47 protein-coding genes and 1 pseudogene (2 of these 48 only partly in view) are annotated in these 57,671 nt (G+C 65.9%); 24 read left to right on the forward strand and 24 right to left on the reverse strand.

The annotated features are described in order from the left end of the window. Positions 1 to 912, reverse strand: the 5' portion of a protein-coding gene (locus tag HWX76_RS10065) for a TRAP transporter substrate-binding protein (RefSeq protein ID WP_050012771.1). 120 nt of this gene lie to the left of the window's left edge; only the first 912 of its 1,032 coding nucleotides appear in the window; its start codon is at positions 910 to 912; its stop codon lies off the left edge, out of view. A 279-nt stretch (positions 913 to 1,191) separates the two neighbouring features. Continuing rightward, a complete protein-coding gene (locus HWX76_RS10070; RefSeq protein WP_050012772.1) occupies positions 1,192 to 2,100 on the reverse strand; it encodes a LysR substrate-binding domain-containing protein in 909 nt (302 codons plus the stop codon). Positions 2,101 to 2,213: 113 nt separating this feature from the next. Here HWX76_RS10070 and HWX76_RS10075 point away from each other — a divergent pair, with 113 nt between their 5' ends. Next, positions 2,214 to 3,152: a 2-hydroxyacid dehydrogenase gene (locus HWX76_RS10075; RefSeq protein WP_124554933.1), complete on the forward strand. Its 939-nt coding sequence runs from the start codon at positions 2,214 to 2,216 to the stop codon at positions 3,150 to 3,152. A gap of 64 nt (positions 3,153 to 3,216) precedes the next feature. Then, positions 3,217 to 4,581 carry an MFS transporter gene (locus HWX76_RS10080; protein ID WP_050012774.1) on the forward strand — a complete coding sequence of 455 codons (1,365 nt, stop codon included), beginning with the start codon at positions 3,217 to 3,219 and terminating at the stop codon, positions 4,579 to 4,581. Between the two features lie 27 nt (positions 4,582 to 4,608). Here the strand turns inward: HWX76_RS10080 and HWX76_RS10085 are convergent, their stop codons facing one another. Next, positions 4,609 to 5,577, reverse strand: coding sequence for a LysR family transcriptional regulator (locus HWX76_RS10085; protein ID WP_050012775.1), 969 nt, complete (start codon positions 5,575 to 5,577; stop codon positions 4,609 to 4,611). A 360-nt stretch (positions 5,578 to 5,937) separates the two neighbouring features. Here HWX76_RS10085 and HWX76_RS10090 point away from each other — a divergent pair, with 360 nt between their 5' ends. The 4 genes from HWX76_RS10090 to HWX76_RS10105 all read left to right on the forward strand — a co-directional run bounded on the left by HWX76_RS10090 (position 5,938) and on the right by HWX76_RS10105 (position 10,214). After that, positions 5,938 to 7,110: an HPP family protein gene (locus HWX76_RS10090; RefSeq protein WP_176015765.1), complete on the forward strand. Its 1,173-nt coding sequence runs from the start codon at positions 5,938 to 5,940 to the stop codon at positions 7,108 to 7,110. 120 nt (positions 7,111 to 7,230) lie between these two features. Then, positions 7,231 to 7,644 (forward strand): helix-turn-helix domain-containing protein, encoded by a 414-nt coding sequence (locus tag HWX76_RS10095; RefSeq protein WP_050012872.1) that lies wholly within the window; start codon positions 7,231 to 7,233, stop codon positions 7,642 to 7,644. A gap of 14 nt (positions 7,645 to 7,658) precedes the next feature. After that, complete coding sequence (locus HWX76_RS10100) at positions 7,659 to 9,446, forward strand: chloride channel protein (RefSeq protein ID WP_124554935.1); 1,788 nt, start codon at positions 7,659 to 7,661, stop codon at positions 9,444 to 9,446. 435 nt (positions 9,447 to 9,881) lie between these two features. After that, positions 9,882 to 10,214, forward strand: coding sequence for a hypothetical protein (locus tag HWX76_RS10105; RefSeq protein WP_176015842.1), 333 nt, complete (start codon positions 9,882 to 9,884; stop codon positions 10,212 to 10,214). A gap of 98 nt (positions 10,215 to 10,312) precedes the next feature. Here the strand turns inward: HWX76_RS10105 and HWX76_RS10110 are convergent, their stop codons facing one another. Together HWX76_RS10110 and HWX76_RS10115 are read right to left on the reverse strand one after the other, a co-directional pair. Further along, positions 10,313 to 10,633 (reverse strand): pyrimidine/purine nucleoside phosphorylase, encoded by a 321-nt coding sequence (locus HWX76_RS10110; RefSeq protein WP_006478890.1) that lies wholly within the window; start codon positions 10,631 to 10,633, stop codon positions 10,313 to 10,315. A gap of 172 nt (positions 10,634 to 10,805) precedes the next feature. Next, positions 10,806 to 11,708 carry a LysR substrate-binding domain-containing protein gene (locus HWX76_RS10115; RefSeq protein WP_176015766.1) on the reverse strand — a complete coding sequence of 301 codons (903 nt, stop codon included), beginning with the start codon at positions 11,706 to 11,708 and terminating at the stop codon, positions 10,806 to 10,808. A gap of 181 nt (positions 11,709 to 11,889) precedes the next feature. Here HWX76_RS10115 and HWX76_RS10120 point away from each other — a divergent pair, with 181 nt between their 5' ends. The 3 genes from HWX76_RS10120 to HWX76_RS10130 all read left to right on the forward strand — a co-directional run bounded on the left by HWX76_RS10120 (position 11,890) and on the right by HWX76_RS10130 (position 15,228). Continuing rightward, positions 11,890 to 13,074, forward strand: a complete 1,185-nt coding sequence (locus tag HWX76_RS10120) for a M20 aminoacylase family protein (RefSeq protein ID WP_176015767.1) — start codon at positions 11,890 to 11,892, stop codon at positions 13,072 to 13,074. Between the two features lie 43 nt (positions 13,075 to 13,117). Then, on the forward strand, positions 13,118 to 14,443 hold the full coding sequence (locus HWX76_RS10125; RefSeq protein ID WP_050012780.1) for an MFS transporter: 1,326 nt from the start codon (positions 13,118 to 13,120) through the stop codon (positions 14,441 to 14,443). 242 nt (positions 14,444 to 14,685) lie between these two features. Beyond that, positions 14,686 to 15,228 carry a cysteine hydrolase family protein gene (locus tag HWX76_RS10130; RefSeq protein WP_124639550.1) on the forward strand — a complete coding sequence of 181 codons (543 nt, stop codon included), beginning with the start codon at positions 14,686 to 14,688 and terminating at the stop codon, positions 15,226 to 15,228. 50 nt (positions 15,229 to 15,278) lie between these two features. On the opposite strand, the gene HWX76_RS10135 is transcribed toward HWX76_RS10130, so the two are convergent. From HWX76_RS10135 to HWX76_RS10145, 3 genes and pseudogenes are all read right to left on the reverse strand, one after another. After that, complete coding sequence (locus HWX76_RS10135) at positions 15,279 to 15,779, reverse strand: AAA family ATPase (RefSeq protein ID WP_124631085.1); 501 nt, start codon at positions 15,777 to 15,779, stop codon at positions 15,279 to 15,281. Positions 15,780 to 15,782: 3 nt separating this feature from the next. After that, positions 15,783 to 16,280, reverse strand: a complete 498-nt coding sequence (locus HWX76_RS10140; RefSeq protein ID WP_176015768.1) for an NUDIX domain-containing protein — start codon at positions 16,278 to 16,280, stop codon at positions 15,783 to 15,785. A 296-nt stretch (positions 16,281 to 16,576) separates the two neighbouring features. Beyond that, positions 16,577 to 16,825: pseudogene (locus tag HWX76_RS10145) on the reverse strand (porin); the annotation flags it as partial. Positions 16,826 to 17,228: 403 nt separating this feature from the next. Here HWX76_RS10145 and tssF point away from each other — a divergent pair. Further along, positions 17,229 to 19,025: a type VI secretion system baseplate subunit TssF gene (gene tssF / locus HWX76_RS10150; protein ID WP_124639546.1), complete on the forward strand. Its 1,797-nt coding sequence runs from the start codon at positions 17,229 to 17,231 to the stop codon at positions 19,023 to 19,025. 2 nt (positions 19,026 to 19,027) lie between these two features. Here tssF and HWX76_RS10155 read toward each other — a convergent pair whose 3' ends face one another. The 9 genes from HWX76_RS10155 to HWX76_RS10195 all read right to left on the reverse strand — a co-directional run bounded on the left by HWX76_RS10155 (position 19,028) and on the right by HWX76_RS10195 (position 31,056). After that, positions 19,028 to 19,279 carry a PAAR domain-containing protein gene (locus HWX76_RS10155; RefSeq protein ID WP_124631082.1) on the reverse strand — a complete coding sequence of 84 codons (252 nt, stop codon included), beginning with the start codon at positions 19,277 to 19,279 and terminating at the stop codon, positions 19,028 to 19,030. 33 nt (positions 19,280 to 19,312) lie between these two features. Beyond that, positions 19,313 to 19,888, reverse strand: coding sequence for a lysozyme inhibitor LprI family protein (locus HWX76_RS10160; protein WP_176015769.1), 576 nt, complete (start codon positions 19,886 to 19,888; stop codon positions 19,313 to 19,315). Positions 19,889 to 19,891: 3 nt separating this feature from the next. Beyond that, on the reverse strand, positions 19,892 to 22,831 hold the full coding sequence (locus HWX76_RS10165; RefSeq protein ID WP_176015770.1) for a pesticin C-terminus-like muramidase: 2,940 nt from the start codon (positions 22,829 to 22,831) through the stop codon (positions 19,892 to 19,894). A 62-nt stretch (positions 22,832 to 22,893) separates the two neighbouring features. After that, positions 22,894 to 25,398, reverse strand: coding sequence for a type VI secretion system Vgr family protein (locus HWX76_RS10170; protein ID WP_050012787.1), 2,505 nt, complete (start codon positions 25,396 to 25,398; stop codon positions 22,894 to 22,896). Positions 25,399 to 25,886: 488 nt separating this feature from the next. Next, positions 25,887 to 26,993, reverse strand: a complete 1,107-nt coding sequence (locus HWX76_RS10175) for a porin (protein ID WP_176015771.1) — start codon at positions 26,991 to 26,993, stop codon at positions 25,887 to 25,889. A 62-nt stretch (positions 26,994 to 27,055) separates the two neighbouring features. After that, entirely contained in the window at positions 27,056 to 27,583 is a 528-nt protein-coding gene (locus HWX76_RS10180) for a DoxX family protein (RefSeq protein WP_306427012.1), read from the reverse strand. A gap of 67 nt (positions 27,584 to 27,650) precedes the next feature. Beyond that, positions 27,651 to 28,928, reverse strand: a complete 1,278-nt coding sequence (locus tag HWX76_RS10185) for a cytochrome c (protein WP_176015772.1) — start codon at positions 28,926 to 28,928, stop codon at positions 27,651 to 27,653. 2 nt (positions 28,929 to 28,930) lie between these two features. Beyond that, positions 28,931 to 30,550 carry a GMC family oxidoreductase gene (locus HWX76_RS10190; RefSeq protein WP_089489433.1) on the reverse strand — a complete coding sequence of 540 codons (1,620 nt, stop codon included), beginning with the start codon at positions 30,548 to 30,550 and terminating at the stop codon, positions 28,931 to 28,933. Then, a complete protein-coding gene (locus HWX76_RS10195; RefSeq protein ID WP_050012792.1) occupies positions 30,550 to 31,056 on the reverse strand; it encodes a sugar dehydrogenase complex small subunit in 507 nt (168 codons plus the stop codon). The genes HWX76_RS10190 and HWX76_RS10195 overlap by 1 nt, the downstream gene beginning before the upstream one ends. 310 nt (positions 31,057 to 31,366) lie before the next feature. Between HWX76_RS10195 and HWX76_RS10200 the strand changes: the two genes are divergently transcribed. The 3 genes from HWX76_RS10200 to HWX76_RS10210 all read left to right on the forward strand — a co-directional run bounded on the left by HWX76_RS10200 (position 31,367) and on the right by HWX76_RS10210 (position 40,485). Continuing rightward, positions 31,367 to 37,417 (forward strand): MG2 domain-containing protein, encoded by a 6,051-nt coding sequence (locus HWX76_RS10200; RefSeq protein ID WP_050012793.1) that lies wholly within the window; start codon positions 31,367 to 31,369, stop codon positions 37,415 to 37,417. Between the two features lie 11 nt (positions 37,418 to 37,428). Beyond that, on the forward strand, positions 37,429 to 39,672 hold the full coding sequence (gene pbpC / locus HWX76_RS10205; protein WP_176015773.1) for a penicillin-binding protein 1C: 2,244 nt from the start codon (positions 37,429 to 37,431) through the stop codon (positions 39,670 to 39,672). A gap of 123 nt (positions 39,673 to 39,795) precedes the next feature. Continuing rightward, a complete protein-coding gene (locus HWX76_RS10210; RefSeq protein ID WP_124631076.1) occupies positions 39,796 to 40,485 on the forward strand; it encodes a hypothetical protein in 690 nt (229 codons plus the stop codon). A gap of 28 nt (positions 40,486 to 40,513) precedes the next feature. On the opposite strand, the gene HWX76_RS10215 is transcribed toward HWX76_RS10210, so the two are convergent. Together HWX76_RS10215 and HWX76_RS10220 are read right to left on the reverse strand one after the other, a co-directional pair. Next, a complete protein-coding gene (locus tag HWX76_RS10215; protein WP_089489434.1) occupies positions 40,514 to 41,035 on the reverse strand; it encodes a GNAT family protein in 522 nt (173 codons plus the stop codon). A 20-nt stretch (positions 41,036 to 41,055) separates the two neighbouring features. Beyond that, positions 41,056 to 42,303 carry a multidrug effflux MFS transporter gene (locus tag HWX76_RS10220; RefSeq protein ID WP_050012797.1) on the reverse strand — a complete coding sequence of 416 codons (1,248 nt, stop codon included), beginning with the start codon at positions 42,301 to 42,303 and terminating at the stop codon, positions 41,056 to 41,058. A 291-nt stretch (positions 42,304 to 42,594) separates the two neighbouring features. On the opposite strand from HWX76_RS10220, the gene HWX76_RS10225 reads away from it, so the two are divergent. After that, positions 42,595 to 43,119: a hypothetical protein gene (locus HWX76_RS10225; protein WP_176015774.1), complete on the forward strand. Its 525-nt coding sequence runs from the start codon at positions 42,595 to 42,597 to the stop codon at positions 43,117 to 43,119. 75 nt (positions 43,120 to 43,194) lie between these two features. On the opposite strand, the gene HWX76_RS10230 is transcribed toward HWX76_RS10225, so the two are convergent. Continuing rightward, a complete protein-coding gene (locus HWX76_RS10230) occupies positions 43,195 to 44,091 on the reverse strand; it encodes a glutamate/aspartate ABC transporter substrate-binding protein (RefSeq protein WP_089489435.1) in 897 nt (298 codons plus the stop codon). A 213-nt stretch (positions 44,092 to 44,304) separates the two neighbouring features. On the opposite strand from HWX76_RS10230, the gene HWX76_RS10235 reads away from it, so the two are divergent. The 3 genes from HWX76_RS10235 (at position 44,305) to mgtA (ending at position 49,651) form a co-directional block, all read left to right on the forward strand. After that, positions 44,305 to 44,511, forward strand: coding sequence for a hypothetical protein (locus tag HWX76_RS10235; protein WP_124631073.1), 207 nt, complete (start codon positions 44,305 to 44,307; stop codon positions 44,509 to 44,511). Then, positions 44,508 to 46,169, forward strand: coding sequence for a S8 family peptidase (locus tag HWX76_RS10240; protein ID WP_124653196.1), 1,662 nt, complete (start codon positions 44,508 to 44,510; stop codon positions 46,167 to 46,169). Before HWX76_RS10235 ends, HWX76_RS10240 begins: the two co-directional genes overlap by 4 nt. A gap of 716 nt (positions 46,170 to 46,885) precedes the next feature. Further along, on the forward strand, positions 46,886 to 49,651 hold the full coding sequence (mgtA, locus tag HWX76_RS10245) for a magnesium-translocating P-type ATPase (RefSeq protein WP_089489756.1): 2,766 nt from the start codon (positions 46,886 to 46,888) through the stop codon (positions 49,649 to 49,651). A 114-nt stretch (positions 49,652 to 49,765) separates the two neighbouring features. Here mgtA and HWX76_RS10250 read toward each other — a convergent pair whose 3' ends face one another. Beyond that, entirely contained in the window at positions 49,766 to 50,050 is a 285-nt protein-coding gene (locus HWX76_RS10250; RefSeq protein WP_124631070.1) for a transcriptional regulator, read from the reverse strand. Between the two features lie 71 nt (positions 50,051 to 50,121). After that, a complete protein-coding gene (locus tag HWX76_RS10255) occupies positions 50,122 to 50,997 on the reverse strand; it encodes a LysR family transcriptional regulator (RefSeq protein WP_124631069.1) in 876 nt (291 codons plus the stop codon). A gap of 51 nt (positions 50,998 to 51,048) precedes the next feature. Between HWX76_RS10255 and HWX76_RS10260 the strand changes: the two genes are divergently transcribed. From HWX76_RS10260 to HWX76_RS10285, 6 genes are all read left to right on the forward strand, one after another. After that, positions 51,049 to 51,327: a hypothetical protein gene (locus tag HWX76_RS10260; protein WP_050012802.1), complete on the forward strand. Its 279-nt coding sequence runs from the start codon at positions 51,049 to 51,051 to the stop codon at positions 51,325 to 51,327. A gap of 188 nt (positions 51,328 to 51,515) precedes the next feature. After that, the gene (locus HWX76_RS10265) at positions 51,516 to 52,598 is read left to right on the forward strand and encodes a serine hydrolase (protein ID WP_050012803.1); all 1,083 of its coding nucleotides are present in this window, start codon (positions 51,516 to 51,518) and stop codon (positions 52,596 to 52,598) included. 44 nt (positions 52,599 to 52,642) lie between these two features. Beyond that, the gene (locus tag HWX76_RS10270; protein ID WP_089489439.1) at positions 52,643 to 52,876 is read left to right on the forward strand and encodes a hypothetical protein; all 234 of its coding nucleotides are present in this window, start codon (positions 52,643 to 52,645) and stop codon (positions 52,874 to 52,876) included. A 73-nt stretch (positions 52,877 to 52,949) separates the two neighbouring features. After that, the gene (locus HWX76_RS10275) at positions 52,950 to 53,405 is read left to right on the forward strand and encodes a MarR family transcriptional regulator (RefSeq protein WP_089489440.1); all 456 of its coding nucleotides are present in this window, start codon (positions 52,950 to 52,952) and stop codon (positions 53,403 to 53,405) included. 64 nt (positions 53,406 to 53,469) lie between these two features. Beyond that, positions 53,470 to 54,033, forward strand: a complete 564-nt coding sequence (locus HWX76_RS10280; RefSeq protein WP_124592858.1) for an isochorismatase family protein — start codon at positions 53,470 to 53,472, stop codon at positions 54,031 to 54,033. After that, entirely contained in the window at positions 54,030 to 55,487 is a 1,458-nt protein-coding gene (locus HWX76_RS10285; RefSeq protein WP_050012807.1) for a DHA2 family efflux MFS transporter permease subunit, read from the forward strand. Before HWX76_RS10280 ends, HWX76_RS10285 begins: the two co-directional genes overlap by 4 nt. A 36-nt stretch (positions 55,488 to 55,523) precedes the next feature. Here the strand turns inward: HWX76_RS10285 and HWX76_RS10290 are convergent, their stop codons facing one another. Continuing rightward, positions 55,524 to 56,123 (reverse strand): LysE family transporter, encoded by a 600-nt coding sequence (locus HWX76_RS10290; protein ID WP_050012808.1) that lies wholly within the window; start codon positions 56,121 to 56,123, stop codon positions 55,524 to 55,526. A gap of 96 nt (positions 56,124 to 56,219) precedes the next feature. On the opposite strand from HWX76_RS10290, the gene HWX76_RS10295 reads away from it, so the two are divergent. After that, positions 56,220 to 57,095 carry a LysR substrate-binding domain-containing protein gene (locus HWX76_RS10295; protein WP_050012809.1) on the forward strand — a complete coding sequence of 292 codons (876 nt, stop codon included), beginning with the start codon at positions 56,220 to 56,222 and terminating at the stop codon, positions 57,093 to 57,095. A gap of 97 nt (positions 57,096 to 57,192) precedes the next feature. Here the strand turns inward: HWX76_RS10295 and HWX76_RS10300 are convergent, their stop codons facing one another. Then, positions 57,193 to 57,671 carry the end of a SulP family inorganic anion transporter gene (locus tag HWX76_RS10300; protein ID WP_089489442.1) on the reverse strand. 1,240 nt of this gene lie beyond the right edge of the window, so 479 of the gene's 1,719 nt are visible here — the last part of the coding sequence; its start codon lies off the right edge, out of view — the gene reads right to left on this strand; it ends in the stop codon at positions 57,193 to 57,195.

A 57,671-nucleotide genomic window follows, 5' to 3' on the forward strand; every position in this document is an offset into this window, starting at 1 on the left:
CAGCGGGTGAAACGCCATGCCGCGCTGCTTCAGCGCCTGCTCCGCCTGCGCGGCCTTCTGCGCGGCAATCGCGCGCTGCTGCACGGTCGCATCGGCCACCGCGCGGTCGAACGCCGGCCGCAGGTTGGCCGGAATCCGGTCGAGCGCACGTCGCCCCATCACGACGGTCATCGCCGCGAATACGTGGTGCGATTGCCAGCACGACTTCACGATCTCGTCGAAACGGCTCGCGAGCACCGTGGCGGGATCGTGTTCGAGGCCGTCGACGACGCCCGTCTGCACAGCCATGTACAGCTCGCCGAACGGGATCGGCGTCGGCACCGCGCCCATCGCCTTGAAGGTATCCATGAACGCGGGCGTCGGCAGCACGCGCAGCTTCGTCCCCTTCAGCCCGGGCAGCGCCGTCACCGGCTGCTTCGTGAATACGCAGCGTCCGCCGAAATGCGAGCCCCAGGTCAGCACCGAGCAACCCGCGCGCTTTTGCAGCAGCGCGTTCAGGCTCGTGCCGACCGGGCCGTCGAGCGCCTTCGCGACGTGCGCGTAGCTGTCGAACAGGTAGCCGAGATCGAGCATCCCGAGCTCCGGTGCGATCGTGGCCCAGATCGACGAACCCGCGATCATCATGTCGATCGCGCCGATCTTGACCTGCTGCACGACGTCGCTTTCCTTGCCGAGCTGGCTGTTCGGAAAGTAGTCGACCCGAATCGCATCGCCGACGCTCGCCTTCAGGTTCGCGGCGAGACGCTGGTACCACACGTAGTGCGCGGCGTTCTGGTCGGCCGGCATCGACGACGAGCAGCGCAGCGTGACCGCCGGCTGCTGCGCGCGCACGGTCTCCGGCAAGCTGCCCGCGGCCGCGAGCGTGGCGGCGGACACCGTCTGCAGAAAGCGCCGCCGGGTATAGGTACTCATGAGCCGTCTCCTTTGCGAGTGCGTCTCGCGACGCAACTGTATCGATTTAGTGTATCGATACAGTAATACGACGACCGATGAGAGAAAAATGAGGGTTTCCCCTGTCCGGGGTGAAATGATGGGTGGTATGCGGGTGGGTTCCGGCGCAATTTTGGATGAAAGATCGCCGTTTCTCGTGCGTTTCAGACGTCGCCGAAATAATTCGAACCTACGGACCGAATCATCAGACGACAGACTTTTGAGGGCGGAAGGACGCCCCGCTCATGCGAGCAAGCGCCGCTAAACGCCCGCGTCGTCCGGGCAGCCGGTCAGAAACCGCTCGACCATCGCGTTGAACAACGGTAGCGCCGGATTGTCGTTGTCCGTGCGCCATGCGAGATACAACTCGGCCGCCACGTTCGCGCCCGCCAGCGGCCGGAACACCACGCCGTCCACATGAAGCTCGCGCGCCGACGCCGGCACCAGCGCCGCGCCGAGCCCCGCGCGCACGAGGCCGAGGATCGTATGCGTCTGGCCGACGTAGTGCAGGTAGTTCGGCAACCGCCCGGCGCCTGCGAACATCCCCGAGATCATGTCGTGGAAATACTTGCCCTCGTTCGGCGAATACGCGATGAACGGCTGTCGGTCGAGCTCGTCGGGGCCGAGCTGCGCGTAGGCCGCGAGCGGCGCGCCTTCCGCGACCGCGACGAGCATCGGTTCGCGCTGCACGAGCCGGTATTCGAGCGGCTGGCGCGCGGCGCGCTGGCGGACGAAACCCGCGTCGAGCATCCGCGACGCGAGCGCGTCGATCTGCACGGTCGACACCATCTCGCGCAATTCGACGTCGACGTCCGGCAACGCATGCGCGGCATGCGCGAGCAGCACCGGGATCATCCGGTACGCACTGACGGCCGTGAAACCGAGCGTGATGCGCCCGGCCCCGCCGTGCGCGACGCGCTGCGCGGCCTGCTCGGCGCGCGCGGAGAATTCGAGGATGTGCCGCGCGTCGCGCAGGAAGCGCTCGCCGGCCGCGGTCAGGCTGACCTGCCGGCTGCTGCGCTCGAGCAGCGCGATGCCGAGCGCATGCTCGAGCAACTGGATTTGCCGACTGAGCGGCGGCTGGGTCATGAAGAGCCGCCTGGCCGCCCGGCCGAAATGCAGTTCCTCGGCAACCGCGACGAAGCAGCGAAGCTGGTGCAGTTCAATCATTCAAATCTTGAATCAATCGATAGTCTTTTGATGTTAGACCGATATCGATGCGATTTCTATACTCGGTTCCACCTGATGCGCGGCCTACGTCGCGCACGACGACCGAGACTTTCATGACCATCGACATCCTGCTGACGCAGCCGCTCCCCGACACCATCGACGCCGAACTGTCCGCCCGTTACACCGTGCATCGACTGTATGCGGCCGAGCAACCGGACGCGCTGCTCGATCGCGTGGCGTCGCGCATTCGCGGCGTCGTGACCGGCGGCGCGAACGGCCTGTCCGCCGCACTGATGGACCGGCTCGCCGCGCTCGAGATCGTCGCGATCAGCGGCATCGGCACCGACGCGGTCGATCTCGACCGCGCGCGGGCGCGCGGCATCCACGTGACGACCACCCCGGACGTGCTGACCGACGACGTCGCCGACATGGCGCTCGGGCTGATCCTGATGACGCTGCGCGACCTCGGCGCCGGCGAGCGGATCGTGCGCACCGGCCGCTGGGGCAAGACGGCCCAGCCGCTCGCGACGCAGGTCACGGGCAAGCGGCTCGGCATCGTCGGGCTCGGTCGCGTCGGGCGCGCGATCGCACAGCGCGCGCAGGCGTTCCGGATGCCCGTCAGTTACTTCGGCCCGCGCGAGCATCGCGACAGCGGCTATCGCTTCGTGCCCGACCTCGCGGCGCTCGCGCGCGACAGCGACGTGCTCGTGATCGCGGCGTCAGCCGATCACGGCAACGTGATCGTGACGGCCGACGTGCTCGCCGCGCTCGGCCCCAAAGGATTCCTGATCAATGTCGCACGCGGCAAGCTGGTCGACGAGGCCGCGCTCGTGCGCGCGTTGGCCGACGGCACGATCGCCGGCGCCGGGCTGGACGTATTCGCGAACGAACCGCACGTGCCGGCCCCGCTGCTCGAACTCGATCGCGTGGTCGTGCAGCCGCACCGCGCGAGCGCCACGCACGAAACGCGCGAGGCAATGGGCCGCATCGTGCTCGCGAACCTCGCCGCGTGCTTCGCGGGCCAGCGCCCGCCGACCAGCGTCACGCGCTGAGCGCGGCACGCCCCTTCCCGTTACAACACCGATGCCTTCGCACGACGAAGGCCAGGAGACACGCATGTCCAATCGATCCAGCGGCGCTGCGCTCGCCGCATCGTCCGCCGCGTCGCGCACGATCGGCCGCGTCCGTTATGCGGTCCTCGCGCTGATTTTCGCGGTCACCGTCATCAATTATGCGGACCGCGCGACGATGTCGATCGCCGGCACCGGCGTCGCGCACGACCTCGGACTCACGCCCGTCCAGCTCGGCATCGTCTTTTCGGCGTTCGCGTGGGCCTATGCGATCGGCCAGATTCCGGGCGGCTGGCTGCTCGATCGCTTCGGCGCGCGGCGCGTGTACGGCCTGAGCCTGTTGCTGTGGTCGATATTCACGATGCTGCAGGGCACGGTCGGCGGGTTCGCCGTGCAGGGCGCGGCCGCGACGCTCGCGCTGTTCGTGATGCGCTTCATGCTCGGCCTGGTCGAATCGCCGGCGTTCCCGGCCAATTCGCGGATCGTCGCCTGCTGGTTCCCGACGGCCGAGCGCGGCACCGCGTCCGCGCTGTTCAATTCCGCGCAATACATGGCCGTCGTGCTGTTCACGCCGGCGATGGCGTGGCTCACGCATGCGCTCGGCTGGGAACACGTATTCCTGTGGATGGGGCTGCTCGGCATCGCGCTCGCCGCACTGTGGTTCGCGTGGTATCGCGAACCGCACGGCCACCCGCGCATGACCGACGCGGAGCGCGACTACCTGCGCGCCCACGGCGCGCTCGTCGATCTCGAGGCGAACCGCGTGCGCGAGCGGCCGCGCGCGTCGTGGCGCGACGTGTCGCAACTGTTCCGCCACCGGAACCTGTGGGCGATCTACATCGGCCAGTACTGCATCACGGCCCTCACCTACTTCTTCATCACGTGGTTCCCGATCTATCTGATCAAGGGACGCGGGATGACGATCATGGAAGCCGGCTGGGTCGCCGCGCTGCCGGCGATCTGCGGGTTCACGGGCGGCGTGCTCGGCGGCCTGCTGTCGGACTGGCTGATCCGGCGCGGCATGCATCCGTCACGGGCGCGCAAGACGCCGTTCGTCGCGGGGATGGCGATGGCGACGCTGCTCGTGCTCGCGAACGGCGCATCGTCGAACGCGGTCGTGATCGCGCTGATGACGATCGCGTTCTTCGGCAAGGGACTCGCGGCGGTCGGCTGGGCCGTGCTCGCCGACACGGCGCCGGAAGGCATGGTCGGGCTGAGCGGCGGTGTCTTCAATGGTCTCGGCAACATCGCCGGGATCGTCACGCCGCTCGTGATCGGCTACTTCGTCGCGAGCACGGGTTCGTTCGCCGGCGCGTTGTGGTTCGTCGCCGCGCACGGGCTGATCGGCATTGCCGCGTACACGTGGCTCGCGGGCCGCTTCGAGCGGATCCGCATCGCGCCGGCCGCATGAACGTCGCGGCCGTGCGACGGCGCACCGTTACGCGCGCTGACGGCCGGCTGGCGCGTGCTCGGTCGTCAGCCGGTCGAGTTCGCGCAGATCGTTCTCCAGCGCGGGCGTGAGCGTCGTGCGCAGGTGATCGAGGAAGGTGCGGATCTTCGCATCGAGATAACGGCGCGTCGCATAGACGGCATAGACGCTCACCGTCTGCAGCCGGTATTCGGGCAGCACGCGGATCAGGCGCCCTTCGCGGATATCGTCGAGCACCGTATACAGCGCCACGCACGCGATCCCGCGTCCGGCACGCACCGCGACGCACAGCGCATCCGGCACGTTGACCTGGAATGGCGCCGGCTGCAGCGCGTAGACGGTCTCCTCGCCGTCGCTGCGTTCGAGCCGCCATTCGCCGGCCGGCGACGCGGGCGTGTCGAGGCGCAGACATACGTGGTTCGGCAGCTCGTCGGGCGTCTGCGGCGTGCCGTGCCGCGCCAGGTATTCGCGCGACGCGACCAGCACGCTGCAGCTCGTGCCGCAGGTCTGCGCGACATAGCCGGAATCGGGCAACTGCGACGCGGTCACGATCGACACGTCATAGCCCTCCTCGACCAGATTCGGCATCCGCTGCGCGAGCGTCAGCTCGACCGACACGTCGGGGTTGTCCGCCTGGTAGCGCACGATCGACGACACGACATGACTCTGCCCGAGCCCCGTCATCGCATGGATGCGCATCTTGCCGCTCGGCCGCAGCAGCGCGTTGCGCGCCTCCGCGTTCGCGTAGTCGAGTTCCGCGAGGATCGATTTCGCGCGCTCGAAATAGCGTTCGCCGCTTTCGGTCAGGCCGAGGTGGCGGGTCGTGCGATGCAGCAGGCGCGTCTGTACGTGGGCTTCGAGGTTCGAGACCGCGCGCGACACCTGCGCGGTGGTCGCGTCGATTTCCTTCGCGACCGCAGTAAAACTGCCGGCTTCGACAACGCGCACGAACAGGCGCATGTTTTCGAGCATGTCCATTGAATTGGCTTGGGGAGAGTCGGTGGGGAGGCGTCGGCGGCGCTCGCGTCAGAGGGGCAACGGAACGCGGCCGCGAACCGCGTCGAATCGATCACCGTGCCGGGGAGAAGGCGGGAGAGCGGGCATCGAGGACAGGGTTCTGGCATGACGGGGGAATTGACTGCGCCGAATTGTACGCCGCTGCAGACAAATTTGCGCGGTGATGCGCGCGCAAGCTCTCATGCGATGAAAGGATTTTGCAAGACTTGTACGTCGTGCGCGTGCAACGGCGTGATGCGGCGCGGCAATTTGTATCACAACACGATATAATTCGACGCTTGTCACCGCGCCCCGGCGCCGTCCTTTTACCGCTCACCATCCATGTCGTCAGGCTCCTCCCCGTCGCGCCGCACGTTGCGGCAATGGCTGCACAGTTTCATTCCCCATCCGATGACCCTCGGCTGGCGCGAGCGCCTGCGCGCGTGCGCCGGCGCGCTCGTGGGCATTGCGACGGTCGGCGTCACGATGCGGCTGCTGCCCGGCGTGCCGGGCCTCGTGCCGCTGCTCGTCGCGCCGATGGGTGCGTCGGCCGTGCTGCTGTTCGCGGTGCCGGCGAGCCCGCTCGCGCAGCCTTGGTCGATCGTCGGCGGCAATCTCGTCGCGGCGACCGTCGGCGTCGCGTGCGCGCAATGGATCGCCGATCCGATCACGGCCGCCGCGGTCGCCATTGCCTGCGCGATCGGCGGCATGTTCGCGCTGCGCTGCGTGCACCCGCCGTCGGGCGCCGTCGCGCTCACCGCGGTGGTCGGCGGCCCGGCGATTCATTCGCTCGGCTTCGGCTTCGTGCTGCAGCCGATCGCGCTGCAATCGGCGATCCTGCTGTCGGCCGCGCTCCTCTACCACGCGCTGACCGGGCACCGCTACCCGCACGGCGGCGTGCGCCCCGAAGCGAAACCGCAGGCGGGCGCCGCACCGGCGCGCGGCGGCTTCACGCGCGACGACCTCGATGCGGTACTGAAGCGCCGCAGCGAATGGCTCGACGTCGATCCGGACGATCTCGAAACGCTGCTGCGCGAAACGGAAATGCAGGCTTATACGCGCACGTTCGGCCAGTTGAAGTGCGCCGACCTGATGACGAAGCATGCGATCGAGGTCGCGCCGTCGACGTCGGTCATGGCCGCGCTCACGCTGCTCGACCGCCACCGCGTGAAGGCGCTGCCCGTGGTCGACGGCGAAGGCTGCCTCATCGGCATCGTCACGCGCGCCGACCTCACGCGCCAGTTGCGCCATCCGGCCCCGCTGTGGCAGCGCCTGTCCGCGCGGCTGCCGCAATCGTTCGGCGGCCAGCCCGCGAGCGTCGCGTCGGTAATGACGCGCGACGTCGCGTCGGTGCCGGAAACGATGCCGATCACCGCGCTCGTGCCGCTGTTCACGCATTCGGGCCACCACCATATTCCGGTCGTCGATGCATCGCGCCGGCTCGTCGGCATCATTACGCAGACGGATCTCGTCACGGGCCTTTATCAGCAGACCCAAATGCTCGAAGCCGCGTAGCGCGCACCACATGTAGCCGCCGGCGGAACGCGGAATGCAGCCAATCAGGCCGATTTCGTCCATTTATATCATATTGTGATATATTAATCGTCACCGTAACCGACTGCCCGAATGACCTCGATGACCGATACCCGACGCGCACTGACGAAAAGCGATTTCCAGCAACTGTCCGAGTTCCGCTACCAGATGCGCCGCTTCGAGCGCTTCTCCGAACGCGCCGCGCAAAGCGAAGGCGTGACGCCGCTGCAATACCTGCTGCTGCTGCACATCAAGGGTTATCCGCATCGCGAATGGGCGACCATCGGCGAACTCGCGGAACGCCTGCAGGCGCAGCACCACGGCGTCGTCGCGCTGGTGACGCGCTGCGAAGCACTCGGGCTCGTGAAGCGCAAGCCGAGCGAAGCCGACCGCCGCCAGGTCGAAGTCCACCTCGAGCCGGCCGGCGAAACGCTGCTTGCCCGTCTCGCGGCCATGCATCGTGCCGAGCTGAAGTCGCTCAAGGGCACGTTCCTGGTTCCCCAGATCGATTACTGACCCTTGCCACTCCGATGAACGCACCACACAAACGCGATTTCTCGACCAACGAACGCCTGCCCAGGATCGCGTTGCTCGCCGCCGGGATCGGCCTGCTCAGCACGCTCGCCGCATTCGTGCTGTTGAGCCTGATCCGCCTGTTCACGAACCTGTTCTTCTTCCAGCAACTGTCGTTCGCCGACCATTCGCCCGCGAACAACACGCTCGGCGCCTGGGTGATCGCGGTCCCGGTGATCGGCGGGCTGATCGTCGGCTTGATGGCGCGTTTCGGTTCGGAGAAGATCCGCGGCCACGGCATTCCCGAAGCGATCGAGGCGATCCTGTTCGGCAAGAGCCGGATGTCGCCGAAGGTCGCGATCCTCAAGCCGCTGTCGTCCGGCGTCGTGATCGGCAGCGGCGGCCCGTTCGGCGCCGAAGGCCCGATCATCATGACGGGCGGCGCGCTCGGCTCGCTGATCGCGCAATGCGTGCACGTGACCGCCGCCGAGCGCAAGACGCTGCTCGTCGCCGGTGCGGCCGCCGGCATGACGGCCGTGTTCGGCACGCCGGTGGCCGCCGTGCTGCTCGCGGTCGAACTGCTGCTGTTCGAATGGCGTCCGCGCAGTTTCCTGCCGGTCGCGCTCGCATGCGCGGTGGCCGGCTTCGCACGCGCGGTGTTCTTCGGCGTCGATCCGCTGTTTCCGCTGACGACGGCCGCGCCGACGCCCGTCGCGCTGCTGTCGTGCATCGTCGCGGGCCTGCTGTCGGGCATGCTCGCGTGCGGCCTGTCGGCGGCGCTCTATCGCGTCGAAGACGCATTCGCGAAGCTGCCCGTGCACTGGATGTGGTGGCCGGCGCTCGGCGCGATCGTGATCGGCGTCGGCGGCTGGCTCGAGCCGCGCGCGCTCGGCGTCGGCTACGACGTGATCGGCGACCTGCTGCACCAGCACATCGCGCTGAAGATCGCGCTCGCGCTGCTGATCGTGAAGGCCGTGATGTGGGTGATCGCGCTCGGCTCGGGCACGTCGGGCGGTGTGCTTGCCCCGCTGCTGATGCTCGGCGCCGGTCTCGGCACCGTGCTGTCGCCGGTGTTGCCGGGCGGCGATCCGGCGTTGTGGCCGCTCGTGTGCATGGCCGCGACGCTCGGCGCGACGCTCGGCGCCCCGCTCACCGCGATCGTGTTCGCGTTCGGCCTCACGCACGACGCCAACGCGCTGCTGCCGCTGCTTGCGGCGACGCTCGTCGCGCACGGCTTCGCGACCATCGTGATGAAGCGCTCGATCATGACGGAGAAAATCGCACGTCGCGGCTATCACATCTATCGCGAATACGGCGTCGATCCGCTCGAACGGCATGACATCGGCGAAGTGATGACGTCGGCCGATCGGCTCGTCGCGATCGACGGCGCAACGACGCTCGATACCGTCGAAGCGCAATACTTCGGCGCGAAGCAGACGCACCGCGCGTATCCGGTCGTGCAGCACGGGCGACTGCTCGGCCTCGTCGATCGCGCGATGCTCGATGCGCAGCGCGCGCAAGCCGGCGCCGACACGCCGATCTCGGACGCGTTCGCCAACCGCGCACCGGCCGTCGCGCTGGCGCACGAAACGTGCCGCGTCGTCGCGTCTCGCCTCGCGATGCTCGGCCTCGAACGCCTGCCGGTGGTCGCCGACGAACAATCGCTGCGCGTCACGGGCATCGTGTCGCGCAGCGACCTGATCAAGCCGGCGCTCCAGCACTTCGACGACGAACAGAAGCGCGAGCGCTTCCGTCCGGTCGTTCCGGTCAACCTGCGCGACGTCGGCTCGCGCAAGGCCAGCTGACACAAACCGCATGCGGGGCGTTCGCCCGGCCGCGCATCGCTTCCCCGCCGCCTTCCGGCGTTTAAAGTTGGTTAACAATTCGGCAGACGAAAGTTTGTCATCATGGTGCTCATGCGACGGGGCCATCCATCAGCCATTCCACTTCGTCATCAGATAAAGCGTCGCGGCGCGGGATGCACAGACATCCCGCCAGCCGCGGCCGTCACTTCACCACACCACGATCGGGCAGCGCGCGGACCGCGCCACGCATGACGTCGAACCGTACACGACGCATGCCGCGCCGCAGCAACATGCGCAGCATCCGAGCCGCCATTTGGCAAGCGCGTTAACAACTTGTTTCGGAATGGCCGGAACCGTGCTTGCAGGATGGAATCTCACTTGCACGCAGCATTGCTGCGCATCCCACTCAATCAATCACGACTCGAGGGAGATAACGTGAACGTGAAATACTTACCGCTCATCGCATTGACCGTGGCAATTTCTGCTCATGCCGCCGAACCTGCCGTGCAGAACGTGGGACAAAGCCAGAAAAACGCGCCCGAGGTGTCGGCGTGCATCGCCAAGACCTGGGCCGACAAGTCGCAACAACAGGTGATCTCGCAGAACGTGCTGGCCAATGGCCTCGCGACCGACGTGTATGCACCGGGCCAGCAGCCGCCGAACGGCGCCGCCGCGATGGTTCGTCCGTCGTGGAAGCCGGGTGCGAAAACGTGGGTCGGCGTGCGTGGCGACGCAGCGTCCGCCGGCGACATCAACGCCTGCCTGTAACGCAGTAACGAGAACAGGCGCTTCGGATGGCCTTGCGCCATCCGCTTGCGACCAGCCCCGCTTCGGCGGGGCTTTTTCTTTGCCGCGCGGGAAGCGCCTTACAGGTAGCTGCAGACGTAATCGAGCGTCTCGAGCACTTCGATGTCGAAGCGGCTCTTGCCCGGGACCGAGAACGATTCGCCGGCGCCGTAGGTCTGCCATTCGCTGCTGCCGTCGAGCTTCACGCGGCACTTGCCGGCCTGCACTTCCATCAATTCGGGTGCATCCGTGCCGAAGTTGAGTGCGCACGGCAGGATCACGCCGAGCGTCTTGCGCGTGCCGTCCGGGAAGAGCACGGTATGCGACACGCACTTGCCGTCGAAATAGACGTTCGCGCGCTTGACGACCGATACGTTGTCGAATTGGGTTGCACTGGTCATGGGATGCCTCTGATTGCTGGATGCCGGATGGCGGTGTGGTTGGCGGCCGGCCGGAGCGGCGGGCCGGCCGCTATGATACCGGCTCGCGCAAGGTGCGCCCGAATGGCGCGCGGCCGGCACATGCCGGGCCCATGATCGTCAGGATCACTACGTGATCCTTGCGGGCGCGCGCTCACCTTAATCCCTTGCGTCGCGCGGAATCGCGCAGGCAATCGAGCAGCATCGCCGCGGCCGGCGTCAGCGGGCTGTCGCGGCGCGTGACGACCTGCACCGATACGCCCGGCAAGCGCTCGCGGATCGGCAGCACCGCGAGCTGATCGCGTGCCCACTCGCCTTGCAGCAATTGCTCGGGCATCGACGCGATCAGGTCGCAACCGGTCATCAGGCTGTGCGCGAGACCGAAGCTCGGGCACTCGACGGCACGCGCCGGCACCGGCAATCCGTACGCGACGAACGAGTTGAACAGTACCTGCGTGGAGCTTTCCGGCGACGGATTCATCAGCCAGTCGGCCTCGACGAGATCGGCGAGCGACGTGGCCGACGCGAGCGGATGCCCTTTGCGCGCGACGATCAGCGAGCGGCTCGCATAGAGCTCCGCATGATCGAACTCGGCCGCCAGCAGCTCCGGCACGACGACGGCCACCGCGAAATCGAGCGAACCGTCGTGCAGGCGCGGTAGCGCAACGCCGGGAAACCCTTCGACCAGATTGACGCGCGCCACCGGAAAGCGGCGCCGGAATGCACGGAATGCGTCGGGCAGGATCGTCACCGCCGCCGCCGGCGTGATCGCCGCCGCGACGGAGCCCGTCATCGCGCCCTGCGCCTGCTCGATGTCGTCGCGGGCGCGCTGCATTTCCGCGACGATCAGCCGCGCGCGCACCTGCAGTTGCTGGCCGAACGCGGTGAGCTGCACGCCGCGCGCGGTGCGCACGACGAGCGATACGCCGAGCGCGATCTCCAGCTCCTTGACCGCCTTCGTCAGCGCGGCCGGCGACACGTTCAGGCGCCGCGCGGCCGCACGAATGCTGCCTTCCTCCGCGGCGGTGACGAACGCTTTCAGCTGATGGTATTTCATGGGGCAATGCGTGATCCGTGGAAACCCTGTGCGCCGTGCCGCGCAGGGGTTCAGGGTATTCCCGAGCGACAACCGACGGTGTGCACCAAAGCAATTTAGCAGCTTCTGGTACGCAAAAGAAATTTATATGCTTGGTCGTCATATGCGCGTCAAACGCCCCACCCGCCCCACTGGAGAGACCATGCTGCCAGCCGTGAACCCCGTCATCCCCGGCATCGCCGCGATCGCCCCCGAACTCGTCGAGGTGCGCCGCCGCATCCACGCCCATCCCGAACTCGCATTCGAAGAAACGCTCACGAGCGATCTCGTCGCCGAGTTGCTCACCGGCTGGGGCTACGACGTACATCGCGGTATCGGCAAGACCGGCGTGGTGGGCGTGCTGCGCGAAGGGCAAGGCGCGCGCACGGTCGGCCTGCGCGCCGACATGGACGCGTTGCCGCTCGCGGAAACCACCGGCCTGCCGTACGCAAGCCGCCACGCGAACAAGATGCATGCATGCGGCCATGACGGCCACACCGCGATGCTGCTGTGCGCGGCGCGCCACCTCGCGGCCACGCGCCGGTTCTCCGGCACGCTGAACCTGATCTTCCAGCCCGCCGAGGAAAACTTCGGTGGCGCGAAGGCGATGATGGACGACGGCCTGTTCGACCGTTTCCCGTGCGACGCGATCTTCGCGATCCACAACATGCCGGGCCGCGCGGCCGGCGACATGGCGTTCCGCACCGGCGCCGCGATGGCGTCGGCCGACCGCGTGACGATCACGCTGCGCGGCGTCGGCGGCCACGGCGCGATGCCGCATTTCGCGCGCGATCCGATGTCGGCCGCGGGCAGCATCATGGTCGCGCTGCAGACGATCGTCGCGCGCGAGGTCGATGCACAGCATGCGGCCGTGATCACCGTCGGCAGCGTGCAGGCCGGCGAGGCGTTCAACATCATTCCCGAAACCGTCGTGATGAAACTGTCGGTGCGCGCGCTGAACGCCGACGTGCGCGCGCTGCTCGCGCGCCGTATCGAAGCGCTCGCGAAAGGCCAGGCGGAGAGCTTCGGCGTCACCGCGGAAGTCGACTACGACTACGGCTATCCGGTGCTCGTCAATCACGCGGAACCGACCGCGTTCGCGGCCGACATCGCGCGCCAGATGCTCGGCGCCGAACGCGTCGAAACCGACGCCGCGCCGCTGATGGGCAGCGAGGATTTCGCGTTCATGCTCGAAGCACGCCCCGGCTGCTACGCGTTCATCGGCAACGGGATCGGCAGCAAGGGCGGCTGCATGGTGCACAACCCCGGCTACGACTTCAACGACGACATCCTCGCGATCGGCGCGAGCTACTGGGTCCGCGTCGCCGAAGCCTGGCTCGCGGCCTGACGATCCTTCACCACGCAGTTTCGTGCCTACCCGGGGGAACCCCATGGAAACGTCCGCCCTTCCGTTCGCCGGCACGCCGGTCGACGCCCGCGCCGCCGCGAAGAAACGCCGGCTGATCGCGGCCGCCGCCGTCGGCAATGCGCTCGAGTTCTACGACTTCACGGTCTACAGCTTCTTCGCAATCCTGATCGGCAAGCTGTTCTTTCCCGTGCATTCGTCGTTCGGACAACTGATGCTCGCGGTCGCGAGCTTCGGCGTCGGCTTCGTCACGCGTCCGCTCGGCGGGCTCGTGATCGGCATGTACGCGGACCGCGCCGGCCGCAAGAAGGCGATGATCCTCACGCTGCTGCTGATGGCGCTCGGCACCGCGACGATCGCGGTCGCACCGACCTTCGCGCAGATCGGCATCGCCGCGCCGCTGCTGCTCGTGCTCGCGCGGCTGCTGCAAGGGTTCGCATCGGGCGGCGAAGTCGGCGCCTCGACGACATTGCTACTCGAACAGGCACCGCAGCATCGTCGCGGTTTCTATGCGTCGTTCCAGTTCTCGAGCCAGGGGCTCGCCGCGCTCGCGGGCGCGCTCACCGGCGTCGCGCTGACGTCGACGCTGAGCGCCGCGCAACTCGAAAGCTGGGGCTGGCGTGTGCCGTTCATCATCGGCACGCTGTTCGTGCCGCTCGGTTACTGGCTACGCCGCACCGTCGAGGAAGTGCCGGCGGCGGCACCCTCGCCCGCCGCCGCGCACGACGAACCCGTTGCGTCGCTGCCGCTCGCCGACGTGCTGCGCCATCACGGCAAAGCCGTGTTCGCGGGGCTCGGCGTAACGATCGGCGGCACGTCGATCCACTACATCATCGTGTTCTACATGGCGATCTACGGCGTGCAGGTGCTGCACCTGCCGACGTGGCTGTCGATGACGGCCGGCTGCGTCGCCGGCGCGATCCTGATGCTCGTGACGCCGATCGGCGGCCACCTGTCCGACGTGTATGGGCGCAACCGGATCGTCTGGTGGACGCGCATCGTGTTGATGGCCGCGATCTACCCGGCGTTCATCGCGCTGAACCGCTGGCCGGGCGCCGCGTCGCTGCTGTCGATCATCGCCGCGCTGTCGATCGTGCATGCGATCAACATCGGTGCGACGGGGGCCATGCTCGGCGAGTTGTTTCCGCGTGCGGTGCGTGCGACGGGCGGTGCGCTCGTGTATAGCGTCGGCGTCGCGATCTTCGGCGGCTTCGCGCAATTCTTCGTCACGTGGCTGATCGCGGCGACCGGGAATCCGAATGCGCCGGCGTGGTATGCGATCGGGTGTGGCGTGTTCACGCTGCTCGCGATTCGTTGCATGGACGAGAAGGCCGGGAAGGCGCTGGATTGAGCGGTGGCCGATGCGTGGGTGCGTGACGTACGTCATTGACGCCGCGCCCGCGCATCGGGCATGATCATTCAATGCACAACGCCACGATCACCCTTTCGACGACCACGCGCACGACCGCCTTCGGCGGGCCCGTGCGGCGAGTGCGCGCAAGATCGTAGCGTCACCGATTCCCACAGGCCCCGCCGGTTCCGGACGGGGTCTTTCCGTTTCTCCGTCTGCATCGGCCACTCAGGAGAAACGCAATGTCCGAAGTCCCTTTCCCGAAACGCGCACTGCTCGTCATCGACATGCAGGTCGGGTTGTTTCATGGTCCAGATCGTCCGTATGACGGTGAACGCGTGCTGGCCAACGTCAACCAGCTGATTCGTCGCGCGCATGAAGCCGGCGCGCCCGTGTTCGCCGTGCGTCACACCGGCCCGGCCGGCTCGCCGATTGCGCCCGACGCGCCGCTGGCCGCGTTGCTGCCGGAGCTTGCGATCGATACCGCACGCGACATCGTGTTCGACAAGACTCGCCCAAGTTGCTTCGCGGGCACGCGGCTCGCCGAGTGGTTGCATGCGGCCGGTATCGGCGAGATCGTGATCGCGGGGATGAAGACGCAGTACTGCGTCGACACCGCGTGCCGCGCGGCCGGCGATCTCGGCTTTCGCGCGGTGCTCGTTGCCGATGCGCATACCTGCATGGATACACCTGCGTTGCCGGCCGAGCGGATCGTCGCGCATCACAATGCGACGCTGGCGGGCCCGTTTGCGGTGCTGACGAAAACCGAGGCATGCGTGTTCTGATGCACGGCGCCGATCGGACTGCGGTGGATCAGCGCAGGCCTGCAATAGCGTCAGCAGAGACCCGCCATACGCATTGCTTCAATGCTCGATGATGTGTCGCGGACTGAAACAACCTTCGTCGAAAGCACTACGTCCGCGGACAGGAAATCGCTGAGCCGCTTATCGAAGCGGAACGAAAACTTGATCAATCCGATGGTGTTCCTGAAGGTCTCCCTAGGTAACTTTCCGGTCACCGTCGCCCCGATGAAGCGCTTGATCAGGCGTATCACTCGCACACGGAACCGGACTTCGACCTTCAGGATCAGCGAACACTCGGCGAGCAGCGGATACATCCGCGTGTCGTACGCGCCTTCGACGAACCAGCCGGCTTCGGCGATGATCGTCGCGATAGCGTCAGCCATCGCCTGATCCGAGTTCTTCACATACTCTTCACCGCTCTTGTCCCAATAGACGTTGTCGAATTCATACGCGTCAGTATCGAACCTCCGAGCCAACTCCCGAGCGATAGTCGTTTTCCCCGCACCCGACGGGCCTGCGATGCAAACCTTCATGTTTCAGTCTCTGTTCAACCGCGCATGTTGATGCTCGCGCATGAAGTGTTTCAGCATGGGTAAGAAGAAATCGTGCCCACCGATCAGCGTGAATACCTCTCCAAAAAGGAGAAACCACTGGAAGCGGAATTCAATAGGCTCACCACCGGGACTTGAGTCGACCTCGAAATGCGCCCAATGCGCCTTCATTGCAATGGCGTCACTCACCATGACATGCACGACATGCCGATGCTGAATCTCACTTCTTCCGAATTTCTTCATCGAATAGAAGTAATCGCCGAGGACACGCACGACTTGAGCGTCGCTGATACCGCTCTCCTCGCGAAGCTCGCGTAGCGCGGCGGCTATTGGCACTTCGCCGTGGTTCATCGTGCCGGCAACCACTTGCCTCCCGGCTTCCGGGAACTTCGGTTGGGTAAACGTGAGCAGTCGGTCTCGCCACGTAACATAGACCAGTACCTTGTTCTTGATTTGCACGATAGTGTTTTCAGCCAAAACCACTTCCATCCTCCGGGACAGCCAAGCCGTCGCAGAATTTTCAGCCCATAAACGTCATAAAATGTGAATCCCTCCAGCGCACGTTATCGGTAGCACGACGCGTAAGGCCAGCTATAAGACTCGCGGCGAAAAGATGAACAAGCGATGCGCGGGAGCCATATAGCGGCCCGCAGGCAGGCCCGGCGCACCTCAATCTGCGCGCCGGCGCTGATGTGCACGTCACAATGATCCGGCAAAGCCGCAAACGCAACAAGGCACGGGCTGCCCTCGCCCGTGCCTTGCGTGCACTGCGCCTACACTCAGAACGTATGCATCATCCCCACGCCCGCCTGAGACTCTCCCGTCATCGGGCTCGTACTCGACGTCGCGCCACGCGGCCTCGGGAGCAGCGAGAAACTCGAATTGCAGCCGTTGCGCACGTACGCAATAGTCCCGTACAGAAACGTGCGCTCCGACAGGTTGCGCGTCGTGCCGAGCACTTACATCATCGCGTGCCCCGACGAATCGTACGACGCATCGCCGCCGTCGCCCACCTTCGCGTAGTACCCCGTCTGACCGCTCATCACCTGGAACGCGGTTTTTCCAGATTAAAGACCGTCGGCATCCCGCTGCCGACATCAACCCGCTGATCTTGTCCCGCGTCGGCGGCTGCCGTCACGGCTTTATCTCGACGAGCCGCCCCTCGAAGTTCACATTGCGAAACATATTCACGTCGAGATTCAAGGAACCACGGCTGATGCCAAAACCCGTCAATATCAGTTACTGAATATCAATCGCATGCGAACGCAGGCGGTTTGTCCCGCCGTCGTGCAGTTTCCGTAATCTCGTCGGACTCATATTTTGGCCTCGGACTATCGGACTGCAGAAACTCGGAGGATGAAGATTCGACTACGATGACCGTTGGACAATACGACGCACGTCGTGACCTGCAGAGGCCTGACGACGTTGGATATGCACGACAAGCTGCGCGGCTACTATGAACAGGAACTGACGAAACTGGAGGATCAGTTCGCAACCTTCTCCAACGAGTATCCACGAATTGCCGCCCGCCTGAGCTTTACAGGCGGACAGACGGAAGACCCACACATCCAGCGGATGATGCAGGCGTTCGCGTTGATTGCAGCCGAAATCCGGGCCAACCTGGACGACGGCGCACCGAAGTTCACCGAAGCGCTGCTTCATGTCTTGCACCCGCACTACTTGCGACCGTTCCCTGCATGTTCGATCGCTCGCTTCGATCCGATCAAGGAATTACCGGGCAAGCCGGTCGTCTTGCCGCGTGGCATGGAGCTCACGTCGCGCGGCGGGGAAGTTCGCTTTCGAACCGCTTATGACGTAACGCTTGCGCCGATCCGCATCGCAAACGCTCGATTCTCGCGCAGCACCGTCGCACCGGCACAAGTCGCATTGCCGCCGAACACAACCAGCTTCATTTCCATCACGATTGAGCCGACGGTCGCCGCCTCACCGCTCGGCGCGGTTTCGCCCAACACGCTGCGCGTCCATTTCGCTGGAGAACGCCAGACCGTCGTCGCGCTGCTGGATACGGTCCTGCTGCGCGTCCGTGGCGCATTTGTCGAAGCGGACGACAGCGGACGGTGGATGCCAATTGCGGGGATACCGGTCACTCCGGTCGGGTTCGGCCCGGACGATATGCTGCTGCCGCCGTCGCACAATTCGCCGCTGGTTCAACCGCTGCTGGAATACGTCGGATTTCCGGACAAGTTCGATTTTGTCGACATTCATTTACGCCGATGTCTCAAACCTCTCCAAATGAACCGCGCGCGGCGCGTAACACTGCATCTGGCGATCGAAGGCATGCACGCCGATTCACGCATCGCGCAAGCGCTCACCCCGCTATCGGCGGACAACATCGGATTGTTCTGTACGCCAATCGTGAACCTGTTCAAGCATATGGGTGTCAAGTCGTCGCGTGGTGAAATCGCCGCGGATTATCCCATCGTGCCGAAACCGAGCCGACCAGACATACGCGGCATCTATTCGGTTGATGCGGTTCGCGATGTGTCAGACGGGACCACTATTCCGTCGCTGAATGCATGGGGCGTCGGGGCCGGCGAACGATTCTGGATCACGCGCCACGATCCCTACGCGGCAATCCATCATCCCGGACGTGAAACGTCGCTCGTACTGCTACGCGCGGACGGGACGGCGGTGGCGCAAACGCCGCTGCAATTGAGTGCCGATCTTACCTGCACGAATCGCGACTGGCCTTCGCGAATGCGGATCGGCTCCCTCAAGGGCGATCTGAAAAACGAAAACGATCAAATGCCTTGCAGGATTACGCTGCTGAAACAGCCGACACCGACGTATAGCGCGTCCCGTGAGTCGGAAGCGCAGTGGCGCGTGCTCGCACTGACGACAGCCAACCTGGCGCAGTTGACACGCGAGGGATGGCCGGACTTCGTGAAACTCATGCGCCAGCTTGCACCGAGCGACCGACGCGCCGAACACGTCGGGGCGATTTCGTTCGTCAAGCGAAACGTCGTCGAGAGACTACTGGCGATCAAGCCGCATTCGGCCCTAGTGAGAGGCTTCGAAATTGTGATGGCGGCAGATGAGAGCGCGTTCATTGAAAACAGCATGGGCACGCTGATCCTTCAGCTGGACCTATACCTGTCGCGGTATGCGCCAGCCAACGGCTTTACGCAGCTTGTCGTGCTGTCGAAGAACGACGGCTCCGTGATCGTTCGTTGCCCGGTGCGACCGGGCCTCGCGCCGCTGTTGTAGCGTTACACCAGGCTTGAAATCAGGTGACAACCGCATGTAGCGCGATGGCCGTGTCGCGCTATCGGAATTCCGTCGTCCTTCATCGATTCGTCGCCTTCCTCGATGATGTTCGGCGACACGTCGGGGTGCTGTGGACACGATACGCGGTCGCCTTTGCGCGCGACGTAGCGGCCATCGAACTTCATGGTCGATGACCCGGTTTCGACTTTGCCGCCGTGGTCGGTGTCGTCGCCGATTCGAATCAAATTGATCATCTGTCGAGTGTCAAGGGGAAGTGGAGGACAAAGTCACCAGTTTTTAAAGAAATTAAGTCTAGCTGTACAAGCGTTGCGTTCTTCCTGTAACTTTGCCGCAGTCATCTTGCAATTCAGATCTACATATTTAACCCAATTTGGATTGCTTCCGTCGGGTGTACTTTTTATCAACTTCAATATCACCTTGGTGGTGTCTCCGTTTTCGTAAAGATTCGCCATGACGGATAGCGACCGCCTGAAATCGTCCATACCGACAGATGATTCTAAGTAGCGAATTTCATTTGTCCGCACCTCTGTTGCCGATGTCAGGCAATTCCATTTATCGATAGACGCTTCCGCCCCCGGAGAGGTGGCATCAAAAGCTGCATCGCAATATTTCTCTTTATATGCAACCCATGCTCGTTGAGCTGCGACGAGATTTTGCCTCTCCGGAGGAGTGGATTTTCTTAGAAATTCATTGTAGCTTCCATTTAAAATTTTATCGGCAGCCTCGTAATTTCTTTGTGCGCAATTGGTTAACTCTGCGTTGGTTTGACCATCGCAGACCTCCTTCGCAAAGGCCACGCTCGAAATAAGCACCAGTGCAAAGAAAACAATATTCTTCGTCACAATCTATCTCCAACAGTCGCAAGTCATACCTTTCTCGAACAGAACTGCCTCTTTCTCTCGCCGTTTGAGTAGACCATCGTTCCCAGTTCCTTCCCACAGTACTTTCATGGCACGTAACTGCACGGCAACTTCGGGGAGGTTCTTATTCTCAATGGCTGCTCTAATGTTCCTCATGTGAGCTCGTGATTTTTGTCCGGGTTTATCTTCAAGTTGAGCTCCTCGATTATAGACTAAGCTGAGCAGCGCCCCTTGACAATGAGGATGTAATTTTGTAGTGCCCGGGAATGCATCAACGGTAAACTGAGCATAACGCTTTTTGACCCTCTTAGCCATCTCGAGGGCCTTCGGTTCGGATATTTTTATATCGCTAAGAGATGGAATAAATTTGCGCGCTGCATCCCCTTGTTTTCCGAGTGCGGTTAATAACCGGGTAATCTCATCCTCGGCAAAGAAGCCATCAAAATCACTGCGAACCATCGCTTCGGTTTGCTGCCCCAAGTCATAGCCGTAACCAATTGTTACGCCGCTGGATTGGCTATTTTTTGGAACGTATGGAATTTCACCAAACCCTTCCGAATCGAGGATAAGGTGAAAACCTTCTACGGAGGAATAGAACATTCCCTCTGTGGTGAGAAAGTCCAGCACGTTAGTTTTACATTTTGCGCTACAACCCGTGAAATTCCCGATCAACCCAATCGGGTGAAGGTGCCACGGCGAAAGGTCCGTGGGGAAGCCATCGACGCCCTTGATTTGGTCCCACCACTGAAGCTTCGCGAGTCGATCAAGTTCCGTCTTCCACAGCTCGGTCTGCTTCTGCATGAGCGGGGTGAGTTCTTCCCACTTGCTCAGACCGCCGCCCCATTCAGTTTCGTTGCGCACGATCAGATGCGACACTGCTTCAGCCATCCATTGCGTTTCCAACGCGTGTTTCAGTTCTTGCGCCGTCACCTTCCCGTCATGGTCCGTATCGATCGCCTGTTCAATCTTCGTGATGAGTTCGCCAGCGTTGACCTTCACCGCTTCCACTGCAAACTCAGCGCCTTCCTCGTCCGGCAAATATTGCTCGGTCGTATGGATATGGCGTTTGAACATGTCGGCGGGGCTGGCGCTGCCGTTGTCCACCAATTCGAAACCCGGCCATTCCCACGGACTACGAAGCTGTACGTGAGGGTGATCGGTATCGCACGCCCAGCCAGTCAGGCCGGAGCCGTCCTTCGAGCCAACCGTGACGTTCCACCAATGATGGCCTTTGTCGTCGACCGCGACATTGCCCTCACCGAGCTTGTCGAGTTCAGGACGGCGCAACACGTTCCTGAAGTCCGCGCCCGGTCCGCTTGCCTTTGAAACGTCCAGCGGAAAATTCTGCCATCCCGCTACGTTCGCCGTGCTGATCGTGTTCGCCAGGTTGCTTTCGACCCACAGCGGGTTGCCGACGGACGCTAACTTTTGTTTCGCCTTCTGTTTGCCTTTCGCGGGCACATTCGTCACGCTATTGGGCTGCACCTTGATCCAGCGCGAACCCTTTGCATCACCTATTGGCACGAGCTTCAACCCGGATTGGGTCAGTTTCTGGTCCGGTGCGGGAATTTCGCTGACCAGCTTCGCCCCCGGTTCGATTTCCAGAAGCTGTTTGTTTTTCTCGTTCAGTTCTTTCGCACGCGCACGGCTTCGATCGATGAAGTCCTTCAGGTCCGGCCCCGCGAACACTTCGAGATGCAGCATCGGGTAGTTCGGCTTCGGTGGTATCGGACTGGCCTTCATCGGCCATTGATACTGGCCGACGTGGGCGACGACTTCGCCCGCCTTGACGTCCTGCGGCTCCTTCAGGATCACGACCGTATCAAGCGGCTGCGGGTCGACTACGGCGTCTAGTTCCCCCTTGAACACATAGCTCCACTGCGCTTGGGGGGACACCGGCTTGCCAACTTCAGCAGACAGAACTGTGCCCGATTTGATGGACTTGATCTTGATCCAGTCCGGGTGAGCAGGGTCGCCTTCGCCCGCAATGATTTCGGCCCCTGTCGGCAACACGCCGATAATCTTGCTCTTTCCGTTCGGCAATTCCCGAATGTTCAATCCCGTCTCGGCCGGCGGCAGGGCGACATCCTGATCGGTATCGGCAGGCGGCGGCGCGCTATCGTTCGTATTGTTGATCGGCAGATCGTCGGCCCCATCGGTGCGCTTCGCGGGCGGAACGGGCGCTTTCGGCTTCGGGATAGCTTGCTTGTCCTTCGCCTTGTTGCCGACCCGATAGTAGCGGTCACCTTCCCAATACGACATCGGCGCGGGAAGCGCCGGATCGGGCTTCGGGTTCGATTTGGCCTGTTCGATGGCCTTCTGGTAGCTGGCCCAATCCATCGTGTGCATGTACAGACTGAAGAACACGAGAGGCTTGTCGTTCGCCGGTTTGCTGTCGGATGGCGCGGGAGCCGCCGGAGCGGACGCGGGTGCAGGCGCAGCGGTGGTCGATGCGGGCGCGGGAGCCGATGCGGGGGCCAACGCCGGAGCCGGTTTCGCGGGCTCCTTCGGGGCCGGCTTCGGCGGCAATTTCAATTCATGGCGAACCAGTACAAAGCCGGTCGAGAAGTGCGCCAGACTATTGTTCGGGTACTTCGTTTCCTCGTATTTCGTGTTCAGCCGGTACGCGACGATCTTGCCGTCTGCAATCGCATGCACGCCGCCGTCCAACTTGAGCATTTGCGCACTGCCGTCGTCGAAGTGCACGCCCCCATGCCACATGCCGCTGACGCCCAACGGATAAAAACCGGTCGCGGACTTCGCCAGCGCCTTGAAATACGTCATCGGGTCGGCCGCGTCGCTCTTGTCTGCGGGCGTGAACGGGTAGGCCCAACTCAGCGGCGTATCGACCGGCTCGGCAGGTTTGGCGGCCGGGTGCGGCGCGGCCGCCGGATGGTGCTTCTTCTTATGGGTCGTTTTGGTCATGATTCCCGACTCGGATTCGGTTTTCAGAATTTCTTATGTTGCCGCTATACCGGCCGCGCGACTCAACCGGAGAACAGCGTAAAACGCCCGCCGTCGACCGATACCGGCGACGAATGCAGCGGGTTTTGCAAGGTGCCGCTTGCCGCTCCTGCTTTCTCCCAATTCGCGCACTTTTCTACAATCTGGCCCGACGTTGCATTCTCGATCATGTTCGCCGTCAGCTTGATATACGAGCCATTCGCGCCGATCCAGATCTCATCGGCCGACAGATACATCTTCTTGCCCGCCGTAATCTTCACATCTTGCGAGGCGGCCAAACTCATCGAATCGTTCTGGGCCTGGAGATCTATCGGGCCGCTCGCCGCGTAGACCTTGACACCGAGTTTTTCCGCAAACAGGCTGATTTGCTCCAACACACTGGCGAGCAACGCCCGACCGGCTGCAAGGTTGATGTCTTCCCCGGCAACCACGTTGGTTTGCTTGTTTGCCGTGATATGCGCCGACCCTTGCGTCGATGCAGCAATGCCTTCCGGACTGGACAACAGCATGATCGGCTTCGCAAAGCCGTTCGCGTTACCCGTGCCGCCGCCGGCCGTGCGACCGCCCTTGGTCGTGCCGGCCACCGGATGCTGCGTTGCGTCCGTGAAAGTTTTTAGTGCATCGTGGCCGTCTTGTTGACTCTGCGCGCGATTCGTCTGGCTCGCCTTCGACGTCGTCGCCAGCATCGCTTCGGCGCGGGTAAGCTGTTCGGACGCTGCCGTCACACTCAGCGGTTGGGTCGTGGCAGGTTGCGTCGAAACGTAGAGCCCTTGCTCGGCCCGCACCGCACCATAGCTCAATGACTTGAGGTCAAAACCCTGCCCGATGAACGCGCCGCGCGTGTTGCCCGAGTGCTGGATCAGATAGCCCAGGTGCAAATGCGAGCTATAGCTCGTCGAGTACAAATGCACGCGGTTCTGCCCACTGGCGTCGTCCATCATCAGTTGGTTATAACCTTCACCGCCGTACTCGCGCGACAGCAAGCCCGAAGTCAGCCCGTGCGTGTGCCATTCGGGCATGCTTTCGCCGCCGTGCATTCTGGACAGGATCACGGGACGATCGCAATTGCCGTTGATGAAGCCAATCAAGACTTCGTCGTTCTTGCGCAGCGGGAACATGCCGCCGCGCTTGTGGCCCGCATCGGGCATCGCCGCACGTATCCACGCCGACACGTTCTGGTCGCCGTCATTGAGTCGATTGGACGTCAGCCGCACCTTCGCACGCAGCATCGCATCCGTATAAATCTCTTCGTCCTCGGGACCGCCGACGATGCCCGTCTGAAGCTGCATGATCGGCTTCTTGTGTTCGAACGGACTACGAAACGCGACGCGGCGCCGTTGCGCCTCGATTTCGACGTGGAAGAATCCCACGCCGCCGTCGTCATGGCGTACGGACGAACCCGCACCGCTCGCGCGCGCTTGCTCGACTTCAGCGCGCAGGCTCCTGCGAAAACGCATCAGGTTCTCGAGTCCCGGCACGTTATTCTGAATGAGCCAGTTCACCGAGAGAATTGCCATTTCGCGATCCTGATCCGGCTGCGCATCGTGCACCGGGTGCCCGTTCAGCACCCCATAGCGGCCAGGCCATGCGCAACGCAATGCGCCCACACCGTAGAAGCGTTGCGCGCGTGAGCGCCATTCCTCGGTGACAACGTTTGCCTGAGCCTCGCCCATGTCGCGATCGGACCACGTATGCGACCCGGTGTATTCGTACTGCTCACCCAGCCCCGGTACATCGTCAAGATCGAACGCAGGCATCGTGACGTGCTTCGAAAGATCCGGGCGCTTGTAGTCGAACGTGCCTGTGTCGAGTTCGGCCGACTGAATTTCCTGCGAATCGATCCACTCGCTCAGACCATCGAATTCTTCGTTCTGCACCGAGCGGCTGAACAAAATGGTCTTTTGCTTCAATTCGGGAACCGAGAAAAGATCGTCCATGATGACGACCTTGTGCGACTTGCCGTCCTGCGCGATATCGAAACGCGGAAAAAGACCAAGCTCTTCGAATGTACGATGGACGTAGTTCCAGTCGGATTCCCATTGCATCCGCTGAGAATACGAGCGCAACGATTGACGCAGTTGCCAAGTAAAGTTGCCGGCCGCCTGCGGATACTTCCCAAGCACATCGGACACGGTTTGCTGCGCGGGAGTCTCGATCCAGTCGCGCCGGTCACTGCCGAGCCGCAGCAGCGCGAGGAACGAATTGAAGCGGAGCTGGTAGTAGGTATTGGCTCCGTCCCCGCCCAGGCGACTGAATGCAGTCACATAGCCGTGAATTGGCATTTCGCTGCCGTCCATTTGCCGAATCCACAGCGTCACGGATTGCCGGATCAGCGCCTTCGCCTGAATCGTTTCGAGTCGCGTCGACGTTGCGTCGATCGTGAATTCGAAGTCTCTCCCGAGACACGCGCGCCCACGGACGTACAGCGGGACCAACCCGTCTTCGCCAAGCGGCGTATCGAGGCGGACAATGCGTCCGTGTTGCACGTATTGCGTGCGCAGCGCCTTGTTCAGGAGATCGGAAACCATCAAGCTACCCCGTACCGTGTAGTAACAAAAACGGCCGCCGGGCGGTGCCGGGCGGCCGATTGGTATCTCATCGATACGGGAGCTTACGTGATGCTTTCGAGTACAACGATGTCGCGGGGCAGTATAGGCACGCGGCCCGTCGGGGGATGCATTCGACGTCTGCAGCGAAAGTGCCCGCCGTAGCTGGCATCAGTCAGACGGCGATAAATCGGGCAACCGACGTTTGCCTTGAAGTTTCCGGTCCACAAACGTTAGAAAGTGTGACGCAATCGCGCGTGTACTGCACCCGCAACGCGATACGTATGTAAGCCACGCCCGAGCCGGCGAACCGATGGCAGAGCGACATGTCGCGGCCACATAACCGATACGATGCCTCTGATTCCGCCGACCGACATCAGCACGCTTGCCAGAACGCTTCGCAAGCGCTGTAAACGCAAAAGGCACGGGTTCATCACCCGTGCCTTTTGCGTATCTGGCGTTGCCTACACTCAGAACGTATGCATCATCCCCACATACGCGCCCGTCTGCGACTCGCCCGTCATCGGGCTCGTCCCCGACGTCGCATCACGCGGCGACGCAATCAGCGAGAAGTTCGAATTCCCGCCATTCCGCACATACGCAACCGTCCCATACAAGAACGTCCGTTTCGACAGGTTGTACGTCGTGCCGAGCACGTACATGATCGCGTGCCCCGACGGATCGTGCGACGCGTCTCCACCGCCATCACCCACCTTTACGTAATACCCGCCGCCTGTCACAGCCCACTGCGGCGTCGCCGAGTAGGTCGCACCAAGCCAGTAATGATCCGCACGATCGGCGACACCAGCCGGGCTATCCGGCGCCTGGTAGTGCGTATACGCGCCCTGGATCTTGAACTTCGACACCTTCACGTTCGCCCCGACGAAGTACTCGCGCGACGCCGTGAAGATGTTGCTGAACTTGCCGTTGTTGTCGCGCAGTTCGTCGTAGATGCCGCGCACGTCGAGCACCGGCGAGTGGTACGAGATCATGATCCCGTCCGAGCGGCCGAAATCGTCGGCCGCGCCGTAGTTGAAGCCGCGCGACTGGTTGCCGAACGCATATTGCGCCTGCACGTCGAAGCCGCCGATCACCGGGCTGTGATATTCGATGTTGTTGCTGCTCTGCTGCCAGTTGCGGCCGCGCACAAGCGACGCCGACGAAAACGCCTGCTGCACGAACGGATCGAATTCCCACACGCCGTCGCTGTCGATGAACAGGTTGCGGCCGGCCTGCAGTTGACCCCACGTGTTGCTCTTCAACCCGACGTACGCGCGCCGCGACCACATGCGCCCGCCGCCCGTCTGGCCGTTCATCACCTGGAACGCGGTTTCCAGGTTGAAGACGGTCGACATCCCGCCGCCGAGATCCTCGACACCTTTCAGCCCGAACATGCTGGTGCCCCAGTCGCCGCTTTCCGCGCTCCAGCGCGTCCCGCTGCCGCCGTTCGGCTTCGCGATGTGGTTCAGGTATTCGATGCCGCCGTCGATCCGGCCGTACAGCGTGACGCTCGTCTGCGCAAACGCAGCCGCCGGCGTGGCGGCCGCAATCAGCCATGCGAAGTATTTGAGTCGCAAAATGATGCCCCCTCGAAGTCTCGACCGTCCGTCGCGCGCCCCATGCACGCGCCTCCGGTCGCTTATCCGCGATCGATCGAAAAACGTCCGGGGCCGGCCGCGCAGAGCGCAAGCAAGCCGCCCGAGATCGCGATGTTCTTGTAGAAATGAATCATGTTGTTGATCTGCTCGCCGCCCGTCATCGTCCAGTAGTGGTGGCCGATGATGCCGGTGCCGATCGTATACAGCGCAAGCAGCAGCGCGAGCGGCCGCGTCTGGAAGCCGACGAGGATCGCGATCCCGACGAACAGCTCCATCACGACGGAGATCGCCGCCGAGATGATCGGAGCCGGCGCGCCCTCGCTGCCCATGAACGCGATCGTACCGGAGAAGTCGATAATCTTCTTCCAGCCGAACATCACGAACAGGATCACGAGCAGGATTCGGGACAGCAGCAGCAGCACATCGCGCTGGGACGCGAGAAACGGTTGATTCGGTGTCATGGTGTGATCAACGAAAACGATGCGCGCGCAACCGCACGCACCGGATTGCCTGTGAACCGGAGCGAGCGGCCAATCGCGCCGCCCGCCCCGCTCTGCAACAACCGGCATCGGGGCCCGCCCGATGTGCTGTGCTCCTCCTCTTTTACGTTGTCGCCCTGCTTCGTCGCATGCCGCGTCAGCGCAGCTTCGCGACGTCCTGCTCGGTCACCTTCGCGGCCGGATTGCCGAACTGCCCGGTCACGTAGTTCGTCAGCGCTGCGATCTGCGCATCCGACAGCTCGTGGCGGAATGCCGGCATCCCGACGTCCTCGCTGCCGGCCTTGCGCTGCACGCCGTTCAGGATCACCTGCACGAGGTTGGTCGGATTCGGTGCGCCGACCGTCGAGTTGTGGAGCAGCGGCGGATAGTAACCGTCCGGCGTGCCCTTGCCTTGCATCTGGTGGCAGGTCGCGCAGTTGCCGAGATACAGCCGCGCCGGATCGATGCCAGACGATGCGAGCACGACGCCGCGCAGCTTCAGGCCGTCCTCGGCCGGCTTGCCCCACGACGAGCGCGACTGCTTCGCGTCTCCGCTGGCCACCGCCGGCACCGTCCGGATGTACGTCGCGATCGCGCCGATGTCGGCTTCGGTCATCTTCGAGAAGCTGTGCTCGACAGCCTCGGCCATCGGGCCGGCCGCCTGCGCAAGGCCCGGCACGCTGCCGGTGCGCAGGTACTGGACGAGCTGCTGCTGTGTCCAGCCGCCGATCCCCGCGTTCGGGTCGGACGTGATGTTGTAGCCGTCCCAGCCCGCGAGCACCGAGCCCGACAGGAAGCTGCCGCCCGTTTCGTCGAGCGACTTCTCCTGCATCGCGATGCCGCGCGGCGTGTGGCACGTGCTGCAATGCGCGAGGCCCTGCACGAGATACGCGCCGCGGTTCCACTCGGCGCTCTGCGCCGGCTTCGGCTGGTAGACGCCGTCCTTCAGGAACAGCCAGTTCCAGATCTTCAGCGGCCAGCGCATGCTCAGCAGCGCGGGGATCTCGTTCTTCGGCGGCGCCTGCTTGACCGGCTCGACGCCGTGCATGAAGTACGCGTACAGCGCCTGCACGTCGTCGTCGTTGATCTTCGCGTACGACACGTACGGCATCGCCGGATACAGGTTGGCGCCGTTCTTCGACACGCCGTGCCGCACCGCGCGCTCGAAGTCGTCGAACGTCCAGTTGCCGATGCCGGTGTCCGGGTCGGGCGTGATGTTGCTCGTATAGATCTTGCCGAGCATCGGCACCGGCATGCCGAGGCCGCCCGCGAACGGCTTGCCGCCCTTCGCGGTGTGGCACGCCATGCAGTCGCCCGCGACCGCGAGGTATTCGCCGCGCTTGACTTGCGCCGGATCGGCCGAATCGGCCGCGCGTGCGAGGCCCGGCAGCACGAGGCAGCCGGCGAGGAGGAAGGTGAGAGTAGATTTCCGCACGGTCAGACTTCCTTCTTCAGCGTGTCCGACATCCGCAGCGCGAGCGCCGCGATCGTCAGCGTCACGTTCACCGTACCGACGGTCGGCATCGTCGAGCTGCTCGAGATGAACAGGTTCGGATGGTCGAACGTGCGGCAGTCCTTGTCGACGACCGAGTCGCGTGCATCCGCGCCCATGATCGTCGCGCCGGTGATGTGGTTGTTCGGCGCGAACTCGTCGTTGAAGACGACGTCGGTGCCGCCGAGCACCTTCGCGGCCGTCGCGTAGACCTCGCGCGTGTGCACCGCGCCGCGCTTCACGTAATCGTCGATCGCATACGTGATCTCGGGGCGCGGGATGCCGACCGCGTCGGTGGCCGTCTTGCTCGGCACGATGCGGTTCTCGGGCTGCGGCAGGATTTCGTGGAAGCAGTCGAACTGCACGTAGCGCGCGGAACGGTCGCGGATCTGCGCGTCGAGCTCCTCGTGCTTCATCAGCTTGCCGGCCTTGAAGATCTTCTGCGTCTCCTGGTTGATGCGCGACATGTTCGACAGGTGGATCTTCTTCGCGGCTTCGGTCGCACGGAACGGGCCGTCGCGGAAACCGATCAGCGACGTCATCTCCTGCGGGCCGCGGCCCGGCCACAGCTTCTCGTTCGCGTAGAACGACACGCCGGTGCCCGGATGGTCCATCAGGTTGCGGCCGACCATGTCGGAGCTGTTCGCGACGCCGTTCGGGAAATCGCGGTTCGCGGACATCAGCAGGATCTTCGGCGTCTCGATGCCGTTGGCGGCGAGCACGAAATACTTGCCCTCGACGCGATGGTCGGCGCCCGTCTTGTCCTTGTAGATCGCGGCGACGATGCGCTTGTCCGGCCCGGTCTCGAGCTTGTAGACGACCGCGCTGTCGATCAGCTTCGCGCCGGCCTGCTCGGCCTTCTCGACGTGGACGATGCCGTTGTACATCGCACCGATCGGGCAGATCGGCATGCAATTGTTGTTCCCGCAACAAGTCGGCCGGCCGTCGTACGGACGGCTGTTGCGCGCGACGGGCTCGGTCACCACGTGGAACTTCGGGTCATAGCCGTTCAGCGCGCTCTTGATGGTCTGCTCGTTGAACGACAACGGCAGCGGCGGCATCGGGTATGCCTGCTTGCGCGGCGAGTACAGATCTTCCTCGGGGCCCGGGCCCCACACGCCGAGCTCTTCCTCGGCGCGCTGATAGTAATGCTCGAGGTCGTCGTACTGGATCGGCCAGTCACGGCCGACGCCGTACACGGTCTTCATCTTGAAGTCGTTCGGGATGAAGCGCCACGCCGACGCGGCCCAGTGCCACGTCGTGCCGCCCACCGCGCGGATGTACTGCGAGTTGAACTTGTGCTCGCCCTTCAGGATCAGGTAGTCGTTCGGCGGGCCGTATTCCGGATGCGGCGCCCACGGGCTCGACGGGTACGGCGCCATGAAATCGGTCTTGTCGGGCTGGTTGCGAAAACGCTCGACGATTTCCCAGCGCGGCATGCGCGGGCCGGCTTCCAGCAGGATCACGGACTTGCCCGCCATCGCGAGCTGGTGTGCAACGATCGCGCCGGCGACACCCGATCCGACGACGACGATGTCGGCTTTTTGCGTATCGGTATCGGCCATCAGGCTTGCCTCTCGATCGGTTTTTCGGCCCAGAAGCCGGGTTTGTTGGGGCAATACGAAGGGATTACGAGGGTATCGGACACCACGCTGAACATTAATGCTTCTTCGTAAGTAATCACGACGTTGTCGACGATGCCGAGATACCACGCGCCGAGAATCGTCAATGCGAGCGATTCCTGGTCGGGATTCAGCGAGCCGGATGCGAGCGCACCGGCGAGTTGCGACAGGCTGTCGGCCGTCTTGAACGAGCCCTTCTGCAGCGCCTGCAGATAGCGCTCGCCGGTGACGCGGCTCAGCCCTTTCTTGCCGGTCAATGCTTCGGAAAGCGTCATGAACGTATCGAGCGGCGCGGTGGCCGGATCGTCGGCCAGGGCCCGCAACGCCAGCGAGCCGGTGAGGCCCGCCGCCGTCAGCGCCAGTGCGCCCTGCAGCCATTGACGCCGCGTGATGCCGGTTACGGCTGCGTCGTTGTCACGACGCGATTGGGGGGTGTTGTCGTTGTGCATGTTTCCTTCTCTCGAACACCGGATTCGGGAAAACCACGCTTGATATTTCTCAAACATTGGCGCGGCCCTGAAATGTACGCGCACAAATCGGATCGAACAATCTTTTTATAGTCCATTAAATGTTCCGCAATCCGCGACAATCGATATTTCGCTGCAATTTTGTGTCGTCGGCGCGACAAATCTGCCGCGGGCACGCCCGTGTCGCGCGCCGACCACACACTGCACCTGCACGCCGTGCTGCGCGCGCGCGGCGGTCGGTTAGAATCCCGTGCAATCAAACAGAAAGCTTCCCTCCGAGGGCAATCGAGCGATGAAGCAGCACGACAAGCACAACAAAGAAACGAACCACACCCACCACACGACCCGGCTGCTCTGGCGCATCGGCGCCGTCGCGGCGCTCGGCGGCGCCGCCGCGCTGTCGCTGCATGCGGGCGCGGCGCGCACGGTGAGCGTGTCGCCGCAAGGCACCGTCACCGAAGTCCGGCAGAGCGTCGTGAAGTTCGACGAACCGATGGTCGCGTTCGGCTCGGCCTCTGCGCCGAATCCGGCGCGCGTGACCTGCAACGATTCGACGGCCGCGCGCGGCTCGGGCCACTGGCTCGACGACAAGACCTGGGTTTACGATTTCGAAAGCGACCTGCCGCCCGGCGTACGCTGCTCGGTCGCGCTCAACGACACGCTGCGCTCGGTCGCCGGCAATGCGGTCAGCGGCCCGCGTCGCTTCACGTTCCAGACGGGCGGCCCGTTCCCGGTGTCGGTGCGCCCCGGCTCCCGCGAGATCGAGGAGCGGCAGGTCTTCGTGATGAAGCTGAACGGCCCGGCCGAGCCGCGTTCGGCGCTCGCGAACATCTGGTGCGAAGCGGCCGGCATCGGCAACCGCATTCCCGTCACGGCGGCCGACGACGAGACGCGCAACGCGCTGCTCGATCATTTCGGGCTGAAGAAGGAGGCCGCGCGCGTGCTGACGCTGTCGTGCTCGCAGGCGCTGCCGGCGAGCGCGAAGATGCAGCTCGTGTACGGCAAGGGCGTCGCGAGCCCGAGCGGCATCGCGAACGAAACCGAACGACGCTTCGATTTCACCGTGCGCGCACCGTTCGCGGCGAGCTTCTCGTGCGAACGCGAGAACGCGAAGGCGCCCTGCACGCCGCTGCGCCCGCTCACGCTGTCGTTCAACGCGCCGATCGCGCGCAAGCAGGCCGAAGCGATCAAGCTGCGCGGCCCCGACGGTTCGCTGTCGCCGACCTTCGCGGCCGACGATCACAGCGAGGAAGTGACGACCGTCACGTTCAACCCGCCGCTGCCCGCGCAGGCGGCTCTCACCGTCGAGCTGCCGTCGGGCCTGCACGACGTGACCGACCGGCCGCTGTCCAACGCGGACCTGTTCCCGCTCGCGACGCGCACCGCGCCGATGCCGCCGCTCGCGAAATTCTCGTCGGGCACCTTCGGAATCGTCGAGCGCTTCGCCGAGCCCGGCACGCCCGCGCTGGTGCCCGTCACGCTGCGCAACGTCGAGGCCGACCTGCATATCGCGGGCCTCAACGCGGGCGGCGCGCAATTCGCGAACCTGAAGGTCGAGAACGACACCGCGATCCGCCAATGGATGCGCACCGTCGATCGCTTCGACAACTGGTCGATGACGGCCGGCTCGGTCGACGACCAGATTCCCGGCCTGCTGGAGCGCAAGGGGCAACGCCCGGTCTACGTGCCGCTCGAGGCCGGCGAAAAGCAGCCCGCGCCGAAGAACCGCCGTATCGACGTGCGCTCGCTGTCGCTGCTCGCGGGCGAGCCCGGCGCGCAGGTGCTGACGCTGCCGAAGGCCGATCCGAAAGCGCTGCGCCCGTTCGAAGTGGTCGGCGTGCCGATCGAGAAACCTGGCTTCTACGTGCTCGAACTCGCGTCGCCCGCGCTCGGCCGCTCGCTGCTCGCGAAGCCGTCGAGCATGTACGTGCGCACCGCCGTGCTCGTCACGAACCTCGGCGTGCACCTGAAACAGGGCCGCGAAAACAACCTCGTGTGGGTCACGACGCTCGACAAGGGCAAGCCGGTGCCGAATGCGCAGATCCGCGTGTCGGACTGCAACGGCGACGAAATCGCGGCCGGCAAGACCGACGCGCAGGGCCTGCTGAAGATCGACGGACCGTTCGAGCCGAAGCGCGAATGCAGCTCGTCGGAACAGCGCTTTAGCGACTACTTCGTGTCGGCGCGCGTCGACGATCCGAAGACGGGCCCCGACATGGCGTTCGTCAGCTCGGGCTGGAACCGCGGGATCGAATCGTGGCGCTTCAACGTGCCGACCGACACCGACAGCGCGCCGACCGTGCGCGCGCATACGGTGTTCGACCGCACGCTGCTGCGCGCCGGCGAAACCGTGTCGATGAAGCATTTCATCCGCACCGAGACGCTGCAGAGCCTCGCGTTCCCGTCGCAATACCCGACGCGCGTGACGATCCGCCATCTCGGCACCGGCCAGACGTACAAACTGCCGCTCACGTGGGCGGCCGACCACAGCGCGGATTCGCAGTTCACGCTGCCGGCCGCCGCGAAGCTCGGCGAATACAGCGTCGAGCTCGAAGGCGGCCCGGACGATGCGCCGAGCGCCACCTACTACAGCGGCAGCTTCCGCGTCGAGGCGTTCCGCCTGCCGGTGCTGAAAGGCTCGATCGGCGCGCGCGACGCGCAGAAGAGCCCGCTCGTCGCCGTGAAGGAAGCGCCGCTCGCGGTGCAGATCGACTACGTGTCGGGCGGCGGCGCATCGAACCTGCCCGTGCAGGTGTCGGCGCTGATGAAGTGGGCATCGCCGCCGTTCGCGGATCGTTTCGAGGATTTCAGCTTCACGCCGTATCGCCCCGACACGAGCGACGGCAATGCCGACGACGATGCGCAGGACGGCGACAACGCGTCGGCGGCGGCGTCGAGCAACGATCCCGACGCGACGAAGCTGATCGCCGACAAGCTGCCGCTGACGCTCGACCGCAACGGCGCGGGCTCGGTCACGCTCAAGGGCCTGCCCGACGTCGACGCACCGAAGCGTATCGCGCTGGAGGCGACGTTCGCGGACCCGAACGGCGAAGTGCAGACGATCCGCGGCGACACGATCCTGTGGCCGGCCGCGGTGGTGGCCGGCATCAAGGCCGGCCGCTGGGTGTCGGTCGGCCAGCGCGTGCCGGTGCAGGCGCTGGCGGTCGACCTGCAGGGCAAGCCGCGCGCGTCGGTGCCGATCGAGATCAAGGGCGTCGCGCGCATCACGACGTCGTCGCGCAAGCGGATGGTCGGCGGCTTCTATGCGTACGACAACAAGAGCGATACGCGCGACCTCGGCGTGCTGTGCTCGGGCAAGACCGACGACAAGGGCCGCATGGCCTGCGACGCGACGCTCGAGCAGGCCGGCAACGTGCAACTGATCGCGGTCGCGAAGGACGGCGACGGCCGAACGTCGAATGCGTCGACGTCGGTATGGGTCACGCGCGAGGACGAGCTCTGGTTCGGCGGCGACAACACCGACCGGATCGACGTGATCCCCGAGAAAACGTCGTACGAACCGGGCGAAACGGCCCGCTTCCAGGTGCGCATGCCGTTCCGCTACGCGACCGCGCTCGTCGCGGTCGAGCGCGGCGGCGTGATGGAAACGCACATCGTCGAGCTGAACGGCAAGAACCCGACCGTCGACCTGAAGGTCGGCGAATCGTGGGGGCCGAACGTCTACGTGTCGGTACTCGCGCTGCGCGGGCGGATTCGCGAGGTGCCGTGGTACTCGTTCTTCACGTGGGGCTGGAAGGCGCCGGTCGAATGGGCGCGCGCGTTCTGGCGCGAAGGCCGCCACTATGAGGCGCCGACCGCGTTCGTCGACCTGTCGAAGCCCGCGTTCCGCTATGGCCTCAGCGAGATCAAGGTCGGCACGGGCGTTCATCGCCTCGGCGTGACCGTGACGACCGACGCGACCCGCTACACGGTACGCAGCAAGGCGCAGGCGCACGTGAAGGTCACGCTGCCGAACGGTCAGCCGGCACCGGCCGGCACGCAGATTGCGATCGCGGCCGTCGACGAGGCGCTGCTCGAACTGATGCCGAACAACAGCTGGGACCTGCTCGACGCGATGCTGCGCCGGCGCGCGTACGGCGTCGAGACGGCCACCGCGCAGATGGAAATCGTCGGCCGCCGCCACTTCGGCCGCAAAGCCGTGCCGGCCGGCGGCGGGGGCGGCAGCGCACCGACCCGCGAGCTGTTCGACACGCTGCTGCTGTGGAACCCGCGCGTGACGCTCGACGCGAACGGCAGCGCAACCGTCGAGGTGCCGCTGAACGACGCGCTCACGCGCTTCCGGATCGTCGCGATCGCGGCGGTCGGCCCCGACCGTTTCGGCACGGGCAGCACGTCGATCCGCAGCACGCAGGATCTGCAACTGATCTCCGGCCTGCCGCCGCTCGTGCGCGAAGGCGACGCGTTCCGTGCGCAGGTCACGCTGCGCAACACGACCGACCGCGCGATGCAGGTCGTCGTGACGCCGCGCGTGACAGGCCTCGACGTCGCACCGCAAACCGTGTCGCTGGCCGCGAATGCGGCGACCGAGGTCGCGTGGACGATCACCGTGCCCGAACAGGCGCTCGATGCGGCCGGTGCGCTGAACTGGCGCATCGAGGCGGCCGAGCAAGGCGGCAAGCGCGCGTCCGACGCGCTGGCCGTCGCGCAGAAGGTCGTGCCCGCGCTGCCGGTGACCGTGCAGCAGGCGACGCTCGCGCAGGTCGACGGCACGCTGACGGTGCCCGTCGCGGCCCCGGCCGGCGCTGTGAGCAACGCACAAGGCGTGCCGCGCGGCGGCATCGCCGTGTCGCTGCAGTCGAAGCTCGCCGACGGCCTGCCCGGCGTGCGGCGCTGGTTCGAACGCTATCCGTATCGCTGCCTCGAACAGCAGACGTCGCGTGCGATCGGGCTGCGCGACCCCGCGCAATGGCAGGCGCTGATCGCGCGCATGCCCGTCTATCTCGACAGCGACGGGCTGGCGAGCTACTTCCCGCCGTCGTCCGACGATTCGCATCATGGCAGCCCGACGCTGTCGTCGTATCTTCTCGTGGTGTCCGACGAAGCCAGCCGCCTCGATCCGCGCTTCGCGCTGCCGGAAGACCTGCGCACGCAGCTCGAGGCCGGGCTCGCGCGCTTCGTCGACGGCCGCCTCGAGCGCAACGCGTGGGCGCCGCGCCAGGATCGCGACCTGCGCAAGCTCGCCGCGATCGAGGCGCTGTCGCGCTACGGCGCCGCGCAGGGCCGCATGCTCGGTTCGATCGAGATCGCGCCGAACCAGTGGCCGACCTCGGCGGTGATCGACTATCACGCGATCCTCACGCGCGTGAAGGACATCCCGCAACGCGACGAGAAACGCGCGCAGGTCGACCAGATCCTGCGGGCGCGCCTGACTTACCAGGGCACGCAACTCGTGTTCTCGACCGCGCGCGACGACGACCTGTGGTGGCTGATGACCAGCAACGAGACCAACGCCGCGCGCCTCGCGCTGGAATTCGCGGGCGACCCGGCATGGAAGGACGAAATGCCGCGCGTGACCGCCGGCCTGCTCGCGCTGCAACGTCAAGGCGCATGGCAGACGACGACGTCGAACGCACTCGGCCTGCTCGCAGTCGAGCGCTTCTCGCGGACCTACGAGAGCACGCCGGTCGCCGGCGCGACGAAGGTGGCGCTGGGCGGCGACGAGCGTTCGATCTCGTGGTCGCAAGCGGCATCGGCCGCGCCCGCCGATGCGCCTGCGTCGGCCACGCCGGCGACCCGCGCGGCCGCCGCGCGCAGCGTGCTGATGCCGTGGCCGCGTGCGTCGCAGGGGCCGGCCACGCTGTCGGTCACGCAGGACGGCACGGGCCGCCCGTGGGCCACGGTCGAAAGCCTCGCGGCGGTGCCGCTGCGCGCGCCGTTCGCGGCCGGCTACCGGATCACGAAAACCGTCACGCCCGTGTCGCCAGCCGTCAAGGGTGTGCTCACGCGCGGCGACGTCGTGCGCGTCCATCTCGACATCGACGCGCAGAGCGACATGACGTGGGTCGCCGTCAACGATCCGATTCCGGCCGGCGCGACGATCCTCGGGTCGGGCCTCGGCCGCGATTCCGAAGCCGCGACGCAGGGCGAGAAAACCCCCGACGGCGCGTGGCCGGCGTTCATCGAGCGCGACTTCGACGGCTATCGCGCGTACTACGACTATTTGCCGAAGGGCAAATTCTCGGTCGAGTACACGGTGCGGCTGAACAACGTCGGCACGTTCGGATTGCCGCCGACGCGCGTCGAGGCGCTGTATGCGCCGTCCGTGTACGGTTTGTGGCCGAACCCGCCGATGACCGTGAAGCCGGCCGACGCGGGCAAGTAACCGGGCAAGCGATGATCGATCTGGCTTTGCCGCGGCCGGCGCGTTTCGCCGGCCGCGTATTCGTCGCCGTCGTGCTGGCCGCGCCGCTCGTCGCGCATGCGCTGCCCGGCTACGACGACGTGCGCCGCAACTGGCGCAGCTCCGACTGGGTGCTGCTCGCGCGCGACGGCACGCCGCTGCAGCGTACGCGCATCGACCGCACCGAACGGCGCGGCGACTGGGTGTCGCTCGCCGACGTATCGCCCGCGTTCCGCGAGGCGATCGTCGTGTCCGAGGACAAGCGCTTCTACGAACACAGCGGCGTCGACTGGCGCGGGATTGCCGGCGCGGCATGGGGCAACCTGTGGAACGAGCGCACGCGCGGCGCGTCGACCGTGACGATGCAGCTCGCGGGCCTGCTCAGCGATTCGCCGCGCCGCTCGGGCCAGCGCTCGCTGCCGCAAAAGGCCACGCAGGCCGTGAACGCGCTGTGGCTCGAACGCAGCTGGCGCAAGGACCAGATCCTCGAGGCGTACCTGAACCTGGTGCCGTTTCGCGGCGAGACGATCGGGCTCGGCGCGCTGTCGCAGGTGCTGTTCGGCAAGGCGCCGTCGGGCCTCGACGCGCGCGAGGCCGCGATCGCCGCCGCACTCGTGCGTGCGCCCAACGCGGCGCCCGCGAAGATCGCCGAACGCGCGTGCCGGATCCTGCGCGACATGCAGGCCGCGCAGGCGTGCGCATCGCTCGACGGCTACGTGCAGCTCGTCACCGCGCGCCCGGCCAACGCCGTACGCGACGACGGCGCCGCCCTCGCCCCGCATTTCGCGCGACGCATCGCGGCCGAGGTCAAGCCGGCGGCCGGCGCGCAGATCCGCACGACGCTCGATGCGCCGCTGCAGCGCTTCGCGCGCGACACGCTGATGCGCGCGCTGACCGAACTGAACGCACCCGCGCATCGGCGCAACGTGCAGGACGGCGCGGTCGTCGTGATCGACAACGCGACCGGCGAGATCCGCGCGTGGGTTGGCTCGTCGGGGGCGCTGTCGAGCGCGCGCGACGTCGATGCCGTGCTCGCGCCGCGCCAGGCCGGCTCGACGCTCAAGCCGTTCCTCTATGCGCAGGCGATCGACGAGAAGCGGCTGACTGCCGCGTCGCTGCTCGACGACGCGCCGATCAACCTCGCCGCCGGCGGCGGCCTCTACATTCCGCAGAACTACGACAAGGATTTCAAGGGCTGGGTGAGCGTGCGCAGCGCGCTCGGCGGCTCGCTGAACGTGCCGGCCGTGCGCACGCTGGTGCTCGTCACGCCGCACCGCTTCGCGCGCACGCTGACCGCGCTCGGCCTGCCGCTCGCGCAGGAAGGCGATTACTACGGCTTCAGCCTGGCGCTCGGGAGTGCGGACGTCACGCTGCTGTCGCTGACCAATGCATACCGCGCGCTCGCGAACGGCGGCGTCGCGCGCAAGGTCGTCGACCTGCCCGCCACGGCGCCGACGCCGGCATCCGGCGCCTCGGCGCCCGCGCGGATGGACGCCGGCACGCGCGTGTTCAGCGACGCGGCCAGCTTCGTCGTCACCGACATCCTGTCCGACAACAACGCACGCGTGCGCACGTTCGGCTTCGACAACCCGCTCGCGACGCGCTTCTTCTCGGCGGTCAAGACCGGCACGAGCAAGGACATGCGCGACAACTGGACGATCGGTTTCACGTCGCGCTATACGGTCGGCGTGTGGGTCGGCAATGCGGACGGCTCGCCGATGTGGGACGTGTCGGGCGTCACGGGCGCGTCGCCCGTGTGGTCGGCCGTCGTCGGCTACCTGCATCGCGACCTGCCGAGCCGTGCGCCGCGCGCGCCGGCCGGCGTCGAGACGCGCCGCATCGCGTTCGAGCGCGACATCGAGCCGGCCCGCAACGAATGGTTCATCGCGGGCACGGCGGTCGACACGATCCGGCTCGCGGCGCCCGTCGCGCCAGGCAAGGACGGTGCGCGTGCGCCGCTGACGATCGGCGCGCCGACCGACGGCACGATCTTCGCGATCGACCCCGACATTCCGCCGAAGAACCAGCGGATCTGGTTCGAGCGATCGGCCGGGCACGCGACGAAGTTCGCGTGGCGGCTCGACGACAAGGTGATCGGCCATGCCGATCGCGTCGCGTGGCTGCCGTGGCCGGGCCGACACCGGCTCGAACTCGTCGATGCGCGCGGCAACGTCGCCGACGCGATCGGCTTCGAGGTGCGCGGCGCGTTCGCGAAGCCGGGTGCGCGCAAGCGGTGAGGCGGTGAGGCGGTCTTATCGGCCGGCCGTATTCGCTTTCCCCGGATCACGACATAGAATGACAACAGCGCCGCATTCCCCCACGCGCACCGGTTGCCTCATTCTCTCGGATTGCCCGCGACCATGAACATTCGCCTTACGCGCTTCACCCGCCCCGCGCTGGGCGTTTTGTGCGTCGCAACGCTCGCCGCCCTCCCCGCCTGCAACGGCGAGGCCTGCTTCGGCGTCGACGCGTGCTTCAACGACAACACGCAAACCGTCTCGCTGTCGGGCACGGCCGCGACGGGCGACGCGCTCGCGAGCGCGCAAGTCACGGTCAACTGCGCGGCGGGCTCGGCAACGACGCTGACGGACGGCGGCGGCAACTACCATGTGACGCTCAACGCGGCGCTGCCATGCGTGATCACCGTGGCGTCGGGCGGCGCGAGCCTGCATTCGCTCGCCTATGCGGGCGGCACCTTCAACACAACGCCCGAGACCGAGCTGATGCTCGTCTATCTCGCGGCGCAACTCGGGACGAACACGGCCGGGCTGATCGGCAATTTCCAGGGCACCCTGCGCTACCAGCGGGCGATGAACAGCCCGGACACCGTGCAGGCCGCGCAATCGGCCGTGGTGACGAACCTGCAGCAGCGCTATGCGGTCACGCTCGCCGCGCCGGCGTTCCTGACCACGTCGTTCGTGGTCGGGCAACCGGGCGTCGACAGCGATCTCGTCGCGCTGGGCAAAGCCGGGGCGATCGATTCGAACGGACTGCCGGATCCGGTGGCCGTGTCGCTGTTGCAGCAGGCCGGGGCCGCCCATCCGCTGTAAGCGATGCGAGGGGGACGAGAATCGACCGTCAGGCGCCGGCTTCGTGCGCGTCGTCGGCCAGCAACGCCCAACGCTCGTGGTCGCGCCATTCGCCGCCGATGCGCAGATAGCGCGGCGAAAATCCCTCTTGCCGGAAACCGAGCCGTCGAACCAGCGCGATCGACGCATGGTTGCCGGGCTGGATGTTCGCTTCGAGCCGGTGCAGCCCGAGTTCGCCGAACGCGACGTCGATCGCCGCGCGCAACGCGTCCGTCATCAGCCCCTTGCGGCTGAAATCCGCCATTCCGTAGTACGCAAGATAAGCGCTCTGAAACACCCCGCCGACGATCTCGTTGAGATTCACCACGCCGACCACCGCGCCCGACGCCCGCTCGCGCGCGACCAATCCGACGTTCGGCCCCGTCAGGCAGCGGGCGAACCATTGATCGAACCCGGCCTGGTCGATGAACGAATCGACCCACGGCAGATGATGGCTCCGGTTCGCGCGGTTGCCGGCGATCAGATCGGCGGCGTCGGACCGGGCGACGCGATTCAGCAGGATCCGGTTCATGAGTCGATCACCATCCGCGCTTACGCCGCCTCCCCCCGCCCGCACACCACCGGCGCCGCCTGCTGCTGCGACAGATACCGCAGCAGCTTCGTCACCATCCACACGACGATGAACGACAACGCGACGAAGAACACCGCGAGCGGCGTCAGCACGTGAATCGACACGAAACCGGCCAGACCCATCATCGCGGACGACACGAGCAGCAGCGCACAGCCGAGAATCGCGCTCGTCAGGCCGGCGATATGCGGAAACAGCGAATTGCCCTTGGCCATCAGCGTCGGATACATCGCGCCCGCGCAGAAGCCCATCACGAGCACCGGCGTCGCGAGCGTCCACACGCGCAGGCCGACGGTCAGCGCCAGCACCAGCATCGCGATCGACGCGCCCGCCATCACGCGCGCGCCGATACGCAGCCGTTGCTCGGCGCTCGGCAGCCCGCGGCCGTGAATCCGGTTCGACAGGCCGCCGAGGAAATACATGAGGCCGATGCCGAGCGCGAGATACCCGAAGAAGGTCGGCGGCTTGTGCAGCGTGGTCTGCACCATGAACGGCCCGACGATGTTGAACACCAGCAGGATGCTGTAGCACAGCCCCTGGGCGAGGAAACAGCTCTGGAACACCGGGCTCGCCAGCACCTTGCCCGTGTTCGCCATCAACGTGCGCGGCTCGAGATGCACGGGCCTCGGCAAGGTTTCGCGGTAGCGCCACAGCAGCGCCCACATCGCCAGCGAGTAGACCAGCAGGAACACGAGGCATGCGCGCCAGCCGAACCATTCCTGCAGGTGCGCGCCGATCACCGGCGCGATGATCGGCGCGAGCCCCCACGCGATCGACATGTAGGTGAACGCGTGCATCAACGCCTGGCCGGAGAACGAATCGGTGATGATCGCCTTCGCCAGCAGGTTGGTGGTCGCGATTCCGAAGCCCTGCAGGCAGCGCGCGAGTATGAACGTCTCGAGGTTCGACGCGCCCAGCGACAGCAGACAGCCGATCGTGTAGATCACGAGCCCGAACGCAAGCACGCGCTTGCGTCCGTAGGCGTCCGCGATCGGCCCGAAGATCAACTGGCCGAGCGCGTAGGCCGCCATGTAGCCGGACACGCTCGACTGGATCGCCTGCGGCGTGGTCGCGAACGAACGGGCCATGTCGGGCAGCGCGGGCACGTAGATATCGATCGCGAGCTGGCCGGCGGACGCGAACAGGCAGATCAGGAACAGCAGGAAGCGCGGCGAATTCGACTCGCGCGCGGGAGTGGGCGTGGCGTTCATGAGGACCGGGAAGGAGGTCGGGCAGCAGTGCCGCACCGCAGTGTTCGGATGTCGAACATGCGTGCGGTAGTGGCGAATTCCGTATTGTGCCCGTTGTTGCACCGGGCGACAGGATTACCCTGGCGCGGGCGAGGTTGAATGCCGATGGCGGCGCATCATGGAATGCGCGGATCGGGCCGACCGACGGCAGTTTTAATGTTGATTTAAGCCGACGGTCGCATTGTCTCGGATGGCTCATTCCGTGAGCCGTACGTCATTGTTGATTCAGTCTCGTTTGATGGAGATACGAAGATGCGATTCCGTTCGTATATGGCGGCGGGCGCGCTGGCGCTGGTGCCCGTGTTCGCGCTGGCCGGGCAGGCCGGCGCGGCGGCGGCCGCCCAACCGATGCTCGTCAATGTCGACGGGCAGGCCGTGCCCGTGAAAGCCGAAACGCGCGTCGTCCAGACGGCCGTCGGCCCGATGAAGGTCAGCACGTGGCGCTGGCGTAGCCCGCAAGGCGGCGCGAGCTTCGAGATGCAGACGTCGTCGTCGGGCGGCGTGCCGCCCGCGGCGGCGTTGCGGCAAATACAGGCCGCGCAGTACCGGATGCAGGCGGCGCAGGCGCAGATGGTCGCGATGCAGCAGCAGATGATGGCGCTGCAGCACATTGCGCTCGCCAACGCGTTCGCGATGCCGATGCCGCAGCCCGTCGGGTTCGCGATACCGGCGTGGGTCGCTCCCCAACCGGTGCTCGTCATCGCCCCGGCACGGCCGCCGATGCCGTCGGCGGCACCGGCCGCACCCGCCGCGCGCGGCCCGGAGATCAAGGCCTGACGCGCTTCGCGCCGCTCGGCGCTCTGCGCTCGAACCGCCGGCACCTGCCGGCGGTTTTTCGTTGCGACGGCCGAATCAGTACTGCGCCTGATCTGTCGGATTCCTGAACAGCTGCTTCATCTCCGCCGACAGCGGATAGTTGAGGCTCACGCCCTTCGGCGGAATCGGCTGCATGAACCACTGGTCGTACAGCTTCTCGGCCGCGCCCGAGGTTTGCATCTTCGCGATCACGCCGTCGACCACTTGCTTGAACGCCGGATCGTCCCTGCGCATCATGCACGCGTAATTTTCGTGGACGAGCGGCGTGCCCGCGACCGTATACGCACCCGGATTGCGGTCCTTCGCGATCTCGCCGTACAGCAGCGGTTCGTCCATCACGAACGCGACCGCGCGCCCGGTCGTGACGTTCATGAACGCTTCGGCATGATCCTTCGCGCTGATGATCGTCATGTTCATCGCCTTCTCTTCGTTGAGCTTGCGCAGCAGACGCTCGTCCGACGTGCCGGCCGTCGTCGCGACCGTCTTGCCGGCCAGGTCCGCGAAGTCCTTCACGCCCGAATCCTTGCGCGTGCTGAAACGGATGCCGTACAGAAAGATGCTGTTCGAGAACGCGGCCTGCCTTTGCCGTTCGAGCGTATTCGTCGTCGATCCGCATTCGAAGTCGATCGTCCCGTTCTGCAGCAGCGGAATCCGGTTCTGCGACGTGATCGGGATTTCCTTCACCGCGAGGTTCGGCAGGTTCAGATCGGTCTTCAACCGGTCGATGATGCGCGACGCGATGTCGCGCGAATAGCCGATGTTCTTCTGCTGGTTGTCCGAATACGAGAACGGCACCGACGATTCGCGGATACCCAGCGACACGACGCCCGTGTCCTTGATCTTCTTCAGCGTACCGGTGAGAGCCTGCGCGTGCGCGGTGCCCGCCAGCGCGCACGCGAGCGCAACGGCCAGCCAACGAAAGCGGCGATCCATGCTTTTCTCCTGACGAAACGTTGATCGAATCGCGATCGTACGCCCAACAAAATTCGCGCCGCATCGGGGAAAGCGTCAAGCGGCCGCTGTCGCGGCCTCACCGAGAAAATCGTTTCCGCGGCGCGCAAAAGCGCCTGTGCCGAACGTTTCGCCGGGTCGACCGCCTGCAATCTTGCACCCGATGAACAGATCACTCGTTCCAAACGCGCGTTCATGCTGCAAGACAGCATCGCAATCGTTTGCGTCTCGCCCCTTTTTCACACAAAACATATTCAAGAAGCCGCCTCATCAGCCGTTACCCAATGCATGGCGCGTCGCAGCAGCGCTGCGTGCGCCGAACAAAAACAAGGTCCGGTGTGCGCCGGACCAGGCACCACCGCCGGCACGACGGTTATCTTCGAGGATCGACTTTCAACATGAAAGCCAAACGCTTCAATTTCGCGCTGGCGCGCCCCGCCCATGCGCGCATGCTCGCCGGTATGCTGTCCGCCGCCGCTCTCCTGCCCCTCGCCGGTTGCGGCGGAGGCGGCGGCGACGGCAGCAACCCTTCTTCGTCCAACGCGTCCCCCGCACCGACACCGGCCCCCGCTCCGACGCCCGCTCCCGCACCCACCCCGACCGCCCCGCCCACATCGTCCGGCGGCAATGCGTGCACGTCGCAGCAGGCCGCCGTACAGATGGCCGCGCAGACCGCACCGGTCGAGCCGCCGGTCGATCACCTCATCGTCAAGCTGAAAACGCTGACGGCCACGCGCGCGATGGCGACCATCGACAACGGCTCGCGACTCGATGCGGTGATCCAGCGTGCAATGACGCGCTGGACGGCGCCCGTGACCGGCAACGCACGCGCGTACGCGAGCACGGTCGGGCAAACGCCGGTGAACGTGCAGGTCGAACGAACGATCTCGAGCGGCGCGGCCGTGCTGTCGCTCGGTCAGCGCATGGCCGCCGCCGATGCCGCCGCGCTCGCCCAGGCGTTCGCGGCCGACAGCGATGTCGACTACGCGGAGCCGGATCACCCGATGCAGATCCGCGACACGCCGAGCGATCCGCTCTACAACCAGCAGTGGTACCTGTCCGACCCGGCCGCCGGCATCGACCTGCCACCGGCGTGGAACGTGACCAAGGGTTCGCCGACCGTCGTCACGGCCGTGCTCGATACCGGCTATCGGCCGCACGGCGATCTCGTCGGCAACCTGCTGTCCGGCTACAGCTTCATCAGCAACGTCAACACCAGCAACAACGGCTTGACGCGCGGCCCGGACGCAACCGATCCGGGCGACTGGGTCACGCAGCAGGAAATCGACAACGTCAACGGCCCGTACTATCACTGCGCAAGCCAGCCGAGCAACAGCAGCTGGCACGGCACGCGCGTGATGGGCGTGATCGGCGCGACCGCCAACAACGGCACCGGCGTCGCCGGCGTATCGTGGCTCGGCCAGATCCTGCCCGTGCGCGTACTCGGCAAGTGCGGCGGCGTGACGAGCGACATCGCGGACGGCATGCGCTGGGCAGCCGGCATCAACGTCGTCGGCGTACCGACGAACCCGCGGCCGGCGAAGATCATCAACCTGAGCCTCGGCGGGGTCGGCGCCTGCAGCACGACGTTCCAGCAGGCGATCGACGACGTGACCGCGAAGGGCGTGACCGTGGTCGTCGCGGCCGGCAACGACGGCCTGTCGACCGGGCTCGACCAGCCCGCGAACTGCCGCGGCGTGATCACCGTCGCCGCGACCGACGCGACGGGCCGCCGCGCGTCGTTCAGCAACTTCGGCGCCGACGTCGCGCTGAGCGCGCCGGGCGTCAACATCCTGTCGACGTCGAACACCGGCACGACGACGCCGGGCTCGGACACCTATGGCCCCGCGAACGGCACCAGCCTCGCGGCGCCGCAGGTGACGGGGGTCGCCGCGCTGATGCTGTCGGTGAACGGCAACCTCACGCCCGCGCAGATCCTGCAGAAGCTGCAAGGCGGCACGCGCGCGGCGAAGCTCGCGGCCGGCACGTCGTGCACCGCGCTGCCCGCAGGCTCGGGCATCCTCGATGCAGGGGCCGCCGTCGCGACTGCGAACCAGTAACCGGCGCCTCGTTCGACACGGCCGCGCGCATGCCGACATGGGATGCGCGCGGCTGCTTCGTGACGGGCTGTCGCACACGCCTGCGAACGCGCACTGGCGCGATCGAGTATCTCGAAATAACGCCTGACAAAAGGGTTGACGCTTCGCACAGCGAGCCATTACCATCGCCCCCGTCTAGTTACATGGAGTGTTCTGTGAACACCGATGCGAGTTGTAGTTGGTGCATCACCAACTTGACTGCTGCCTGAGGAAAACGCGCAGAGCCTCGTCTTCTGCCGCATCCCGGGAAGCAGGATGCGGCGCCCTTCCGGCCTGACTATCGGCCAGATCTCCCGCCCGAATTTTCGATGTTGTCGAATGCACGCGACGCGCCGTCGTGCGCGTGCGTTCGCGTTGCGCGCGGCGCCAGCCGCGTGCGCCCGCCGTTCGCGTGCCGTCCGGCCGCGCGCCTCGTTGCGCGCGCCGCTGCCGATCGCCCGTGCCGACTATCCGTAACCGACAGGAGTGCAGATGAACTCAGACGACAGTAGTCGATTACCGCTCGCCGGTGCAACGCTGCGCATCGACACGCCGTCCGCATGCTGCGCGCCGGCGAGCGTTCCCGCCTTTACCGACCCACAGCCGATCGCGCCTGACGCGACGCGGCGGGGAGCGCTCGTGCGTCGATAACGTCACGGCCGCTCCCCGCCCGCCGCCTCGTGCGCAAGGAGCGACTCATGACGACACGACACAACACCTCGCACAAGAAACAGCGCGGCTTCATCAAGGCCGGCGCAGGCCAGCAGAACGACCCGCGCATCATGCGCGCCGCGCAGGAAGCGGCCCGCCCGCTCGAAGACACGCTGAAGTCGCTGCGCACCAGCACACGCGGCCTGACCTACGACCAGGCCGCCGACCGCCTGCAACGCTACGGCCCGAACGAAATCGCGCACGACAAACCGCCGCACTGGACCCGCCAGTTGCTGCTCTCGTTCCACAACCCGTTCGTCTACGTGCTGCTGGTGCTGGCCGCCATCAGCTTCTGCACCGACGTCTACTTTGCGGCGCCCGACGATCGCGATTACGTCGGCATGACCATCCTGCTGACGATGGTCACGATCAGCGCGCTGCTGCGCTTCGTGCAGGAATTCCGTTCGCTGCGCGCGGCCGAGAAGCTCAAGGCGATGGTCCGCACGACGGCGACCGTGCAGCGCGCGGTGACCGACACGTCGGAGCCGGCGCGCCGCGAGGTGCCGATGCGCGAAGTGGTGACGGGCGACATCGTGCATCTTTCCGCCGGCGACATGATCCCCGCCGACGTGCGGCTGCTCGCGTCGCGCGACCTGTTCATCAGCCAGGCCGTGCTGACCGGCGAGGCGCTGCCCGTCGAGAAGTACGACACGCTCGGCGCGGTGGCCGGCAAATCCGCGAGCACGCATGCAGCCGGCGCGGCGAACGACGCACCGGCATCGCTGCTCGATCTCGAGAACGTCTGCTTCATGGGCACCAACGTCGTCAGCGGCACGGCGACGGCCGTCGTCGTCGCGACCGGCGAAGATACGTACTTCGGCTCGCTCGCGCGCAACGTCGTGAGCCACAAGCGCATCGAGACGAGCTTCGACCGCGGCGTCGCGAGCGTGAGCTGGCTGCTGATCAAGTTCATGTTCGTGATGGTGCCGATCGTATTCATGATCAACGGCCTGACCAAGGGCGACTGGCTGAGCGCCCTCACGTTCGCGCTCGCGGTGGCCGTCGGCCTCACGCCCGAGATGCTGCCGATGATCGTCAGCGCGAACCTCGCGCGCGGCGCGGTCGCGATGGCGCGCCGCAAGGTCGTCGTCAAGCGGCTGAACTCGGTGCAGAACTTCGGCGCGATGGACGTGCTGTGCACCGACAAGACCGGCACGCTCACGCAGGACAAGATCATCCTCGAACACCACCTCGACCTGTCCGGCCACAAGAACGAGGACATCCTGCGGCTCGGCTGGCTGAACAGCTTCCACCAGAGCGGCCAGAAGAACCTGATCGACATCGCGGTCGTCGCGCGCGCCGACGAGATCGGCGACCGCGTGAAGCCGCGGGGTTACAAGAAAATCGACGAACTGCCGTTCGATTTCGTGCGGCGGCGCCTGTCGGTCGTCGTCGAGGATACGCACGGCACGCATCTGCTGATCTGCAAGGGCGCGGTCGAGGAAATGCTGGCGGTGTCCACGCACGTGCAGGATGAAGACGGCGTGCGCCCGCTCGACTTCGTCGCCCGCAAGCGGCTGCTCGAACAGGCCACCGCGTACAACGAGGACGGCTTCCGCGTGCTCGTGCTCGCGACGCGCACGATCCCGCGCGGCGACGAACGCGCGCAATACCGCACCGCCGACGAGCGCGACCTCGTCGTGCGCGGCTTCCTGACCTTCCTCGATCCGCCGAAGGAATCGGCCGCGCCGGCGCTCGCCGCGCTGCGCGAGAACGGCGTCGCGGTGAAGGTGCTGACGGGCGACAACCCGACCGTCACGATGAAGGTGTGCCGCCAGGTCGGCCTCGAGCCGGCCAAGCCGATGCTCGGCACCGAGATCGAAGCGCTCGACGATGCAACACTTGCGCAGGCGGTCGAACGCACGACCGTGTTCGCGAAGCTCACGCCGCTGCAGAAGGCGCGCATCGTCAAGGCGCTGCAGGCGAACGGCCACACGGTCGGCTTCCTCGGCGACGGCATCAACGACGCGCCCGCGCTGCGCGACGCGGACGTCGGCATCTCGGTCGACAGCGGCGCCGATATCGCAAAGGAAACCGCCGACATCATCCTGCTCGAAAAGAGCCTGATGGTGCTGGAGGAAGGCGTGATCAAGGGCCGCGAGACGTTCGGCAACATCCTGAAGTACCTGAACATGACCGCCAGCTCGAACTTCGGCAACGTGTTCTCGGTGCTCGTCGCCAGCGCGTTCCTGCCGTGGGAGCCGATGCTCGCGACGCAGCTGCTCGTGCTGAACCTGATCTACGACACGTCGCAGATGCTGCTGCCGTGGGACAAGATGGATCCCGAGTTCCTGAAGAAGCCGCGCAAGTGGGAAGCCGGCAACATCGGCCGCTTCATGCTGTGGGTCGGGCCGACGTCGTCGGTATTCGACATCACGACGTACATCCTGATGTGGACCGTGTTCGGGGCGGGCGCGCTGTATCACCTGAACGGCGGCGCGAGCGGCCAGATCGTGATGAATTCGGGCTGGTTCATCGAGAGCCTCGTATCGCAGACGCTCGTCGTGCACCTGCTGCGCACGCAGAAGATCCCGTTCCTGCAGAGCACCGCGTCGCTGCCGGTGCTGCTGTCGACCGTCACCGCGATCGCGATCGGCTGCTGGCTGCCGTTCTCGCCGTTCGCGGACGCGATCGGCTTCATGCACCTGCCGGGCACCTACTGGCTCTGGCTCGCCGCGACGATGGTCGGCTACATCGTGCTCGCGCAAATCGTCAAGACGATCTACGTGCGTCGCTACAAGCAGTGGTTCTGATGTCGCGCCGATGACGACGTGCCGGCCCGTGCTCGCGAGCAACGAACGGGCCGGCGCGACGTCCGCGTCGAGCCATCCGTATGCCTCGGGCCGTATCAGCGGCCCGTTTTTCAATCATTGCGCATCGTTCGCGCCGAACAATTGCGCGCACACCGCGCGCCCTTCGTCGGTCAGCGCAGCGCTGCCGGTACCGTCCTCGTTCAGCGTCGTCGCGCTCAGGCCGGCGGCGTCGAGCTGCGTCAGCACACGGCGCAGCGTGCTCATCGGCAGTTGCGCACGCTTTGCGATCTTCGGCAGCGACCACGGCTTGCCGGCCGGATCGCTCGCGACTTCGTTCAGCGTCGCGAGCGTGGCGACGAGTGCGGGATCGAGCGGGGATTCGTCGGATTCTGAAGTCATCGGTTCGGGTTGGTCGGCCGGCGTCGGGCCGGCATGCATGGAGACAACCATCGCGAGCACTATACGCCGCGTCACGCGCCCCTGAGCGCGGCGCGCATGAACGACACGAAACGCGTGGTGACGGGATCGTCGCGCTCGGCCCGCCACGCGAGCCCCACGCGCCACTTCGCGTCCCGGCCGTCGAGCGGCAGCACCGTCGCGTCGCGCAGCAGGTACTGCGCGCTCGACGGAATGAATGCGACGCCGACGCCGGCCGCGACCGACGTCAGCACCGACTGCACGTCCTCCGCCTGCTGCATCACGTGCGGCACGAAGCGGCGCTCGACGCACCACCGATCGATCTGCGCGGCCAGCCCCGGGCCGCGCGCGCGCTGCAGCGCGATGAAGCCGATCTCGTTGAGCACATCAAGATTGGCCGGCACGCGCTTGAAGCCGAGATGCGGCGGCACCGCGAGCGCGAGCGCTTCGTCGGTCACCTTGAACGACGACAAGCCTTCGTCGGCGGGCAGGCGCAGGAAACCGGCGTCGAGCTTGCCGGCGTGCAGCCGGCGCGTCTGTTCGGACGACGACAGGTCGCTCAGCGTCACCGCGACACCCGGATTGCGACGACGAAATTCGGCGATCAGTTTCGGCACGAGCGTGAGCACGGACAGGCAGATGCCGAGCCGCAAGTGCCCGCGCTGACCGCTCGTCGCTTCCCGCGCACGCGCCAGGATTTCGTCGGCATCTCGCACGAGCGCCTGCGCGTCGGGCAGGAAGCGTTCGCCGAACGGCGTCAGTTCCGCGCCATGCCGGCCGCGCTCGAACAGCTTGCCGCCAAGGCTCGCCTCCAGCGCGCCGATCTGCTTGCTGAGCGCGGGCTGGCTCATGTGCAGCGCGTCGGCCGCACGGCTGAAATGGCACAGCTCGGTCACCGTCAGGAACGTGCGTAGCAGTTTCAGTTCCATTCTTTAATGGAATCATAACGATCGAAAGATTCATTTTACCGATCGAATGCAATGGCGTTCAATACGGACATGCCCTTCCCGGAACTTACTTTCATGTCCGTCGATCCAGCGGCCGACTGCGTGGCCGAGCCGTCATCCGATGTCGCAGATGCAAGCGAATGCGCTGCTGCCGCCGCTGCGCGCGCACCGAAGCGTCGTGCTGAACGCACGGACGGGCGCAGCCGCCGCTTTCGCTTCGGCGATGCGCTGGAAGACGTGCCGCCGCGCGCGGTGACCGGTTCGATCGCGATCAGTTTCGCGGTCGTGTCGCGGCGGAACTGGCCGCGCTGAACCGTGCATCTGCCCGCCTTTCACGCGACGCGCACCGCTTGCCCGGCAGCGCAAAAAAGACCGAAATCATCCCGTATCACGCGTCATCCAATCGTCATCGTCCCGCGATCGACCGTATAATTTCCCGCACCCGCTGACCGCCCATGCATTCCGCGCAGCCGCATCGCGCGTGAAAAGGAGACTTTCGCTTGACCGGCCTCATCGCGCGCCTGCCTCGCGCCCGGACCACCCTGATCCTCGCCCTGTCGTTCCTGCTGCTCGCATTCGCCGCGCATGCGTCCGCGCAACGCGTGCAGCCGCATCGCGCCGCCCATGCGCAGCCGCATGCCCATACGAAGGCCGTCAAGAAGACACCCCATCGCAAGAAAAAGGCGGTCAAGCGTCGTCGCTCGCGCGTGACGCATCAAGCGGCCCAACGCCACGCGGCACCCGCATCGCAGCAGCGGCGCGCGAAACGCACGACCGCCGTGCGACCGCCCGCGCCCGCGAAACCGAAATTGCTCGCCAGTTGCGGCTATACGCCGCGCGCGGTCGCGTCGCTGCATTCGCGCGCGGCTTACGTGCTCGACGTCGATTCCGGCACCCCGCTGCTCGCGCGCAACGCGCGCACCGTACGGCCGATCGCATCGATTTCGAAACTGATGACGGCCGTCGTCGCGCGCGACGCCGATCGTCCGCTGAACGGCGTGCTGCGCGTGACCGCGCGCGACCGCGACACGATCAAGTTCACCGGCTCGCGCCTGCAGGTCGGCTCGGAACTGTCGCGCCGCGACATGTTCCATATCGCGTTGATGTCGTCGGAGAACCGCGCAGCCGCCGCGCTGAGCCGCGACTATCCGGGCGGGCGCGCGGCGTTCGTGAAGGCGATGAACCGCGAAGCGCGCCGGCTCGGCATGCGGCGTACGCACTTCCGCGAGCCGACCGGCCTGTCGCCGCACAACGTGTCGACGGCGGAAGATCTCGCACAGCTCGTCGGCGCGGCCGCGCAGGATCCGCTGATCCGCTATTTCTCGACCGACCTGTCGACCACCGTGCGCCCCGGCGACGGCGAACTCGTGTACGTGAATTCCGACCCGCTCGTGCGCTACCGCCGCCTGCCGATCCGGCTGCAGAAAACCGGCTTCATCAACGAATCGGGGCACGGCGTCGTGATGCGCATGCGCGTGAAAGGCCGCCGCGAAACGGTCGTGCTGCTCGGCGCGCCGACGCGTGCCGGCGTGTCGAGCGACGCAATCAAAATCCATCGCTGGCTGTCCTGCTCGATCCAGTAAACACACACGGGCAGCCGGCGCGTTCACGCTAACGGAGCGACGCGATGCAGCACGAATACCGCTTCAACGCCTTCGGCCGGCTGCTCGCCGTCGTGCGCACGGACGGCCGCTGGGCCGTGTTCGATCTCGGCGCCGAAGGCAAGCGGCGCCCGGCCAATCTGCAGATTCCATCGGCGCTCACCGCCGACGAACTCGGCCAGTACCTCGGCGATCTGCTGCACGAAAACGCAACCCCGCGATACAGCGAAGTCGTACCGGTCGCGCATCGACGCATGTAATCGCGCATCGGACAGTAACGCCGGCCAGCGATCAATTCGACAGTTAAACTTGCAAGTCTAACTGTCGTGCTCTATGATTCGCCGCATGAACCCGCCACGCAAATCCGGCGTTTCCGCCGAAACCGTCGCCGCCGACCTGACCCTCGCGGTCGGCCAGCTCATCCGCCGGCTGCGCTCCGAGATTGACTCCGAAGGGCTCGGCATGTCGCAGACGAGCGCGCTCGCGCGACTCGAACGGCACGGGCCGATGACGACCGCCGATCTCGCGCGCGCCGAGGCGATGAAGCCGCAGTCGATGAAGGCGATTCTCGCGAGCCTCGAGGAAGACGCGCTCGTCGAGCGCGAACCGCATCCGACCGACGGCCGCCAGATCCTGTTCAAACTCACCGCCGCCGGCCTCCACGCACGACGCAAGCGCAACGCCGCGAAACACAAGTGGCTCGGCGCCGCGATCGAGAAGCTCGACCCGCACGACATCGACACGCTTGCCGCGGCCATCCCGCTGATCCGCCGCATCGGCGACCAATAAACCCGGCCCGTGCGCCACGCAGCATTCGCGCACGGCTTTCCTCGCCCTTTCCCCGGAGCCCATCATGAGCGCAACCCGTCTCGACACGAACACGGCGCTGGTCGTCATCGACCTGCAGAAAGGCATCGTCGCCCTCCCCACCGCGCACCCGGTCGCACCGGTGATCGCCCACGCCCGCGAACTGCTCGACGCCTTCCGCGGTCGAGGGCTGCCGGTCGTGCTGGTCAACGTCGCGGGCGGCGCACCGGGCCGCACCGAGCAACCGCCGCGCACGGCGCAGCTTCCCGCCGACTGGACCGAACTCGTGCCCGAACTGAACCGCCAGCCAAGCGACCACGTCGTGACGAAGCGGACCTGGGGCGCGTTCACCGGCACCGGTCTCGACGCGCATCTGAAGGCAGCCGGCGTCACGCAGATCGTGCTGACCGGCGTCGCGACGAGCATCGGCGTCGAATCGACCGCGCGGCAGGCGCACGAACTCGGCTACAACGTGACGCTCGCCGTCGACGCGATGACCGACCTCAACGCGGACGCACACGCGAACAGCGTCGAGCGGCTGTTCCCGCGCCTCGGCGAGACGGGCACGACGCAGGACATCGTCGCGCTGCTCGACCGGCGCGGCGCGTGAGCGAGCCACGCAGACAGCCAACGCCGGGCCACGCGGCCGGCCGGCTCGATCCGTCGATCTGGAAAGTCAGCGCGGTCGCGACGCTCGGCTCGCTGCTGTCACAGCTCGATGCGACGATCGTCAACGTGTCGCTGTCGAGCCTCGCGACCGACCTGCATGCGAGCCTGTCGACGATCCAGTGGGTGACGAGCGGCTACCTGCTCGCGCTGACGCTGGTGCTGCCGCTGAGCGGCTGGCTCGTCGATCGCATCGGCGCGAAGGCGCTGTACCTGTGGTGCTTCTCGGCGTTCACGCTGACGTCGGCGCTGTGCGGGCTCGCATGGTCCGCGCCGTCGCTGATCGCGTTCCGCGTATTGCAAGGCGTCAGCGGCGGCTTGCTCGCGCCGATGGCGCAGATGATGATCGCGCGCGTCGCCGGCCAGCAGATGGCGCGCGTGATCGGCTACGCGGCGGTGCCGGTGCTGCTCGCGCCGATCCTCGGGCCGGTCGTCGCCGGCGCGATCCTGCAGCACACGTCATGGCGCTGGCTGTTTCTGGTGAACCTGCCCGTCGGCGCGCTCGCGCTCGCACTGGCCGCGCGGTTCCTGCCGGGCGACCGGGACGACGCGCCGCGGCGCGAACTCGACTGGATCGGCCTCGCGTTACTGTCGCCGGGCCTCGTGCTGTTCCTGTACGGCGTCGAGCGGATCGGCTCGATGCCCGGCATCGCGGCGGTCGCAGGTTCGGCGCTATTGCTCGTCGCGTTCCTGCGCTTCGAGCGCCGCCAGGGCGAGCGTGCGCTGATCGATCTCGCGCTGTTTCGCTCGCGCGTGTTCGGCGCCGCAGCCGGCACGCAGTTCCTGTCGAATGGCGCGCTGTATGCCGGCCAGATGCTGATTCCCGTGTTCCTGATCCAGGCGTGCGGGCGCTCGCCGGGCGAAATGGGCTGGCTGCTCGCGCCGCTCGGGCTCGGCATGCTCGTCACCTATCCGTCGATGGGCGCGCTGACGAGCCGGTTCGGCGTACGCCGGCTGGCCGCCGCCGGCGCGCTGCTCGCACTCGCCGCGACACTGCCGTTCGTGTTCGTCGCGCTGACCGGCTACGATCCGCTCGTGCTCGTCCCGGCGCTGTTTCTGCGCGGCATGGGCCAGAGCGCGATCGGCGCGCCGTCGATCGCCGCCGCGTATGCGTCGGTCGAGCGCCGCGACCTGCCGATGGCGACCACGTCGCTCAATATCGTGCAGCGGCTCGGCGGCCCGACGTTCACGACGCTCTGCACGCTGTTTCTCGCGTGGCGGCTGCACGCGGAAGCGACGTCGGCCGGCGGCACGCAGGCCGTCGCGTATGCGTGGGCGTTCGGCCTGCTGTGCGCGCTGCATGCGGCGAGCTTCGTGACGACGCTGCGGCTGCCGTTGCGATCGGCCGGTGCAGGCGGCGACCGACGGGCCGGCAACGCGCCGGCCGGTTCGCGCTGAACGGGCGCCGCGCCGCACCGCGTGCGCGGTTTCCTGTTACGGCAACCACATCGGCACGATCGACGCCACGAGCAACAGGCCGAGCCCCGCATTCAGGCAACGCCACTGCCGCTCCGTGCGCAACACGCGGGCAAACAGCAGCCCGGCGAAACACCACAGCGACAACGACGCCATCGCGGCCACGCCGAACGCCACCCCAAGCAGCACACCGAGCCGCGCCGGCCCCGACGCGAGCGCCGCGAACGACGCGGCCGCGCCGAGCGTCATCGCCCAGCCTTTCGGGTTGTGCCACAGCATCCACACGCCGCTGACGAACCCTTGCGGCCGGTGCACGTCGACATCGAGCCGCGGCTTGCCGCCACGTCCGATGCGCAACGCCAGCCACATCAGGTACGCCGAACCGACCGCCTTCATCGCGAGCTGCAACGCGGGCAGCGCGAGCAGCACACTGCCGAGCCCGGCGGCGGCCGCCGCCGCCATCGACGCGAGGCCCGCCGCGATGCCCGACATCAGCGGCAGCGAACGCCGATAGCCGAAATGGGCGCCCGAGGCGGTCGCGAGCGTCGTCGCGCCACCCGGCGTCGCGGTGGAGACGATCACGAACAGCACCAGCGGCAGATAGTCGTGAAGCGGCACGAGGGCTCCCGGTTGTCGTCACTGAAGCCCCGTTTTTACCTGCGATTGCGCCATTACGACAGCGAAAGATTTTTATGCCTTCCATTAGCATCCATAATGCGAAGCATGGCTCGCAATCTCGATCTCGCGCTGCTGCGCGCATTCGTCTCCGTCGCCGATCATCGCAGCATGACGGCGGCCGGCCACGCGCTGCACCTCACTCAAGGCGCGATCAGCCAGCAGGTCGCGCGGCTCGAAATGCTGTCGGGCCCGCTGTTCGTCCGCCAGCATCGCAACCTGCTGCTGACGGCGGCCGGCGAGCGGCTGCTCGAACAGGCGCGCCGGCTGCTCGCCGTTCACGATGCGCTGCTCGCCGACCTGAGCGCCGGTGCGGTGGAAGGCCCGGTGCGTCTCGGCGCACCGCAGGATCTGGTCGGCACCTGTCTCGCGCCGATCCTGAAAAGCTATGCGCACGCACATCCGCACGTCGCGCTCACGCTCGTGTGCGCGGCATCGCCGGAGTTGCGGCGCGGGCTCAAGCAGGGTGATCTCGACGTCGCGCTGATCGAGGCGCCGGTCGGATCGTCGCGCGGCGAATGCATCGCCGTCGACCGGCTGGTGTGGGTCGGCGCGAAAGGCGGCACCGCGCACCGGCACTCGCCGCTGCCGGTATCGATGGTCGCGCAGACCTGCGCGTTCCGCCCGACGGTGCTCGACGCACTACGCGGCAGCGATCGCGCGTGGCGCACCGTGTTCGAGAACGGCAGCTTCGATGCCACGGCCGCGACCGTGCGCGCCGATCTGGCCGTAACCGTGTGGCTCGCGTCCACCGTGCCGGCCGACCTCGAGATCCTGCCGGCCGGCAGCGGCCTGCCCGCGCTGCCGAATTTCTCGATCAACCTGCATGTGCCGCGCGGCCAGCACACGGCGGCCGCGGCGGAACTGGCCCGTTGCCTGCGCAACGGTTTCGCACGCCTGCGCGCGGTCGCGTAGCGCTGCTGAGCAAGAGCGTGTTCACGCTAATAACGCACGTTCCCGTGTTTGGAAAAAATCGTTCGTGGGGCTGGCCCGTTATCGGCGTGTACAGGCCCTACACCGTGCCCGGCTCCTGCGGTGCGGGCGTCGCGCCCGCCGCCTCCAGCGCCTGATGCAGCGTGGCAAAGATGCACGACGCGCCGACCGCCTCGGTGATCCCGTGACGATCCATGTCCGCGCGCAGATAGCGGTTCACGCGCCCGAACAGCACGCCGATCCCACGCACATGCAGCGCCCTGACGAGATCGACCAAGGTCCGTGCGGCCGAATAGTCGACGTCGGTGATCGCGCCCGCATCGACGACGAACCAGCGCGGCGGCACCGGCGCCGCATCGACGAGTTCGATTACTTCGGCAGCGAACAGATGATCGTTCGCGAAGAACAGGTCGGCGCCGAACCGGTAGACGATCAGCCCGGGCGCCGTCATCGCGCCGCGCCGGGCGGGCACCGGCTGCCACCGTCCGTTGCCGGCGACGGGTTCGAGCACCATCGTGTGCGGCTGGTAGCTGTGGCGCACGTGCCGCATCAGCGACA

The organism is Burkholderia sp. BCC0398, from assembly GCF_902833245.1.
Classification (GTDB): domain Bacteria; phylum Pseudomonadota; class Gammaproteobacteria; order Burkholderiales; family Burkholderiaceae; genus Burkholderia; species Burkholderia sola.

Coding starts and splice junctions, on each gene's coding strand:
- HWX76_RS10070 (WP_050012772.1), bottom strand. CDS start 2,100: ATGATTGAACTGCACCAGCTTCGCTGCTTCGTCGCGGTTGCCGAGGAA.
- HWX76_RS10075 (WP_124554933.1), top strand. CDS start 2,214: ATGACCATCGACATCCTGCTGACGCAGCCGCTCCCCGACACCATCGAC.
- HWX76_RS10080 (WP_050012774.1), top strand. CDS start 3,217: ATGTCCAATCGATCCAGCGGCGCTGCGCTCGCCGCATCGTCCGCCGCG.
- HWX76_RS10085 (WP_050012775.1), bottom strand. CDS start 5,577: ATGGACATGCTCGAAAACATGCGCCTGTTCGTGCGCGTTGTCGAAGCC.
- HWX76_RS10090 (WP_176015765.1), top strand. CDS start 5,938: ATGTCGTCAGGCTCCTCCCCGTCGCGCCGCACGTTGCGGCAATGGCTG.
- HWX76_RS10095 (WP_050012872.1), top strand. CDS start 7,231: ATGACCGATACCCGACGCGCACTGACGAAAAGCGATTTCCAGCAACTG.
- HWX76_RS10100 (WP_124554935.1), top strand. CDS start 7,659: ATGAACGCACCACACAAACGCGATTTCTCGACCAACGAACGCCTGCCC.
- HWX76_RS10110 (WP_006478890.1), bottom strand. CDS start 10,633: ATGACCAGTGCAACCCAATTCGACAACGTATCGGTCGTCAAGCGCGCG.
- HWX76_RS10115 (WP_176015766.1), bottom strand. CDS start 11,708: ATGAAATACCATCAGCTGAAAGCGTTCGTCACCGCCGCGGAGGAAGGC.
- HWX76_RS10120 (WP_176015767.1), top strand. CDS start 11,890: ATGCTGCCAGCCGTGAACCCCGTCATCCCCGGCATCGCCGCGATCGCC.
- HWX76_RS10125 (WP_050012780.1), top strand. CDS start 13,118: ATGGAAACGTCCGCCCTTCCGTTCGCCGGCACGCCGGTCGACGCCCGC.
- HWX76_RS10130 (WP_124639550.1), top strand. CDS start 14,686: ATGTCCGAAGTCCCTTTCCCGAAACGCGCACTGCTCGTCATCGACATG.
- HWX76_RS10135 (WP_124631085.1), bottom strand. CDS start 15,779: ATGAAGGTTTGCATCGCAGGCCCGTCGGGTGCGGGGAAAACGACTATC.
- tssF (WP_124639546.1), top strand. CDS start 17,229: ATGCACGACAAGCTGCGCGGCTACTATGAACAGGAACTGACGAAACTG.
- HWX76_RS10155 (WP_124631082.1), bottom strand. CDS start 19,279: ATGATCAATTTGATTCGAATCGGCGACGACACCGACCACGGCGGCAAA.
- HWX76_RS10165 (WP_176015770.1), bottom strand. CDS start 22,831: ATGACCAAAACGACCCATAAGAAGAAGCACCATCCGGCGGCCGCGCCG.
- HWX76_RS10170 (WP_050012787.1), bottom strand. CDS start 25,398: ATGGTTTCCGATCTCCTGAACAAGGCGCTGCGCACGCAATACGTGCAA.
- HWX76_RS10180 (WP_306427012.1), bottom strand. CDS start 27,583: ATGCCGGTTGTTGCAGAGCGGGGCGGGCGGCGCGATTGGCCGCTCGCT.
- HWX76_RS10190 (WP_089489433.1), bottom strand. CDS start 30,550: ATGGCCGATACCGATACGCAAAAAGCCGACATCGTCGTCGTCGGATCG.
- HWX76_RS10195 (WP_050012792.1), bottom strand. CDS start 31,056: ATGCACAACGACAACACCCCCCAATCGCGTCGTGACAACGACGCAGCC.
- HWX76_RS10200 (WP_050012793.1), top strand. CDS start 31,367: ATGAAGCAGCACGACAAGCACAACAAAGAAACGAACCACACCCACCAC.
- pbpC (WP_176015773.1), top strand. CDS start 37,429: ATGATCGATCTGGCTTTGCCGCGGCCGGCGCGTTTCGCCGGCCGCGTA.
- HWX76_RS10210 (WP_124631076.1), top strand. CDS start 39,796: ATGAACATTCGCCTTACGCGCTTCACCCGCCCCGCGCTGGGCGTTTTG.
- HWX76_RS10215 (WP_089489434.1), bottom strand. CDS start 41,035: ATGAACCGGATCCTGCTGAATCGCGTCGCCCGGTCCGACGCCGCCGAT.
- HWX76_RS10220 (WP_050012797.1), bottom strand. CDS start 42,303: ATGAACGCCACGCCCACTCCCGCGCGCGAGTCGAATTCGCCGCGCTTC.
- HWX76_RS10225 (WP_176015774.1), top strand. CDS start 42,595: ATGCGATTCCGTTCGTATATGGCGGCGGGCGCGCTGGCGCTGGTGCCC.
- HWX76_RS10230 (WP_089489435.1), bottom strand. CDS start 44,091: ATGGATCGCCGCTTTCGTTGGCTGGCCGTTGCGCTCGCGTGCGCGCTG.
- HWX76_RS10235 (WP_124631073.1), top strand. CDS start 44,305: ATGCTGCAAGACAGCATCGCAATCGTTTGCGTCTCGCCCCTTTTTCAC.
- HWX76_RS10240 (WP_124653196.1), top strand. CDS start 44,508: ATGAAAGCCAAACGCTTCAATTTCGCGCTGGCGCGCCCCGCCCATGCG.
- mgtA (WP_089489756.1), top strand. CDS start 46,886: ATGACGACACGACACAACACCTCGCACAAGAAACAGCGCGGCTTCATC.
- HWX76_RS10250 (WP_124631070.1), bottom strand. CDS start 50,050: ATGACTTCAGAATCCGACGAATCCCCGCTCGATCCCGCACTCGTCGCC.
- HWX76_RS10255 (WP_124631069.1), bottom strand. CDS start 50,997: ATGGAACTGAAACTGCTACGCACGTTCCTGACGGTGACCGAGCTGTGC.
- HWX76_RS10260 (WP_050012802.1), top strand. CDS start 51,049: ATGGCGTTCAATACGGACATGCCCTTCCCGGAACTTACTTTCATGTCC.
- HWX76_RS10270 (WP_089489439.1), top strand. CDS start 52,643: ATGCAGCACGAATACCGCTTCAACGCCTTCGGCCGGCTGCTCGCCGTC.
- HWX76_RS10275 (WP_089489440.1), top strand. CDS start 52,950: ATGATTCGCCGCATGAACCCGCCACGCAAATCCGGCGTTTCCGCCGAA.
- HWX76_RS10280 (WP_124592858.1), top strand. CDS start 53,470: ATGAGCGCAACCCGTCTCGACACGAACACGGCGCTGGTCGTCATCGAC.
- HWX76_RS10295 (WP_050012809.1), top strand. CDS start 56,220: ATGCGAAGCATGGCTCGCAATCTCGATCTCGCGCTGCTGCGCGCATTC.